At 66.1% G+C, this 56,729-nt stretch carries 55 protein-coding genes and 1 pseudogene (1 of these 56 running past the window's edge); 24 read left to right on the top strand and 32 right to left on the bottom strand.

Annotated elements, in window-relative coordinates:
- Positions 1–1,279: the 3' portion of a M13 family metallopeptidase gene (locus KDB67_RS18115; RefSeq protein ID WP_291018594.1), read on the top strand. It extends 734 nt beyond the left edge of the window; only the last 1,279 of its 2,013 coding nucleotides appear in the window; its start codon lies off the left edge, out of view; it ends in the stop codon at positions 1,277–1,279.
- A 3-nt stretch (positions 1,280–1,282) separates the two neighbouring features.
- On the opposite strand, the gene KDB67_RS18110 is transcribed toward KDB67_RS18115, so the two are convergent.
- The 6 genes from KDB67_RS18110 to KDB67_RS18085 form a co-directional block, all read right to left on the bottom strand.
- Complete coding sequence (locus tag KDB67_RS18110) at positions 1,283–2,395, bottom strand: NDMA-dependent alcohol dehydrogenase (protein ID WP_291018591.1); 1,113 nt, start codon at positions 2,393–2,395, stop codon at positions 1,283–1,285.
- A gap of 76 nt (positions 2,396–2,471) precedes the next feature.
- Positions 2,472–3,134: an ATP-binding cassette domain-containing protein gene (locus KDB67_RS18105; protein ID WP_291018588.1), complete on the bottom strand. Its 663-nt coding sequence runs from the start codon at positions 3,132–3,134 to the stop codon at positions 2,472–2,474.
- Between the two features lie 18 nt (positions 3,135–3,152).
- The gene (locus KDB67_RS18100; RefSeq protein ID WP_291018584.1) at positions 3,153–3,926 is read right to left on the bottom strand and encodes an ATP-binding cassette domain-containing protein; all 774 of its coding nucleotides are present in this window, start codon (positions 3,924–3,926) and stop codon (positions 3,153–3,155) included.
- A complete protein-coding gene (locus KDB67_RS18095; protein ID WP_291018581.1) occupies positions 3,926–4,774 on the bottom strand; it encodes an ABC transporter permease in 849 nt (282 codons plus the stop codon). Before KDB67_RS18095 ends, KDB67_RS18100 begins: the two co-directional genes overlap by 1 nt.
- Entirely contained in the window at positions 4,771–5,871 is a 1,101-nt protein-coding gene (locus KDB67_RS18090) for an ABC transporter permease (protein ID WP_291018578.1), read from the bottom strand. The genes KDB67_RS18095 and KDB67_RS18090 overlap by 4 nt, the downstream gene beginning before the upstream one ends.
- Before the next feature lie 77 nt (positions 5,872–5,948).
- Positions 5,949–7,532 (bottom strand): ABC transporter substrate-binding protein, encoded by a 1,584-nt coding sequence (locus KDB67_RS18085; protein WP_291018575.1) that lies wholly within the window; start codon positions 7,530–7,532, stop codon positions 5,949–5,951.
- A gap of 526 nt (positions 7,533–8,058) precedes the next feature.
- Between KDB67_RS18085 and KDB67_RS18080 the strand changes: the two genes are divergently transcribed.
- Together KDB67_RS18080 and KDB67_RS18075 are read left to right on the top strand one after the other, a co-directional pair.
- Positions 8,059–8,361 (top strand): metalloregulator ArsR/SmtB family transcription factor, encoded by a 303-nt coding sequence (locus tag KDB67_RS18080; protein ID WP_291018618.1) that lies wholly within the window; start codon positions 8,059–8,061, stop codon positions 8,359–8,361.
- A 42-nt stretch (positions 8,362–8,403) separates the two neighbouring features.
- Positions 8,404–9,261, top strand: coding sequence for an alpha/beta fold hydrolase (locus KDB67_RS18075; RefSeq protein WP_291018572.1), 858 nt, complete (start codon positions 8,404–8,406; stop codon positions 9,259–9,261).
- 82 nt (positions 9,262–9,343) lie between these two features.
- Here the strand turns inward: KDB67_RS18075 and KDB67_RS18070 are convergent, their stop codons facing one another.
- Positions 9,344–9,766: a PIN domain-containing protein gene (locus tag KDB67_RS18070; protein WP_291018570.1), complete on the bottom strand. Its 423-nt coding sequence runs from the start codon at positions 9,764–9,766 to the stop codon at positions 9,344–9,346.
- Positions 9,763–10,002 (bottom strand): AbrB/MazE/SpoVT family DNA-binding domain-containing protein, encoded by a 240-nt coding sequence (locus KDB67_RS18065; protein ID WP_291018567.1) that lies wholly within the window; start codon positions 10,000–10,002, stop codon positions 9,763–9,765. The genes KDB67_RS18070 and KDB67_RS18065 overlap by 4 nt, the downstream gene beginning before the upstream one ends.
- Positions 10,003–10,169: 167 nt before the next feature.
- Here KDB67_RS18065 and KDB67_RS18060 point away from each other — a divergent pair, with 167 nt between their 5' ends.
- A complete protein-coding gene (locus tag KDB67_RS18060) occupies positions 10,170–11,132 on the top strand; it encodes a hypothetical protein (protein WP_291018565.1) in 963 nt (320 codons plus the stop codon).
- A 227-nt stretch (positions 11,133–11,359) separates the two neighbouring features.
- Here the strand turns inward: KDB67_RS18060 and KDB67_RS18055 are convergent, their stop codons facing one another.
- The gene (locus KDB67_RS18055; RefSeq protein ID WP_291018563.1) at positions 11,360–13,528 is read right to left on the bottom strand and encodes a 3-hydroxyacyl-CoA dehydrogenase NAD-binding domain-containing protein; all 2,169 of its coding nucleotides are present in this window, start codon (positions 13,526–13,528) and stop codon (positions 11,360–11,362) included.
- 31 nt (positions 13,529–13,559) lie between these two features.
- On the bottom strand, positions 13,560–14,771 hold the full coding sequence (locus KDB67_RS18050) for an acetyl-CoA C-acetyltransferase (protein WP_291018561.1): 1,212 nt from the start codon (positions 14,769–14,771) through the stop codon (positions 13,560–13,562).
- A gap of 127 nt (positions 14,772–14,898) precedes the next feature.
- On the opposite strand from KDB67_RS18050, the gene KDB67_RS18045 reads away from it, so the two are divergent.
- Positions 14,899–16,074, top strand: coding sequence for a TetR/AcrR family transcriptional regulator (locus KDB67_RS18045; RefSeq protein WP_291018559.1), 1,176 nt, complete (start codon positions 14,899–14,901; stop codon positions 16,072–16,074).
- 14 nt (positions 16,075–16,088) lie between these two features.
- Entirely contained in the window at positions 16,089–17,150 is a 1,062-nt protein-coding gene (locus KDB67_RS18040; RefSeq protein WP_291018557.1) for an adenylate/guanylate cyclase domain-containing protein, read from the top strand.
- Positions 17,151–17,190: 40 nt separating this feature from the next.
- Here KDB67_RS18040 and KDB67_RS18035 read toward each other — a convergent pair whose 3' ends face one another.
- A complete protein-coding gene (locus KDB67_RS18035) occupies positions 17,191–17,838 on the bottom strand; it encodes a TetR/AcrR family transcriptional regulator (RefSeq protein ID WP_291018555.1) in 648 nt (215 codons plus the stop codon).
- Positions 17,839–18,172: 334 nt separating this feature from the next.
- Here KDB67_RS18035 and KDB67_RS18030 point away from each other — a divergent pair, with 334 nt between their 5' ends.
- The 12 genes from KDB67_RS18030 to KDB67_RS17975 are packed head-to-tail and all read left to right on the top strand — an operon-like array spanning position 18,173 to position 30,509.
- Positions 18,173–18,886 carry an ABC transporter permease gene (locus KDB67_RS18030; protein WP_291018613.1) on the top strand — a complete coding sequence of 238 codons (714 nt, stop codon included), beginning with the start codon at positions 18,173–18,175 and terminating at the stop codon, positions 18,884–18,886.
- A gap of 3 nt (positions 18,887–18,889) precedes the next feature.
- Positions 18,890–19,741, top strand: coding sequence for an ABC transporter permease (locus KDB67_RS18025; RefSeq protein ID WP_291018553.1), 852 nt, complete (start codon positions 18,890–18,892; stop codon positions 19,739–19,741).
- Between the two features lie 2 nt (positions 19,742–19,743).
- On the top strand, positions 19,744–20,913 hold the full coding sequence (locus KDB67_RS18020; RefSeq protein ID WP_291018550.1) for an MCE family protein: 1,170 nt from the start codon (positions 19,744–19,746) through the stop codon (positions 20,911–20,913).
- Complete coding sequence (locus KDB67_RS18015) at positions 20,910–21,950, top strand: MCE family protein (protein WP_291018548.1); 1,041 nt, start codon at positions 20,910–20,912, stop codon at positions 21,948–21,950. The genes KDB67_RS18020 and KDB67_RS18015 overlap by 4 nt, the downstream gene beginning before the upstream one ends.
- 47 nt (positions 21,951–21,997) lie before the next feature.
- Positions 21,998–22,987 carry an MCE family protein gene (locus KDB67_RS18010; protein ID WP_291018546.1) on the top strand — a complete coding sequence of 330 codons (990 nt, stop codon included), beginning with the start codon at positions 21,998–22,000 and terminating at the stop codon, positions 22,985–22,987.
- Positions 22,984–24,243 carry an MCE family protein gene (locus KDB67_RS18005; RefSeq protein ID WP_291018543.1) on the top strand — a complete coding sequence of 420 codons (1,260 nt, stop codon included), beginning with the start codon at positions 22,984–22,986 and terminating at the stop codon, positions 24,241–24,243. The genes KDB67_RS18010 and KDB67_RS18005 overlap by 4 nt, the downstream gene beginning before the upstream one ends.
- Positions 24,240–25,370 (top strand): MCE family protein, encoded by a 1,131-nt coding sequence (locus tag KDB67_RS18000; RefSeq protein WP_291018539.1) that lies wholly within the window; start codon positions 24,240–24,242, stop codon positions 25,368–25,370. The genes KDB67_RS18005 and KDB67_RS18000 overlap by 4 nt, the downstream gene beginning before the upstream one ends.
- Entirely contained in the window at positions 25,370–26,740 is a 1,371-nt protein-coding gene (locus KDB67_RS17995; RefSeq protein WP_291018537.1) for an MlaD family protein, read from the top strand. The genes KDB67_RS18000 and KDB67_RS17995 overlap by 1 nt, the downstream gene beginning before the upstream one ends.
- On the top strand, positions 26,707–27,210 hold the full coding sequence (locus tag KDB67_RS17990) for a hypothetical protein (protein ID WP_291018535.1): 504 nt from the start codon (positions 26,707–26,709) through the stop codon (positions 27,208–27,210). The genes KDB67_RS17995 and KDB67_RS17990 overlap by 34 nt, the downstream gene beginning before the upstream one ends.
- On the top strand, positions 27,207–27,857 hold the full coding sequence (locus KDB67_RS17985; RefSeq protein WP_291018533.1) for a hypothetical protein: 651 nt from the start codon (positions 27,207–27,209) through the stop codon (positions 27,855–27,857). Before KDB67_RS17990 ends, KDB67_RS17985 begins: the two co-directional genes overlap by 4 nt.
- 42 nt (positions 27,858–27,899) lie before the next feature.
- Entirely contained in the window at positions 27,900–28,811 is a 912-nt protein-coding gene (locus KDB67_RS17980; protein WP_291018532.1) for a hypothetical protein, read from the top strand.
- An 18-nt stretch (positions 28,812–28,829) separates the two neighbouring features.
- Positions 28,830–30,509 carry a GMC family oxidoreductase N-terminal domain-containing protein gene (locus KDB67_RS17975; protein ID WP_291018529.1) on the top strand — a complete coding sequence of 560 codons (1,680 nt, stop codon included), beginning with the start codon at positions 28,830–28,832 and terminating at the stop codon, positions 30,507–30,509.
- A gap of 2 nt (positions 30,510–30,511) precedes the next feature.
- Here the strand turns inward: KDB67_RS17975 and KDB67_RS17970 are convergent, their stop codons facing one another.
- The 3 genes from KDB67_RS17970 to KDB67_RS17960 are packed head-to-tail and all read right to left on the bottom strand — an operon-like array spanning position 30,512 to position 34,150.
- The gene (locus KDB67_RS17970; protein ID WP_291018526.1) at positions 30,512–31,309 is read right to left on the bottom strand and encodes a CbbQ/NirQ/NorQ/GpvN family protein; all 798 of its coding nucleotides are present in this window, start codon (positions 31,307–31,309) and stop codon (positions 30,512–30,514) included.
- Positions 31,306–32,976 (bottom strand): VWA domain-containing protein, encoded by a 1,671-nt coding sequence (locus KDB67_RS17965; protein WP_291018524.1) that lies wholly within the window; start codon positions 32,974–32,976, stop codon positions 31,306–31,308. Before KDB67_RS17965 ends, KDB67_RS17970 begins: the two co-directional genes overlap by 4 nt.
- A gap of 25 nt (positions 32,977–33,001) precedes the next feature.
- On the bottom strand, positions 33,002–34,150 hold the full coding sequence (locus tag KDB67_RS17960) for a spirocyclase AveC family protein (RefSeq protein WP_291018522.1): 1,149 nt from the start codon (positions 34,148–34,150) through the stop codon (positions 33,002–33,004).
- 119 nt (positions 34,151–34,269) lie between these two features.
- Between KDB67_RS17960 and KDB67_RS17955 the strand changes: the two genes are divergently transcribed.
- Positions 34,270–34,746 (top strand): MarR family winged helix-turn-helix transcriptional regulator, encoded by a 477-nt coding sequence (locus tag KDB67_RS17955; protein ID WP_291018519.1) that lies wholly within the window; start codon positions 34,270–34,272, stop codon positions 34,744–34,746.
- A 14-nt stretch (positions 34,747–34,760) separates the two neighbouring features.
- Here KDB67_RS17955 and KDB67_RS17950 read toward each other — a convergent pair whose 3' ends face one another.
- The 4 genes from KDB67_RS17950 to KDB67_RS17935 all read right to left on the bottom strand — a co-directional run bounded on the left by KDB67_RS17950 (position 34,761) and on the right by KDB67_RS17935 (position 38,145).
- Positions 34,761–35,834 carry an ABC transporter ATP-binding protein gene (locus KDB67_RS17950; RefSeq protein WP_291018517.1) on the bottom strand — a complete coding sequence of 358 codons (1,074 nt, stop codon included), beginning with the start codon at positions 35,832–35,834 and terminating at the stop codon, positions 34,761–34,763.
- A gap of 363 nt (positions 35,835–36,197) precedes the next feature.
- Positions 36,198–36,977 (bottom strand): ABC transporter permease, encoded by a 780-nt coding sequence (locus KDB67_RS17945; RefSeq protein ID WP_291018515.1) that lies wholly within the window; start codon positions 36,975–36,977, stop codon positions 36,198–36,200.
- A complete protein-coding gene (gene modA, locus KDB67_RS17940) occupies positions 36,974–37,744 on the bottom strand; it encodes a molybdate ABC transporter substrate-binding protein (RefSeq protein ID WP_291018513.1) in 771 nt (256 codons plus the stop codon). Before modA ends, KDB67_RS17945 begins: the two co-directional genes overlap by 4 nt.
- Positions 37,741–38,145 (bottom strand): TOBE domain-containing protein, encoded by a 405-nt coding sequence (locus tag KDB67_RS17935; RefSeq protein WP_291018511.1) that lies wholly within the window; start codon positions 38,143–38,145, stop codon positions 37,741–37,743. The genes modA and KDB67_RS17935 overlap by 4 nt, the downstream gene beginning before the upstream one ends.
- Before the next feature lie 168 nt (positions 38,146–38,313).
- Between KDB67_RS17935 and KDB67_RS17930 the strand changes: the two genes are divergently transcribed.
- Positions 38,314–39,342, top strand: a complete 1,029-nt coding sequence (locus tag KDB67_RS17930) for an ATP-binding cassette domain-containing protein (RefSeq protein ID WP_291018509.1) — start codon at positions 38,314–38,316, stop codon at positions 39,340–39,342.
- Complete coding sequence (locus KDB67_RS17925; RefSeq protein ID WP_291018507.1) at positions 39,339–40,190, top strand: ABC transporter permease; 852 nt, start codon at positions 39,339–39,341, stop codon at positions 40,188–40,190. The genes KDB67_RS17930 and KDB67_RS17925 overlap by 4 nt, the downstream gene beginning before the upstream one ends.
- Positions 40,191–40,194: 4 nt before the next feature.
- Here KDB67_RS17925 and KDB67_RS17920 read toward each other — a convergent pair whose 3' ends face one another.
- The 3 genes from KDB67_RS17920 to KDB67_RS17910 all read right to left on the bottom strand — a co-directional run bounded on the left by KDB67_RS17920 (position 40,195) and on the right by KDB67_RS17910 (position 43,792).
- Positions 40,195–40,620, bottom strand: coding sequence for a hypothetical protein (locus tag KDB67_RS17920; protein WP_291018505.1), 426 nt, complete (start codon positions 40,618–40,620; stop codon positions 40,195–40,197).
- Between the two features lie 169 nt (positions 40,621–40,789).
- Positions 40,790–42,154, bottom strand: coding sequence for an ROK family transcriptional regulator (locus KDB67_RS17915; RefSeq protein ID WP_291018503.1), 1,365 nt, complete (start codon positions 42,152–42,154; stop codon positions 40,790–40,792).
- Between the two features lie 381 nt (positions 42,155–42,535).
- Entirely contained in the window at positions 42,536–43,792 is a 1,257-nt protein-coding gene (locus KDB67_RS17910) for an FUSC family protein (protein ID WP_291018501.1), read from the bottom strand.
- 187 nt (positions 43,793–43,979) lie between these two features.
- Between KDB67_RS17910 and KDB67_RS17905 the strand changes: the two genes are divergently transcribed.
- Positions 43,980–44,117 carry a hypothetical protein gene (locus KDB67_RS17905; protein WP_291018499.1) on the top strand — a complete coding sequence of 46 codons (138 nt, stop codon included), beginning with the start codon at positions 43,980–43,982 and terminating at the stop codon, positions 44,115–44,117.
- Between the two features lie 169 nt (positions 44,118–44,286).
- On the opposite strand, the gene KDB67_RS17900 is transcribed toward KDB67_RS17905, so the two are convergent.
- The 4 genes from KDB67_RS17900 to KDB67_RS17885 all read right to left on the bottom strand — a co-directional run bounded on the left by KDB67_RS17900 (position 44,287) and on the right by KDB67_RS17885 (position 47,561).
- Positions 44,287–44,691, bottom strand: coding sequence for a type II toxin-antitoxin system VapC family toxin (locus KDB67_RS17900; RefSeq protein WP_291018496.1), 405 nt, complete (start codon positions 44,689–44,691; stop codon positions 44,287–44,289).
- Positions 44,685–44,933: a type II toxin-antitoxin system prevent-host-death family antitoxin gene (locus tag KDB67_RS17895; RefSeq protein WP_291018494.1), complete on the bottom strand. Its 249-nt coding sequence runs from the start codon at positions 44,931–44,933 to the stop codon at positions 44,685–44,687. The genes KDB67_RS17900 and KDB67_RS17895 overlap by 7 nt, the downstream gene beginning before the upstream one ends.
- Positions 44,934–45,048: 115 nt before the next feature.
- Positions 45,049–46,137, bottom strand: a complete 1,089-nt coding sequence (locus KDB67_RS17890; RefSeq protein WP_291018492.1) for a MerR family transcriptional regulator — start codon at positions 46,135–46,137, stop codon at positions 45,049–45,051.
- A gap of 176 nt (positions 46,138–46,313) precedes the next feature.
- Complete coding sequence (locus KDB67_RS17885; protein WP_291018490.1) at positions 46,314–47,561, bottom strand: AAA family ATPase; 1,248 nt, start codon at positions 47,559–47,561, stop codon at positions 46,314–46,316.
- Between the two features lie 246 nt (positions 47,562–47,807).
- Here KDB67_RS17885 and KDB67_RS17880 point away from each other — a divergent pair, with 246 nt between their 5' ends.
- Positions 47,808–48,500 (top strand): histidine phosphatase family protein, encoded by a 693-nt coding sequence (locus KDB67_RS17880; RefSeq protein ID WP_291018488.1) that lies wholly within the window; start codon positions 47,808–47,810, stop codon positions 48,498–48,500.
- 71 nt (positions 48,501–48,571) lie between these two features.
- On the opposite strand, the gene KDB67_RS17875 is transcribed toward KDB67_RS17880, so the two are convergent.
- The 7 genes from KDB67_RS17875 to KDB67_RS17845 form a co-directional block, all read right to left on the bottom strand.
- Positions 48,572–49,291 (bottom strand): alpha/beta hydrolase, encoded by a 720-nt coding sequence (locus KDB67_RS17875; protein ID WP_291018486.1) that lies wholly within the window; start codon positions 49,289–49,291, stop codon positions 48,572–48,574.
- An 81-nt stretch (positions 49,292–49,372) separates the two neighbouring features.
- Positions 49,373–50,380 carry a phosphotransferase family protein gene (locus tag KDB67_RS17870; RefSeq protein ID WP_291018483.1) on the bottom strand — a complete coding sequence of 336 codons (1,008 nt, stop codon included), beginning with the start codon at positions 50,378–50,380 and terminating at the stop codon, positions 49,373–49,375.
- Positions 50,377–51,594, bottom strand: a complete 1,218-nt coding sequence (locus KDB67_RS17865; protein WP_291018480.1) for an acyl-CoA dehydrogenase family protein — start codon at positions 51,592–51,594, stop codon at positions 50,377–50,379. The genes KDB67_RS17870 and KDB67_RS17865 overlap by 4 nt, the downstream gene beginning before the upstream one ends.
- 88 nt (positions 51,595–51,682) lie before the next feature.
- Positions 51,683–52,372, bottom strand: coding sequence for a TetR/AcrR family transcriptional regulator (locus tag KDB67_RS17860; protein WP_291018477.1), 690 nt, complete (start codon positions 52,370–52,372; stop codon positions 51,683–51,685).
- Between the two features lie 74 nt (positions 52,373–52,446).
- On the bottom strand, positions 52,447–53,742 hold the full coding sequence (locus tag KDB67_RS17855; RefSeq protein WP_291018609.1) for an alpha-hydroxy-acid oxidizing protein: 1,296 nt from the start codon (positions 53,740–53,742) through the stop codon (positions 52,447–52,449).
- A gap of 61 nt (positions 53,743–53,803) precedes the next feature.
- Entirely contained in the window at positions 53,804–55,147 is a 1,344-nt protein-coding gene (locus KDB67_RS17850; RefSeq protein WP_291018474.1) for an MFS transporter, read from the bottom strand.
- Positions 55,148–55,581: 434 nt separating this feature from the next.
- Positions 55,582–56,415, bottom strand: a complete 834-nt coding sequence (locus KDB67_RS17845; protein WP_291018471.1) for a Ku protein — start codon at positions 56,413–56,415, stop codon at positions 55,582–55,584.
- Positions 56,416–56,481: 66 nt separating this feature from the next.
- On the opposite strand from KDB67_RS17845, the pseudogene KDB67_RS17840 reads away from it, so the two are divergent.
- Positions 56,482–56,729: pseudogene (locus tag KDB67_RS17840) on the top strand (ATP-dependent DNA ligase); the annotation flags it as partial.

Here is a 56,729-nt window from a genome sequence, read left to right as displayed (position 1 = left end):
AGGCGCAGCAACCGGATACGACGTCGACGCCTGGTTCGGCGGCCTCGGCACCAGCGGCGAAGCCACCTTCTCCGAGGTCGTCGTGGGTCAGCCGTCATTCGTCTCCGGTGCGGCCGAGCTGATCTCCGCCCGCCCGCTCGCCGAGTGGAAGTCGTGGCTCGCATGGCGGTTGCTGCGCACCGCGTCGCGCTTCCTGTCGACCCCGTTCGACGACGCCCACTTCGATTTCTACGGCCGCACCCTCACGGGCGCCGAGACGATCCGCGACCGCTGGAAGCGGGGCGTCGAGTTCGTCGAGGACGCAATGGGTTTCGCCGTCGGCAAGCTGTACGTCGAGCAGCATTTCGGCCCGGAGGCCAAGGCCCGGATGGACGAGCTGATCGCCAATCTGGTGGAGGCCTACCGGCGCAACATCTCCGACCTGGACTGGATGACGCCGGCCACCCGGGAGAAGGCGCTCACCAAACTCGGCAAGTTCACCCCCAAAATCGGCTATCCGGCGCATTGGCGGGACTATTCGGCGCTGGTCGTCGACCGCGGTGATCTGGTGGGCAACTACGCGCGGGCGATGTCGTTCGAGCAGGATCGCGAGTTCGCCAAGATCGGCGCACCCGTCGACCGCGACGAATGGTTCATGACCCCGCAGACCGTCAACGCCTACTACAACCCGGGCATGAACGAGATCGTGTTCCCCGCAGCCATTCTGCAGCCGCCGTTCTTCGATCCCGACGCCGACGACGCCGCCAACTACGGCGGCATCGGCGCGGTCATCGGTCACGAGATCGGCCACGGCTTCGACGATCAGGGCGCCAAGTACGACGGCGACGGCAACCTCGTGGACTGGTGGAGCGAGGCGGACCGCACCGAATTCGGTAAGCGCACAAAGAAACTCATCGACCAGTACAGCGAGTTCACCCCGACCGGCCTCGACCCCGAGCATACGGTCAACGGCGAGTTCACCATCGGCGAGAACATCGGCGACCTGGGCGGCCTGTCCATCGCACTCGTCGCCTACGACGTTGCGACAGAAGGCAACACACCGCCGGTGATCGACGGACTGACCGGCGTGCAACGGGTGTTCTTCAGCTGGGCGCAGATCTGGCGTACCAAAACTCGTGACGCCGAAGCGATCCGGCGCCTGTCCATCGACCCGCACTCCCCGCCGGAGTTCCGCTGCAACGGCGTCGTCCGCAACGTCGACGCCTTCTACGACGCGTTCGGCATCACCGAGGACAATGACCTGTACCTCGACGAAGCCGAACGCGTACGTATCTGGTGAGTCCTAGAACTCGATCATGCCGCGGATGTTCTTGCCGTTGAGCATGTCGTCGTAGGCCTCGTTGACCTGGTCGAGCGTGTAGCGGGTGGTGACCAGGTCGGCGAGATTGAGCTTGCCGGCCCGGTATTCGTTGAGCAGGTTGGGGATCTGGGTCCGCGGTCCGGCACCGCCGAAGATGGCTCCCTGCACCCGCTTCTGCAGCAGCGTCAGTTCGAAGAGGCTGAGTTTGACGTCGATGTCGGACGCCGGTCCCATGCCGGTGACGACGACCTGTCCGCCCTTGGCGGTGAGTGCCAGTGCGGGCGCGATCATCTCACCTTCGATGACACCGACGGTGATGATGGTGGTGTTGGCCATCTTGCCCCAGGTGAATTCACCGACGGGCCCCAGCGCTTCCTCCATGGAGGCGAAGGTGTGGGTGGCGCCCATCTTCTGCGCCATCTCCCGCTTGAACGGAACGGGATCCACGGCGACGACGAACCGGGCACCGGAGGCGACAGCACCCTGGACGGAGTTGATGCCGACACCGCCGACACCGACGACCACGACGGTGTCGCCGGTCCTGGTGCCGCCGATCTGGGCGGCCGATCCCCAACCGGTGGCCACACCGCAACCCAGCAGCGCCGCCTCCTTGAGCGGGATGTCGTCCTCGATCTTGACCAGCGACGCCTGGTTGACGGTGATGTACTCGGCGAACGTGCCGAGCAGGCACATTTGGGTGAGCGGCAGACCGTCGTGCGTCGTGAGGCGGTTGGTGTTGTCGGAGATCGCCAGGCCGCTCATCAACCGGGCGCCCTCGTCGCAGATGTTCTGCAGCCCACGCGAACAGGGTTCACACACGCCGCAGGCGGGGATGAACGCGGTGACGACGTGGTCGCCTTCCTTGAGCCGGGTGACACCGGGCCCCACCTTGGTGACCACACCGGCACCTTCGTGTCCGCCGATGACCGGCAGCGGGACGGGACTGTCACCGGTGCGCAGATGGTGGTCGGAGTGACACAGGCCCGAGCTGACGAGCTTGACCTGCACCTCATCCTCGACGGGGTCCCCGAGTTCGAACTCCTCGAGCTGCCACGGCTTGCCGACCTCCCGCAGGATTGCGCCTGTAACCTTCATTGGTTCTCCCGTCTCGCATGCATGAGCGGACGCTTATGCGTCGTGGCTCCATCCTGCCCCTTCGGACGGGGAGGGGTCAGCCGTTCGGGCAGGTTTTGTCAACCAAGCACAGCGTGTGCGTACAGCGCGCCCGGACGAGGCCGTGGTTGTGGCTCACGAGGACGATGCCCACGCCGTCATCGGCGAGTTCGGCGAGGGTGGCGACCACGCCGCGGGCGGCGACCGGGTCGAGCATGGCGGTGGGTTCGTCGCACAGCAGATAGTCGGGTTGCTGGGCGAGGGCGCGGCCGAGGCAGGCACGCTGGAGCTGGCCGTCGCTGACCTGTCCGGGTGCCCGGTGCAGGAGGTCGGCGTCGAGCCCGACCCGCTGCGCGAGCCCGTCGACGTCGGTGTCACGGCCGGCGACGGCGGCCGGTTCGGCGATGATTCTGCGCAGCGTCCAGCGCGGGTTGCACACCTGCCGCGGATGCTGGGCGAGCATCGCGATGCCGCCGGTCCGCGGCGTCGACGATCCGTCGTAGGTGAGGTGTCCGGTGTGGTCGGTCAGGCCCGCGAGGGCGCGCAGCAGCGTGGTCTTGCCGGTGCCCGACGGGCCTGTGATTCCGGTGAATTGTCCTGCGGGGATGTGCAGGTCGATGTTGTCGATGATGTTCGCGCCGCCGAGCCGGACTCCGAGCCCGATGGCCCGGATGCCGTCGCGCAGGGCGATCCGGTCGGCGGTGGTGCTGGTGATCGTCATGTGTGGTTGCCTTTCCATTCAGACGACCGCTTCAAAAAACGACCGCACATACGGTGAGCCGTTTCCGGAGACGAGGCCGACCGGGTCACGTTGTTCGACAACGGTTCCCGACCGCATCACCGCTATCGACGACGCGACTCCCGATTCCAGCAGCGAATGCATGTCGTGGGTGATGACGAGCACCGCAGCCCCGGCGTCGGCGAGATCGCCGAACAGTTCCCAGATCCCTTCGGCCAGTTCCGGATCGAGCGCGGAGGTGGGTTCGTCGGCGACGATCACAGCGGGATCGGCGACGATGGCGGCTGCGATCGCGGCACGTTGCGCCATACCGCCGGAGATCTCGTGCGGATACCGGTCGAGGGCGCGGCGGGGCAGGTGTACGCGGTCGCACAGTTCACCGGCGGTGTGCGCCGATCCGAGTACGCCGATTACCTCGTCGAGTTGATCGCCGATGGTCCGAACGGGGGTGAATGATGTCGCCGCCGACTGCGGTACGGAGCCCACGACCTTTCCGCGCAGGTCCCGCCAGGCGTCGGGGCCCGCGGCGGCCAGTTCGCGTCCGCCGATGTCGATCCACCCGTCCACCCGCGACCCCGGCGGCAGCAGCCCACCGAGTGCGGCGGCGACCATCGACTTGCCGCAACCGGATTCGCCGATGAGCGCGGTCACCGATCGTGGTGCGACGGTGAGGCTCACGTCATCGAGCACCCGCACTCCGACACGATGCCCACGTCTGCGAGACCAGATGTCGACGGTCAATGAACGCACCGCGACGCCGTTCTCCTCTGTCATCACCACACTTCTCCCGATTCGGGTGCCGAGCGTCGTTTGAGTGCCGAGCCGGCTGCCGAGAACGCCAGCGCGGCCAGGATGAGTGCCACCCCGGGCACGGCAAGCGTCCACCATGCGCCGGTCAGCACGTCTCCCCGGGCCTGACCGAGAAGTGTTCCCAGACTTGCCTCGTCGGGGGATAGCCCGACACCGAGGAACGACAGCGTGGTCTCGTGCCAGACGGCGTGCGGCAGCAGCATCGTCATCGCGACCAGCGCCTGCCCGATGACGGCGGGCAGCAGGTGCCGGGTGCCGATGAACCATCTCGACGCCCCGGCCAGCCGCGCCGATTCGATCCAGCCGGCGTTCTGGTTGTCGAGCAGTTCGGCGCGCACCACGCGGGCTACGGCCGGCCAGTGGGTGAGCGCGATGGAGGCGATGATGGCGACGGGTTCGCCGCGCCACAGGGCGGCGATGACCACCCCGATCACCAGGTGCGGCATGGCATTGATGCCGTCGACGACCCGCATGACGAGGGCGTCGAACCAGCCGCCGACAGACACCGACACGATGCCGACGGCCAGCCCGATGACGGTGGAGATGACCGCGCAGGCCAAGGCGATGATCATCGAGATCCGCAGTCCCTCCGCGGTTCTCACGCCGATATCGTAGCCGGAGTGGTCGGTGCCGAGCAGCGCGGCATCACCGGGCGGCAGCAGCGCGCGGGCGAAGTCGGCCGATTGCTCACCGGCCACGATCGGCCAGAGCACGGCGACGAGCGCGATCGTCGCGAGCAGTATCCACGGCCATCGGTCGACGAGATCCCGGATGCGGGAACGGGTTCCGGAATCCGGAAGGGTCGCGGTCATGCCGTCAGTCCTATCCGGGGGTCGATCCACACCGCCGCGGCATCCGAGAGCGCCGAGCCGATCAGCACCAGCGCGGCGGCGCCGACGGCCAGCGCGGCGAGCAACGGAAAGTCCAGTGCCACTGCCGAGTCGACCAGAGATTCGGCCAATCCCGGCCAGCCGAACACGGTTTCGACGATCGCGGCACCGGCGATCAGCTCAGGCAGCCGCGTGCCCAGCAGCGCCAGCGTCGGCAACACCGACACAGGAGCGACGTGCCCGCGCAGCAGTGTCCAACCGCCGATCCCGCGTGAGAGTGCGGCCCGGACGGCATCGGAGGTCACCGCCTCCACGACGGCGGCCCGCATCGACAACAGCAGCCACGGGATCATCGCGACGGTCAGCGCGACGTACGGCAGCACGCCGTGGCTGACGAGTCCGCCGAAGCTGTAGTCCTCCCCCGGTTTTCGCGCACCGGAGGTGGGGAACGCACCCAGCCCGACGGCGAACACGCTGACCAGTAGCAACGACACCACGAACGGCGGGGTCGCCGCGAGAATCGTTGCCAGCGCCGAACATCCGCGATCGAGCAGACCTCCCTGCCGCATCCCGATCACCGCACCGAGCCCGATCGCGATGATCGCCGCCGAGATCAGCGCCAGTGCTGCCATGGTGAGGGTATACGGAAGCCGTTGCGCGATAACGGTTGTCACCTCCTGCGACCTCGTCGACGACCAGCCGAGATCGCCGGTAAGGATGCCGCCCCACCAGTGCCACCACGCGGAGAACCAGTTCTGGTCCAGCGCATAGGCATCGGTGACCGCATCCCGCTGCGCCTGCGTCGCGAACTCGGGACTGTTCAGGTAAGCGGCGGTGGGGTCGAACGGCGAGACGGCGGTGAGCCCGAAGATCGCCAGCGAGATCACCAGCAGACTCGGAATACCGACCAGGCTGCGCCGCAACAGTAATCGCGCAGCGGCCCTTCCCCTACCTCGTTGAGACGCCGACTCAGCACCCCCCACACCCGCTTCCCCGGGCGCTGGTTGAGGTGCGAGCTTGCCAGCCTCGAAACCCGGTGAGACGACATTGTCATCGAGCGAGGTTTCGAGGCTCGTCATTGACGCTCCTCGCACCACAACCGGCGGAGCGGGCTCGTCCCGGGCAGTCACGGAAGCCATCGTCTCATCGATCGTCATTACGATCTCTCCCACTTGGTGAGATCCCACCACGGCCCCCACGCGACTCCGTGCGAATGCGGTTCCATGATCGGATTCGCCCCCTTCCAGCCGGTGTCGCGCACCGCGTAGGTGTGGTGCAGGAAGGTCAGCAGCACCGCGAGCGGCTGCTGTTTGTAGACGCTCTGGATCTTCCGGTAGCGGGCATCGTTCTCCGGTCCCGGTGCGCTCGAACGTGATTCGTCCAGGAGCGCGTCGAGTCCGGGCGCGGTGAAGTTTCCGGCGTTGGCGTACGTCGACGACTGTGCGGTGCGGGTATGCAGGGTGTCGTAGACCTGCGAGTCGATACTGTAGGGAGTGTCGCCGCCGCCGAGCAGGATAGCCACCGAGTCGACCTTCGGCCGGATCTCATCCCAGGTGGCCCCACGCGGGGTGACCGCGATGCCGAGTGGTTTCATCGCCGTCGCGAACGCCACCGCCAGATCGCGGCGCACGCTGTCCTCGGCCTTGTACAGCAGCTCGAATGCCGCCTTCTTGCCGTCCTTTTCGCGGACGCCACCGGCGCCGGGACGCCAGCCCGCCTCATCGAGGATCCGCTTGGCCTCGTCGGCGCTGTAGGTGAATTGTGCGGCCGGATCGTAGACGCCGGTGTACACGTCCGAGATCGGGTTGCTCGCAGGTGATCCCGCGCCGCCGAGGACGTCGCGGATCAGTGCATCGCGGTCGACGCCCACGTTCATCGCCAACCGGGCCGCCGGATCGGCGGTGAACGCGTTGCCCGCGGGCAGGGTCACCCCGCGCCAGTCGGCCGACTTGGCTGTCACGATCGAGACACCGTCCCGTTTGCCGATGCTCGCGGCGAGTTTCGGCGGCAGGTTGGCCCCGTCCACCTCACCGGCGACGACGCGCTGGGCGCGGGTGTTGTCGTCTGGGGTGTAGGTGTAAACGACCCGTGTGAGCTGCGGCTTCTCGCCCCAGTAGTCGTCGCGGGCCTCCAGCACCGCCTGATCGGGGTCGAGGGACTTCAGCACGTATGGGCCGGTGCCGACGGGCGCCTTGTTGAGTGTCCAGTTGGCCACCGGGTCGGGCTGCACCTTCTCCGACGGCACGATGCCCAGCAGCAGGTACGGCGACGGGTCGGCATCGGTGGCCATCGTGACCGTCACCGCGGCCGGCCCGTCGGCGGCGATCGAGGCGATCGGGTCGAAGTCGGTGGCGATTTCGCTGGCCACCTTCGGGTCACGCACCGCGTCGTAGGTCGCGACCACATCGGCCGCGTCGAACGTGGAGCCGTCGGAGAACGTCACCCCGCTGCGCAGCGCCACCCGCCAGACACGGGGCGCGGTCCGCTGTGGAGCCGACTCGGCGAGCGCGGGCACCAGGTCGGGCACCCGTGAGTCGTCGTCGGCCGACGGCGCGAGAAGTCCCTGGTAGATCGGCGATACGCCGAGGCTGCCGTAGTAGGTGAGCGGGTTGAAGTCGCCGAGTTCCTGCCCGTCGGCAAGCACGATCTGATCCTTCGCTTCACCCGAATCCGACGACGAGCACCCGACGGCAACCAGCGCCGTCGCCGCAACGAGGACCACGATCGATCTCTTTCGCACACGAACCCCTAAACATGTCGCTATGAACACCTGTCCTACCAGACATATGTCTGCCGTCACATAGGCATGCACAGGACACTATCGACAACCGCCCGAACCGGACACTGACCAGCCGGACAGTCTCAACCTGTTCACCCGGTCCCGCAGGACCGCCACCTCACGCCGCCCACCATCTTGACCCCCGAAGCCGAAGCAACAACAGCACAGCCCACCATCTTGATCCCCGAAACCGAAGCAACTACAGCACAGCCCACCATCTTGATCCCTGAGGCCGAAGCGACGAAGTCGCGAGGGTCACGAAGGGTCCGGCGACATTCCACACCTGACCGGACCACTCCGAACCCCACCCACAGGGCATAATTCGTACCCACAACCCCCGCAACACAGGAGTGCGATGTCCGAGCAAGCGCGCGCCCGTATACCCGACTCCCACATCTCCGCGGGGGTGGAGCCCGAGCAAGCGCGCGCCCGTATACCCGACTCCCACATCACCGCGGGGTCCGAGCCCGAGCAAGCGCGCGCCCGTATCCCCGACTCCGACATCGCGGAGTGGTCGTCCAGGTTCTCCCTGCTCAGCGACACCACGCGGCTACGCCTGCTGGTGGAGATGCACGCCACCCCCGACCAGACCGTCACCCAGCTGGCCGCGGCCGCGCAGATCACCGAGAACGCGGCCTCGCAGTCTTTGCGCGCTCTGCGCGACCAGGGCTGGGTGTCCGCGGACAAGGAGGGCCGCACGGTCCGCTACAGCGTCGTCCACGACGCGATCGTGCACCGCATACTGCACGACATCCTGGGCGTCGAGCATCATCACACGCACTCACACTGAGCCCCGTGACAAAGAACTAGAACACGTTCTAGTCTGTTCGGTGTGGATGTGACATACGAGGGAACCAAACGCGAACTGACCACCGACAAGGGTGTGCTCCGCTATCACGAAGCCGGCGACCCCGACGCCCCGACGCTACTGCTCCTGCACGGCTCCGGCCCGGGCGTGACCGGCTGGCGCAACTACCGCGGCAATCTCGGCTTCTTCGCCCAAACCCACCACTGCTACATCCTGGAGTTCCCCGGCTTCGGCGTCTCCGCCCCGTGGGACGGCATCCCCGTGCTCACCGCCGGCAGCTCGGTCACCCGCTTCATGGACGCCCTCGACATCGAGTCCGCCCCGATGATCGGCAACTCGATGGGTGGCGTCGTCGCCGTCAACCTGGCCATCAAGAAGCCCGAACGCGTATCCAAACTGGTGACGATCGGCGGAGTCGGCCCAAACCTGTTTTCCCCCAGTCCCAGTGAGGGCCTGCGCCTGCTCCAGGAATTCGCCGACGCCCCCGACCGCGACAAACTCATCCGCTGGCTCAACGCCATGGTCTACGACCGCAGCCTCGTCACTGACGAGTTGATAGAAGAACGCTGGGAGGTCGCCCTCAACCCCGACGCCCTGCGCACCGCCCGCGCGATGTACGGCTCGGCATCGTTCGAGATGCAGCAACAATTCCTCGCGACCGCCGACATCCCCCCGTATTGGTCGATGCTGCACAAGATCTCGTGCCCCACCCTGCTCACCTGGGGCCGCGACGACAGAGTCAGCCCCCCCGATATGGCCCTACTCCCCCTACGCCAAATCCCCGAAGCCGAACTCCACATCTTCCCCCGTTGCGGCCACTGGGTAATGATCGAAGCCAAGCAGGCCTTCGAAGCGACGGTAGCCGCCTTCCTCACCCGCTGACCGTTCCCGCGTCGCAGACTTCGTCCCGCCTATGAGATATCGCGACATCCAATAAGCGGGACGAAGTCTGCGACGCGGGAAATCAGGCGCGCGGCGACACGAGCACAACCCGGACGCCGAGCGCTTCGTACGTCGACCTGGCTCTCGCGTCCCGAGTCGCGAGAGCGACACCGTTCTCCCGCGCGGCAAGTGCGACGAGTCCGTCGTAGGTCGCTCCCCCGGCCACACCGGAGCGGGCAAAGAGCCGATGAACGCCGGCGACACCTTCCTTCGATGCCACGACGGTGTCGGCAAAGTTACTGTCCATCAAGGTGACCGCGTCTGCGGGCGCCACCCGCGCATCTCCTGGCAGTCGGGTGAGCACCGCGAACGTCTCCGCGAGCGAATGCCCGGTCAGTCGCAGCGTGCGCCCGTCGGCCCAGGCCACGACGGCGTCATGCTCGGGATGCGAAGCCACGAGCAACGGCACCGCGACGCTGGTATCGACCGCGATCCCATCCGTCATCGACGACCGGAGTCGATCAGCCCGAACATCATCTCGTCGGTGACGACGGTCTCACCGCGCGCCACCAGGCGGCCGCTCGGCTCGGTCTCGAGCCGAGCCGTACGTCCACCCGGCACTATCTGCACCCCGCCGCCATAGGCCGAGATGTCGACCGTCGTTCCCGGCGTGAGCCCAAGCGCATCACGCAGCGCCTTGGGCAGCACAACCCGCCCAACAGAATCTATGGTCGCCTCCACAGGGATCACACTACCAGCGAGTTCCCAGTCCAACCGTTCCCGCGATCTGAACTTCGTCGCGCTTATCGGATATCGCAACATCCGATTCGCGGGACGAAGTTTGCGACGCGGGAAAACTGGATGGGGCGTGGATGGAACCAAACGGGGGGCTGCTGCGTCTGATTGCCATGCGTATGTATCCCACTGACTCGTTTGGGCTTGTCCGGCGCGAAGCGGCGCACCTCGTCGGGATCTGTGATCGTGAGATCGCCTCGGCGATCCGAGACGATCATCTGTTGCGGCTGTACCCCGGAGTGTATGTGCCTCCCAGCGACGACTTCACCGGACGCGAGGGTGCGCAACGACTACACCGGCTGACCGCGATCGCGATCGCGACGTCCACCCGCACCGACGGCCCGATTCTGCCTATCAGTCACGACTCCGCTGCGGCGATGCACGCGGTGCCGCTGCTGAAGCCGAGTATCCGGCAGGTTCATGTGGTCACCGGGCAGTCGTCGGGCGGCGGAATCCGTAGGCATCGGCACCTGCACGCGGCACCGATCGACGACGACGAGATCACCACCGTCGACGGTATCGCCGTGACCTCCCTTGAGCGGACCTCCGTCGACGTCGCGTGTGCCGGAACATTCGCCCAGGCCCTCACCGCCTTCGACCAGACGATCCGGTGTGGTGGTGACGCCGCGTTGATGGCCGAGATCCTCGCGCGACGTCGACGTGTCGGCGGTCGTCGTGCGGCTCGCGCACTGTCGATGGCCGACGGGGCATCCGAGAGCGTCGGCGAGTCGTGGAGCCGGGCACAGATGATCGAGGCCGGGTTGCCGGTACCGCGACTGCAGCACCGATTCATTTGCCGCTCAGGAACATACGCCACCGACTTCGACTGGGACGAGAAGCTGGTCGGCGAGTTCGACGGAAAAGTCAAGTACGGGAGGCTCCTTCGCACCGGCGAGAACGCCACCGATGCCGTCATCCGCGAGAAGGTCCGCGAGGACGAGATTCGCGCCCACGGCCCGATGGTCATCCGCTGGACCTGGTCGACACTGGAATCCGGTTCCGTCCCCACCCTCCTCCACCCCTGGCTCACGAAGTTCGGCCTGATTACTCCCGCGTCGCAATTTTCGTCCCGCTAATTGGTTTTCGCGATATCCGATAAGCGGGACGAAGTTTGCGACGCGGGAACACCATTGCAACGGGTGGCAACTCTGTTGCACCCGCGGTATGGGGCTAGCGGCGGCTTCGACATGACCGGTCAGGCGGGCCTCATCGACGGCGGCATCCTCTTCCGCTGATCTACGCGCGACGCCCCCGACCGGATGGTGTCCGGTCGGGGGCGTCGTCACGTCAGATCAGTGGCGGTTCAGTACTTTTCGCCCTTCGCGGCCTTCTCGACCAGCGAGGCCGGGGGCTCGAAGTGGCTGCCGTACTTGGCTGCCAGGTCGCGGGCGCGGTCGACGAAGCCCTGCAGGCCGCCTTCGTAGCCGTTGATGTACTGGATCACGCCACCGGTCCAGGCCGGGAAGCCGATGCCGAAGATGGAACCGATGTTGGCGTCGGCCACCGAGTTGAGCACACCCTCGTCGAAGCACTTGACGGTTTCGAGGGCCTCGGCGAAGAGCATGCGCTCCTTGAGATCTTCGAGCGGGATCTGCGTGCTGCCCGACTTGAACTGCTCGCGCAGACCCGGCCACAGCAGACCGCGCTTGCCGTCGGCGTAGTCGTAGAAGCCGGCGCCGTCCTTGCGGGACGCGCGACCGTTCTCGACCATCCAGTCGACCACGGCGTACGAGCCGTGCGACGGGACCGGCAGACCCGCAGCCTCGGCGGCGGCGTTGGTCTCGGTGCGGATCTTGTGCATCAGCGTCAGCGTCAGCTCGTCCGAAAGCTGAAGCGGCGGAGCGGGATAGCCCGCCTGCGAACCGGCCTGCTCGATGAACGCCGGCTCGATGCCCTCACCGACAGCCGCGAGAGCCTCGTTGATGAAAGTGCCGATGACGCGGCTGGTGAAGAAGCCACGGCTGTCGTTGACGACGATCGGGGTCTTGCGGATCTGCAGCGTGTAGTCGATGACCTTGGCCAGCACCGCATCCGAGGTCTTCTCACCCTTGATGATCTCCACCAGCGGCATCTTGTCGACGGGCGAGAAGAAGTGGATTCCGATGAAGTCTTCCTGACGCTTCACACCGTTCGCGAGCAGCGTGATGGGCAGCGTGGAGGTGTTGGAGCCCAGGATGGCGTCGGGTTCGACGATGTCCTCGATCTCCTGGAAGACCTTGTTCTTGACCTCGACCGACTCGAACGCGGCCTCGATCACCAGGTCGACGCCCTTGAAGTCCTCGGCCTTGTCGGTCGGGGTGATCCGGGCGAGCAGTTCGTCGCCCTTCTCCTGGCTGAGTTTGCCCTTGGCGACGCCCTTTTCGACGAGCTTGACCGAGTAGCCCTTGCCACGTTCGGCGTTCTCGAGCGAGACATCCTTGAGGACGACCTCGATACCGGCCTGCGCCGAGACGTACGCGATGGCCGCACCCATCATGCCCGCGCCGATGACGCCGACCTTCTTCGCGGTGTACTTGTCGTAGCCGTCGGGCCGCGAGCCGCCGCTGTTGATGTGCTGCAGATCGAAGAAGAACGCCTTGATCATGTTCTGCGCGACCTGACCGGTCACCAGCGAGATGAAGTAGCGGGTCTCGATCTCGTCGGCGGTGGCGACGTCGACGTAGGCGCCTTCAATGGCCGCGGCCATGATCGCCCGGGGGGCGGGCATGTTGGCACCCTTGAGCTGCTTGCGCAGGATCGCCGGGATGGCCGGCAGGTTGGCCGCGAACGCCGGGTTGGTCGGCCCGCCGCCGGGGATCTTGTATCCCTTGACGTTCCAAGGCTGCTGCGCTTCGGGGTTGGCCGCGATCCACGCCTTGGCGGCGGGGATCAGCTCGTCGATCGAGGACACGACCTCGTCGATCAGGCCGATCTCCTTGGCCTTGGCGGGCTTGAACCTGGTGCCCTGCAACAGAACACTCATCAAAGCGTTCTGGATGCCGAGCAGCCGGACGGTGCGCACGACGCCGCCGCCGCCGGGCAGCAGGCCGAGGGTGACCTCGGGCAGACCGATGACATTGCCGCGCACGTCGGCCGCGATGCGGTAGTGCGTGTGCAGCGCGATCTCCAGGCCACCGCCGAGGGCGGCGCCGTTGATGGCGGACACGACCGGCTTGCCGAGGACCTCGACGCGCCGCAGCACCGCCTTCATCTCGTTGGTGGTCGCGGTCATCCGGGCCGCGATCTCCTGCTTGGTCTCGGTCTGCTCGGCGGTCATGTCCTTGAGATCGCCGCCGGCGAAGAACGTCTTCTTGGCCGAGGTGAGCACCACACCAGTGATCTCGTCCTTCTCGGCTTCGAGACGATCGACGGTCGCCTTCATCGAATCGGCGTACAGCGCATTCATGGTGTTGGCGCCCTGGTTGGGGTCGTCCATGGTGAGCACGACGATGCCGTCATCGCCCTTTTCCCACCGGATCATGTTGTCACTCATTGTCTTTCAAGTTTCCTTTACAAACCGCGGGTCAGAGACGCTCGATGATGGTGGCAACGCCCATACCGCCGCCGATACACAGGGTGACCAGGCCGTAGCGGCCGCCGGTGCGCTCGAGCTCGTCGAGGCAGGTACCGAAGATCATCGCGCCGGTCGCGCCGAGCGGGTGACCCATCGCGATGGCGCCGCCGTTGACGTTGACCTTCTCGTGGGGGATGTTGAGGTCCTTCTCCCACTTCATGACCACCGACGCGAACGCCTCGTTGAGCTCGTACACGTCGATGTCGTCGACGGTCAGGTTGGCCTTCTTCAGCGCCAGCTCAGTGGCCGGGGTGGGGCCGGTGAGCATGATGGTGGGCTCGGAACCGACCTCGGCGAAGGTGACGACGCGGCCGCGCGGGGTCAGGCCGTTGCGCTTGCCCGCCTCTTCGCTGCCGAGCAGCACCAGGCCGGCGCCGTCGACGATGCCGGAGCTGTTGCCGCCGGTGTGCACGAAGTTGATCTTCTCGACGTTCGGGTACTTCTGCAGTGCCACGGAGTCGAAGCCGGCCATCGCGGCCAGTCCGGCGAATGCCGGGCGCAGCTTGCCGAGGCTCTCGACGGTGCTGCCGGGGCGGCGGTGCTCGTCATTGTCGAGCAGCACGACACCGTTGAAGTCGCGGACCGGAACCACGGACTTGGTGAAGTAGCCACTGTTCCAGGCCTTTTCGGCGCGAGCCTGGGATTCGGCGGCAAACGCGTCGACGTCCTCGCGGGAGAAGCCCTCCATGGTGGCGATCAGGTCGGCACCGATGCCCTGCGGCACGATGTACTGGTCGTACGCGGTGGTGGGGTCGGTGAACAGCGCGCCGCCGTCGCTGCCCATCGGCACGCGCGACATCGACTCGACACCGCCGGCCAGGACCAGGTCGTCGAAGCCGGAGGCGACCTTGGCGGCGGCGAGGTTGGTGGCCTCCAGGCCGGAGGCGCAGAAGCGGTTGATCTGGGTGCCGGGCACGGTCTCGGGCAGCCCCGACAGCAGCGCCGCGGTGCGGGCGATGACCGCGCCCTGCTCACCGACGGGCGACACGACACCGAGGATGACGTCGTTGACGTCGGCCGGGTCGAGACCACCGTGGCGGGCCAGGACCTCGTTGATCAGGCCGGACGCGAGATCGACGGGCTTGACGCCGTGCAGCGAACCTCCGCGCTGTTTGCCACGGGGCGTACGGATCGCCTCGTAGATGAATGCTTGCTCGGCCACGTTCTGGTTCCTTTCACACGAACAGTGGGTGATAACGAACCCAGACTAACGCCGAATAACTTATTTGGCTATACCCGGTGGTCAACGTCTTCTGATGCCAGGAGTTCTAGGCTATGGTCGGTTCACCATGACCGAGCAGACCACCCCGCGGCGTATCCGGCCGGCAGACCGCAAGAGCCAACTCGCCGCGCTCGCGAGCGCTCTGTTCGCCGCGCACGGATACGCCCACGTCTCCGTCGCCGACATCGCCCGGGCCGCGGGGGTGACGGCGCCGTCGGTGTATCGGCACTTCGCTGACAAGCAGGCCCTGCTGGTGGCAGCGGTGCTCACCGGCGGCGACAGGCTGCAGGCATGCACCGACCGCGTCCTGAGCCGGCCGGAGTGTGCGCTCGACGACCTGGCCGACGAACTCGCCGAACTCGGTGTCGACTACCCGCAGGCGGTGTCGATGTGGCGGGCCAACAGCGCGTTTCTGACCGAGGATCAGAACACCGAGATCCTGCTGCGCACCCGCGAGATCGTCGAACGCTGGGGCGCGGTCATCCGCGCCAACCGGCCGCAGCTGGGTGATCGGGCCGCGGTGCGGGTGGCGTGGGCGGTGCTCAGCGTCGCGGGCAGCCTGACGGTCCACCACACCCGGCTCAGCAACACCCGCGCGAAAGCAGCACTGCACGAACTGATCTCACGAACACTCGTCCTCGACACCGACACCGCGCCACCGTTCACCGCACCCACCCTCCCGCCGTCGGGTGAACGCACCCGGCGCGACGAGATCCTGGACGCCGCGAGCGAACTGTTCGCCGACCGCGGCTACACGGCCGTCGGCATCGACGATATCGGTGCGGCCGTGGGCATCTCGGGCCCCAGCGTGTACAACCATTTCCCCTCCAAGCTCTCGATTCTGGTGTCGATCACCCGGCGCAGCGCCACCACCCTGGAGGCGGGGGTGATCGCCGCGTACGCCCGCACGAGCCGGCCGGGGCCGCTGCTGCGGGGGCTGGTGGATTCGTACGTCGCGGCCATCACCACCTCACCCGACCTGGTCGTCGGTTTCCGCAGCGCACGCATCCTGCCCGCCCAGACCGACACCTCCGAACACCTCGACAGCCAGCGCCGCTACGTGCGGCGATGGATCGATCTGCTCCGCGATGTGCATCCCGGACTGCCTTCCGAGGAGGCCGCGGTGGCCGTACACTCGGCTCTGTCCATCGTGAACGACGCCGTCGGCATGCGCCGCGGAACCGCTCGCGACGAGTTCACCGCTGAGATGGCGTATCTCATGAAGGGGGTTCTGGGTGTCTGAGCAGGGGGTTCGGAGTGCCTGACCATGCCGACTCCCGACTGGCCGCCCGGCGTGTGGCAGATCGCCTCCGGCGCAAGGAGACCGAGCCCGTCGACGATGTCGTCACCGAGCGCATTCTGGTCCCGCCGCCGATGTACAACCCCGACCCCGAGTACACCCGGGAGGAACTGGTCGCCGCGCTGCGGGTGCCGCCCGAGGAGGCGGACCGGATCTGGAACGCCTTCGGGTTCGCCCAGTACGAGACCCCGGACAAGATCTTCTCGCAGGCCGATCTGGATGCGCTCAAGCTGTTCGTCGGCCCCGAATCGTGCCTGTCTCTGCGGTCACAGATCGCCGCCGCGAGGGCGATCGGCCAGATGACCACGCGGCTGGCGGACTGGCAGGCCGAGCAGATCGCCGAGCTCGCCGCCAATCCCGAGTTCACGATGCCGCTCACCGATGCCATCGACGCGCTCGCCCACGTGCAGAACCTCATCTGGCGGCGGCATCTGGATCTGAACCTGCGCCAGGACATCGAGCAGCCCAACGACGAGCAGGTCGACACGGTGGTCGGTTTCGTCGACATCGTCGGATACACCAGCCTGTCGCGGCGGATCGCACTGTACGAGCTCGAGGATCTCCTCGAAGGTTTCGAGGAGAACGCGCACGAGGTGGTGGCCGGGCACGGCGGCAAGGTCATCAAGACCCTCGGCGACGCGGTGATGTTCACGGTGCCCTCCCCCACCGAGGCCGCGCTCATCGGCACCACGCTGCAGGCCCTCGCCGACGACGACATCCTGCCCGCGATCCGGGTGGGCCTGGCCCGCGGCCATATCCTGACCCGCCTCGGCGACGTATTCGGCGAACCGGTCAATATCGCTGCCCGCCTGTGTGGTTCGGCGTATCCGGGCACTGTTCTGGTCGATGAGATCCTCGCCGAGGACCTCAAGAACGACGGCGGCGACGCGTTCCGCATCCGGTCCATCCCGCCGCTCAGCGTCCGTGGCTATCGGCGCCTCAAGGCCTTCAACGTGGAGCCTGCGAAACCCCGCAAGAGCCGCAAACACAAGAACTCCGACGAGGCTGACGACGAATAGTCTTCGGGTACAACATTTTTGCACTCGTCCTGACGCCGGGTCAGGACACCCGGACGCTCCGGCGTCGCCGTCGCGGACCCGATGCGGCCGCGATAACGCGCTCCACACCGGGCCGCATCCACCGATTCAGGTAGTCACGCAGTTCCAGTTCGCCCCTACGTTCTCCGCGTGATCGGGCGATCGCGTCCATGACGTGCAAGGCCCACTCCGCCAGTTCGGAGACGTCGTCGTCACCCAGACCGATTGCGCGCCAATCGACTCCGCAGTTCTCGAGCAGGTTCACCGCGAACGCCACCGAGGTCTCGTCGGTGATCGATCCGGTGAACACACCGGTGATGGTGCCCTCGCCGAGCAGGAAGCCGACCACCCTGTCGTCCCGGATGATCTCGGCGCCGATCACGGCCAGTTCGACGACGACGCCGGCCGGGTCGTCGATCTGGCGGACGTTCAGCAGCATGTCGTACATCCGGCGCCCCGCGTCGATGGCGACCGCGGTCAACAGCGCCTCGGTGCTCGGAAAGTAGCGGTACACGGTCTGCCGGGTGACCGACAGCCGTCGCGCGACCTCACTCAGCGACAGTTGCGGGTGCTCACTGTCGGCTATTGCGGTGCGGCATGCCTCGATGATCCGGGCTCGCGCCTCGTCGTCGTCGGCCGGAAGCTCACCGCCCCATCCAGTCCTGCGCACCGCCGCCCTCTTCCTGTCTAGCCCGGGAAATACCCGGGCCGCCCGTTTCACACCATCTGCACCTTCTCATGATCCGCCCTCCGGGGAGAGTTCGCACGGACCAGAAGTCGCATATTGAACATACAGCACTACTCATGGTTGTATGTTCTACAGATCACACACCATGTGGCATAACTGTATGTTCAGAATTCACGGAGCAGCAAGGAGGTAGGCGATGGCCGGCGCACTCGACGCACCACCGGGCGCTGCCCTCCGTTCGCAACTGCGACGCTCGGCGACCACCGGCCGGCGTCGTATCGCCGCAGGTCTCGATGGTGCGGGCCACTTCTACGCGATGTCCCTGGACACGTTCCGCTACACCTTCTCCCGGCCCGTGCAGGTGCGCGAGTTCATCGACCAGGTGTGGTTCATCGCCCGCGTGTCCACCTTCCCGACGGTGCTGGTGGCGATTCCGTTCACCGTGCTGGTGACCTTCATCCTCAACATCCTGCTGCGCGAGATCGGCGCCGCGGATCTGAGCGGGGCGAGCGCGGCATTCGGCACGATCACGCAGATCGGGCCGATGGTCACGGTGCTGATCGTGGCCGGTGCCGGCGCTACCGCGATCTGCGCCGATCTGGGTTCGCGCACCATCCACGACGAGATCGCCGCCCTGGAGGTGATGGGTGTCGACCCGGTGAAACGTCTTGTGGTGCCACGGGTCTGGGCATCGGCGTTCGTGGCGATCTTGCTCAACGGCCTGGTGTGCACCATCGGCATCGTCGGCGGTTTCGTCTTCTCGGTCCTGTTCCAGGGCGTCAACCCGGGCGCGTTCACCGGCAACCTCACGCTCCTGACGGGGCTGTCGGAGTTGGTGATCGCGGTGGTCAAGGCAGGCCTGTTCGGTCTGCTCGCCGGTTTGGTCGGCTGCTATCGCGGGATCACCGCACGCGGCGGACCGCAGGGCGTGGGCGAGGCCGTCAACGAGACCGTCGTGTACGCGTTCATCGGGCTGTTCGTGGTGAATGTTCTCGTGACCGCGGTCGGCGTGAAGGTGACGGGGGGCTGAGGCATGGCAGTGATCGGATACGACCGTCTCGTCCGCGGGCGGCAGCGCCTGCGGGCCCTGTCCACCGCCGCCGACGAACTCGGCGGCCAGATGAAGTTCTTCGTCGACACCGTCGGTCACACCCCCACCGCCCTGCGCCACTACCGCAAGGACGTTCTGCGGCTGATCGCCGAGATCGGCATGGGCACAGGCGCTCTCGCGGTGATCGGCGGAACCGTGGTGATCGTGGCGTCGCTGACGCTGTTCACCGGCGGCACCATCGCCATTCAGGGCTACAGTTCACTCGGCGACATCGGCATCGAATCGCTCACCGGCTTCCTGGCCGCCTTCATCAATGTGCGCGTGGCCGCGCCGGTGGTCGCCGGGATCGGGTTGTCGGCCACCATCGGTGCGGGGTCCACGGCTCAGCTCGGTGCGATGCGGATCGCCGAGGAGATCGACGCACTCGACTCGATGGGCATCCGGCCGCTGCCCTACCTCGTCAGCACCCGGCTCATCGCCGGCACCCTCGTGATCATCCCGATGTATTCGGCGGCGGTCATCGCCTCCTTCTACTCCTGCCGTTTCGTCACGGTCACGGTGTTCGGCCAGTCCGGCGGGCTCTACGACCACTACTTCCGCACGTTCCTGCAGCCCGGTGATCTGCTCTGGTCGTTCCTTCAGGCGATCCTGATGGGTGCGGCGGTGATGCTCGTGCATACCTACTACGGCTTCACCGCATCCGGCGGGCCCGCGGGGGTGGGTCGTGCGGTGGGCCGTGCGGTGCGTACCTCACTGATCGTGGTCGTCTGTGTCACGCTGCTGATCTCGCTGGCCGTGTACGGTCCCACCGGCAACTTCCATCTCTCCGGGTAGCCATGACGACAACGACGCATCCCAAAGCCTATGCGGCAGCACTGATCCTGATCCTGGTTTCGGTGGTCACCGTGGCACTGCTGTCCTTTCGCGGCGATTTCACCTCCACCGACCGCGTGTCGGTGATGAGCACGCGCAGCGGTCTGCTTCTCGGCGCAGGTGCCAAGGTGAAGTTCCGCGGCCTGGAGATCGGCCGGGTCACCGAGGTCACCCCACAGGACGATCAGGTCCGGCTGACCCTGGCGGTCGATCCGGCACGACTGCGTTCGATCCCCGGAAATGCCCGCGTATCAGTGGTCTCCACAACAGTTTTCGGTGCCAAATACGTCGCCTTCGTCGATCCCCCGACCACCGACGGCACCCACCTGCGGCCCGGCGCCACCATCAACGCCGACGACGTCACCGTCGAGATCAACACCGTCTTCCAGAATCTCACCGGTGTCCTGAAGCAGATCGAACCGGAGAAGCTCAACGAAACCCTGTCGGTACTGTCCACCGCGATCGGCGGCGACCGCGGTAAGCAACTCGGCGACTCCCTCGACATCTACGCCGACCTGGTCGGCCGGCTGCACCGCGATCTGCCCGCCGTCCGCGACGACATCGACGGAATATCCGGGGCGGCAAAGGCTTACGCGCCCGCCACCCCCGCGATCATGGCGACCCTGAGAAACCTCTCGACCACCGCGAAAACTCTGACCGACGAGCAACGCAACTTCGATCTGATGCTCACCAATGTCACCGGCCTGGCGACCACCGGCACCACCGTGGTGAACACGAACGCCCAGGCCGCCTCCCGGGCCCTGGATCTGTTGCGGCCCACCACCGCCCTGTTCCAGACCTACAGCCCCGCATTGAACTGCCTCATCGACGGTATGGACATCCTGTTGCAGAAGGGCCTGCCCTCCCTGGGCGGCGCATCGCCCGGCATCCGGCTCAGTGTGTCTTTCCTGCAAGGGGTTCCGCTGTACGGATACCCGGGGAACCTGCCCAAGGTGAACGCTAAGGGCGGACCGAACTGCATGGGGCTGCCACGGATTCCCGTGGGCACCAAGGCGAAGTACCTCGTCACCGACACCGGCGTTAATCCGTTCCGGGGCGAACCGGCAACATCCCAGTGGCACACCGAGGATCTGATGACCATGCTGCTCGGCCGACCGAAAGGCGTCCGATGAGCCGCGTAGCCGGGCGGCGCAGCCCCGCCGTACCGATCAAAGTGGGCATCTACACGGTGACGATGCTGTTGATCCTGACCGCGCTCATCGTGGTCTTCGGCGACTTCCGCAGCGCCACCACCACCCGCTACACAGCCCTCTTCACCGACTCGTCGGGACTGACCGCGGGACAGAACGTGCGCGCGGCCGGTGTGCGGGTCGGCAAGGTACAGTCGGTGACGCTGCGTCCGGACGCCACGGTGTCGGTCTCCTTCACCGTCGACGACACCCGTCCCCTCGACACCCGCACCGAGGTGGCGATCAAGTACGAAAACCTCACCGGTGACCGCTATCTGGCGCTGTCACCGGGCACGTCCGGACAGACCCGCCCGCTGACGGCGGGTGCGGTCATCCCGGCCGATCGCACCACACCCGCTCTCGACATCAACTCCCTGGTGGGCGGTTTCAAACCACTGTTCGCCTCCGTCGACGCCGACGACATCAACGAGCTGACCTCCTCCCTCGTCGCCGTCCTGCAGGGCCAGGGCTCGACGACGGCGAGCCTGCTCCAGCACCTCGGCTCGCTGACTTCTTCTCTGGCCGAGCAGGATTCGGTGATCGGTGATGTCGTCGACAACTTCAACACCGTGCTGGGCACCGTCGAGACCAACCGCGGCAAGGTGTCGGCGGCGGTCGTCGACCTCGAACAACTCATCCACGAGTTCGCCGCCCGCCCCGACCCGCTCGGCGCCGTCATCGACCGGCTCCGCCAGGCGACCGAGTCGACGACCGACCTGCTCGCCACGGTCCGCCCCGACCTGGCCGCCACGGTGAAGCAGATCGACCGGCTGGCGGGCAATCTGGATGCCGACAAGGACGAACTGGCCAAGGTGATCTCGTCGCTGCCCGCCGCGTACAAGCGGCTGGCGCGCATGGGTGCCTACGGTTCGGTGTTCCAGCTGTACGCGTGCGGTGCGACGCTGCGGCTGAGCGACCCGAACGGTGACAACACCGACATCCCGCTCCTGAATCAGACCGTCGGCAGGTGCGCCCCATGAATGGATACAGCGTGAAAGGATTCAGGGATCTCCCTACCTTCCGCGAGATGCCCCGGCGGCGCATCGCGGCGATCGGAATCGGACTGACCATGGCACTGGTGCTGGCCGGGCTGTTCTACGACAAGATCCCCACCTTCGGCGGTACCGACTCACACCAGGCCTACTTCGCCGAGATCGGCGGTCTGCGGCCGGGCGACAAGGTGCAGATCTCCGGTGTCGACGTCGGTAAGGTCAGCTCAATCAAGCTGGCCGGCAACAAGGTTCGTGTGTCATTCACCGTCGACTCGCCGGTGCCCCTCGGTTCGGGTACCCGTGCCGCGATCGTCACCACCTCGGTGCTCGGCAAACGCGGCCTGCGCCTACAACCCCGCGGTGCCGGCCGGCTGGGTTCGGACCCGATACCGCTCGAACGCACAACCGCTCCCTACTCGCTGACCGACGCACTCGATGACGCCGGCTCCACACTGGGCAAGGCTGACGCCGCCGACATCGACGGGGCACTACGCAGCCTCAACGACGTACTCGATGAGGCCGCACCGGAATTGGGCCCGGCACTGCGCGGCGTCGGGGATCTGTCGAAGACGATCGGCGATCGCGACAAGCAACTGCGCACGCTCCTGACGCGCAGCCGCGGCGTCACCTCGATCCTGTCCGACCGGAGCAAACAGCTCAATCAGCTCCTGCTCGACGGCGCGTACCTGATGCGCGAGCTGGCCGGCCGGCGTGACGAACTGACCCGGCTGATCATCGGCGTTCGTTCACTGGCGCAACAGATCTCGGCGACTATCCGTGGGAACAAGGCCCAGATCACCCCGGCACTGACGAAACTCCAATCGGTTCTCACAGTGCTGGAAGATCAGAAAACCGCTATCTCCCAAGCCATTCCGGGACTGCGGAACTTCTCGATGTCGCTCGGCGAATCGGTGGCCACCGGACCGTTCTTCACCGCGTTCACCGCCAACCTGGTGCCGGTGATCTACTTCCAGCCGCTCGTCGACGCCCTGGTGGCCGACGCCGATCGCAAGGGTGGGCGATGACCGTGTTCTCACGTAAACGCATGACCCTCGCAGCTGCCGTCTGCGCCGTCGTTCTCGTCGCGGTCGCAGCGGTCTGGTGGATCACGGGTACACGCGGCCCCGGTGACTACCGGATCACCGCACACGTCGAATCCTCCACCGGCATCTACGCCGGTGACGAGGTGACCGTCCTCGGTGTCCCGGTCGGCACCATCGAACGCATCGAGCCGCGTGCTCTCGACGTCGCGGTGATCCTGCGCGTCGACGGCGACGTCGACCTGCCCCAGGACGTCGGTGCGGCAGTCGTCGCCCAGAGCCTCGTCGCCGGACGCACCCTCGCGCTGACCCCCGCCTACACATCCGGCCCGAAGCTGGCGCGCAACGCGTCGATCCCCTTGTCCCGCACTACCGTTCCGATGGAGTGGGACGACATCAAGAACGCCCTGTCCGACGTCACCAAGGCAATCGGTCCACAAGGTGACGGAGATCCAGGTTCGGCCGCGACGATCGTCTCGACCGGCGCCGACACCCTCGCACCGCACGCGCAGACCATCAACGACACGATCGGCCTGCTGTCGGAGGCCATGTCGACCATCTCCGACGGCCGCGCCGACCTGTTCGCGGTGGTGCGCAACCTGCAGGTGTTCGTCACCGCGATGCGCGGCAGCAACGAGCAGGTCGCCGATCTGCACCGCGATCTCGCGACCGTCACCTCGGTCCTCGGTGACAACCGCCGCACCATGGGCGAGGCGATCGCCGCCGTCGACGATGTGCTCGGCGAGGTCACCGAGTTCGTCAACACCAACGGCGACAAGCTCACCGGTAACGTCGAGTCGCTGACCGCGCTGTCGCAGGTGCTCGCCGATCAGCGCGTCAACATCGAGGGCATCCTGCATCAGGCGCCCACCCAGGTGGTGAACTTCTACAACATCTATAAGCCCGCGCTCGGGGTGATGACCGGCGTGTTCGCCGCACCCAACTTCGAGAACCCGATCCACGCCGTGTGCGGCGGTCTGGCGTCGGTGGGGCAACCGAACAGCCGCCGCGCCGCCGACCTGTGTGTGCAGTATTTCGGTACGTACCTGCGGACCCTGACCACCACCTACCCCAACATCATGACCAGCCCGTCGCGGTCGAGCTTCTCCGATCCCGGCCAGCTCATCGAGAGCGTTCCCGGAGTGACCTCGTCGGTGCCGGGTATCAGCGGCCCGCCGCCGGCCCGCAACAAGGTGCCCAAGACGCTGGCGTCGCTGCTGCTCGGGGAGGGATCCCGATGAAGCGCCGGATGAACTATCTGATCTCGCTGGTCATCGCCGTGATCACGGTGTCCTCATGCGGCTGGCAGGGTATCGAGTCGGTGCGGATGCCCGGCGGCGCCGGCCGTGGCGACGGCGCGTTCAGTGTCGTCATCGAGATGCCCGACGCCACCACCATCTCCGTCAATTCGCCCGTACTGGTCAACGACATCGAGGTAGGCCGGATCACCGCGATCTCGTTGCAGGACTGGCACGCCCGCGTCCGCATCAGTCTCGACGGCGACGTCGACCTGCCGAAGAACGCAACCGCCACCATCGGCCAGACCAGTCTGCTGGGTTCCCAGCATATTTCGCTGTCACCACCGGACAAGGCCGCCGATACCGGCCGGCTCGCCGACGGAGACGTGATCCCGCTGGAACGTGCGTCGGAGTATCCGACCACCGAACAGACCCTGTCGGCGCTCTCGCTCATCGTCAACGGCGGCGGCCTGGCGCAGGTGGGCGATATCGTTCACGGCGCCAACGACATTCTGGGCGGACGCACCGACAAGCTACGCACCCTCCTCAAGCAGCTCACCTCCCTGACGGCCACCATCGACCGACGCCGCACCGCCATCACCACCGCATTGTCGGGCCTCGACCGGATCGCGGGCACGATGGCCGCCGAGAACCAGACCCTCGACACGGCGATCAACCGGATCACCCCGGCCGTCAAAGAACTCTCGGAGCGCCGCGGAACTCTCGACGACGCGCTCACCGCCCTCGACGAATTCGGCACGGCCGCTAACAATCTCATCACCCGCAGCGCCGACGACCTCGAAGCCAACGTCGCCTCGCTGCATCCGACGCTCAAGGCGCTCGCCGACACCGGCAAGTCGCTGACCAACTCCCTGGATTTCATGTTCACCCTGCCGTTCCCGATCAGCAGACTCGACCGGGTGGTGCGCGGTGACTTCGCCAACCTGTATGCGCTGCTGGACTTCTCGGTCCCCCGGGTGCGCTCGGACCTGCTGCGCGGAACGCCGCTGGGCCGCACGATGGCCGGGCCCACCGGCGCACTCGGACGTAACGCGGGCACCGCCGCCGACCGGTCCGATCCGCGGACCCGCCCGATCCAGTCCACGAAGAAGGCGCGGGGAGGCCGCTGATGCGCACCAAGATTCGCGTACAACTGGCGCTGCTGACCATTCTCGCGGTGGTGTCGGTATCGGTGATGGCGTTCGGCTATCTGCGGGTGCAGGATTCGTTCGGCTTCAACAAGATGACCGTCTCGGCCGAACTTCCCGAGGCCGCGGGCCTGTACAACCGGGCCAATGTCACTCTGCGCGGGCATACCATCGGGCACGTCGACCGCCTCGACCTGAGCACCACCGGTGTCGTGGCCGTGATGCGGATCGACAAGCGCCGCATCCCCCGCACCGGTCTGCGCGTCGACGTGCATTCGATGTCGGCGGTCGGTGAGCAGTACATCGATCTGGTGCCGACGACGGCGTCGGGTCCGACCCTATCCGACGGCGATGTGCTGCCCCAGTCGGCGGCGACGATCCCCGCGCAGGTCGGTCCGCTGCTCGACCAGGCCAACGCGCTCCTCGCCGAAATCCCGCAGGGCCGCCTGCGGACGATGATCGACGCGATGTTCACCGCGTTCGACGGGACCGGGCTGGATCTGGTGAGCGTGGTCGATTCGACCCGGGCAATCGCCGATGAGGTGGCCAAGAATCCGGACGGAATAGAGGCACTCGTCGAGCAACTGGGCCCGTTCCTGAAACCGCACGCCGAGTCCGCCGACGAGATCACCGCCTGGGCATCGCAATTATCTTCGGCCACAGCCGAACTCCGCGACAAGGACGACGCGGTACGCCGCATCATCGCCAACAGCCCCCGAACCGCGCAAACCGCACAGCAACTCCTGGAGAAGATCTCCCCCACCGTCCCGATCCTGCTCACCAACCTGGTGAGCCTGGGCCAGGTGGCGCTGACCTACAACGCGGGGATGGAGCAGATCCTGGTACTGATGCCGGGCATCATCGCGGCGATGCAGACCATGGTCAATCAGGGCGCCAAGGACCAGTCGGCGACGGCCTCGTTCCACACCATGTCGCTGCCAATCTGCACCACCGGCTACATCTCGGCCGCCGATCGCCGCACCGCCGCCGACACCGATGTGATCCCCACCCCTGACGGCCAATTCTGTTCAGTGCCACATAGTTCCCCGGTCGCCGTGCGTGGTGCCCGCAATCTGCCCTGCATGGAGGTGCCGGGTAAACGTGCCCCCACACCCGAGGTGTGCCAGGGCGGTGCGTACGTGCCCAAGGGGCCGCTGCCGTCGAGCATCGACGGCTCCGGGCAGCCCGACAAACAGGGCCTGGCCGGTGCGCTGCTCCCGGCGAGCTACGACCCGAAATCCGGTGCGTACGTGGCCCCCGACGGCAGCATCCACAAACAACTGACCATCACCCCCGCGACCTACAAGGGAGGAGCGTCATGGGAAACACTGATGCTCGAGCCGGTACGCTGACCCGGGCGATCACCGCGATTATCGTGCTCGCCGCGGTGGCATCGGCCGCCTTCGGCGGTTACCAGCTATGGCAGAACCACCGGCTCGATGCCCGCGACGCACTACGCGCGGAATACATCGACACCGCGAAAGACGGTGTGCTGCGGCTGACCACGATCAGCTCGTCGTCGGCCGATGCCGACGTCAAGAAGCTGCTCGCCATCACCAGCGGCGACTTCCGCACCCAATTCGGTTCTCGGACACAGTCATACAGCAAAGTGGTCAAAGAGGCCGAGGTGACCTCCAAGGGCACCATCGTCTCGGTGGGTGTCGAACGATTCGACGACCAGAGCGCAACACTGTTGGTGGCCGCACATTCGGAGATCACCAACAAGGGCACCTCCGATCCCGAATCCCGCGACTACCGGTTCCGAGTCGTGGTGACCAACGGTGACCCGCAAACGATCTCGAAGGTGGACTTCGTACTGTGACCACCATCAAACTCGGTCGCCTGGGCCAGATCACCCTCAGCGGCCCCGATAAGCCGAACACCACGGAATCGGAATCGGAAACAGACGCACCGGTGTCGGTAACGAAGGTTCCGGCTGCGCCCCTCGCCGAGGTATCCGATTCCGACGACAAGCCCGCACCACGCCGATGGCCACGGCTGGCCGCAGTGGCTGTCGCCGGGATCGTCGCGGCCGCAATGGCCGTCACAGGCATCATCCTCGCAATCGACAACCGGCACCGCGAGGACGTGCACGACGCGAGCGGCCCGCTCAAGAGCACCGTCGCCGCGACCGTGGTGTCGATGCTCTCGTACGACCACAAGTCGGTCGCCGACGACCTCGCCAAGGCAGACCCCGGGCTGACACCCGAATTCCGCAAGGAATACACCTCTCTCACCAAGGAGACCATCGTCTCGGCGGCCAAGGAGAAGCGGGTAATTACCAAGGTGACGGTCGTCGGCAATTCGATCATCAAGCAGAGCGCGAACAAGGCGGAACTGCTGCTGTTCCTCAACCAGGTGACCACCACCGCGGAGAACTCCGATCCCACGACCACCGGCAGCCGGGTCGAGGTGGTCGCCGTGCGGTCGGACGGCAGGTGGCTGGTCGATTCGCTGCGCCCGGTCTGATCAACCGCCACAGGTCCGTTCACCGAGGCAAGGGAATACGTCATGGTCGACACGACAAGCACGTTCAAGCAGGACACCGCTCCGGCAGAGCCACCGGCCACGTTGCATATCCTGTCGGCGAATCCGGGTAAGCGGCGCACCGAGATCATCTACCTGATCTGGTTCCTGTGTACCGTCCCGATCCAGGGCGCGGTCGTGTTCAACCTCAGTTACGACCACGCCAACGATGTGCTGCTGATCGGCCAGTCGCTGGTGATGGGCGTCGGCACGCTGGTGCTGCCGGTGATCTTCCGGCATCCGTCCGACCGCGGGCTACCGATCACCGAACTGTACGGATTCCGGTTCGGCATCTTCCTGACGATCTTCGCGATGCTCGGCGGCTTTATCGGCACCGACCCGTGGTACGAGGTGCTGCACGGCCATTTCGCGTTCAACACCGAGGTCAACCCCAACGGGGTGCCACTGTTCATGCTGTTTATGACGATCAGCGTGTTCGCGTTCTATTCGGTGATCCTGGGCTCCCTGTACCGTGTCATCACCGGGCTGCTGTCCCGCACAAATACCACCCTGTCAGCCGACAGCATCTGGCGCCACGCCGTGCTGTGCATCATCCTCGCGCCACTGATGCCGCTGGTGGAAACGTTCGCCTACGCCGGTCTGCTGCCGCAGAACTACTGCTTCGACAACGGCGCCGGCATGTGGGGGCTGAACGTCCTCATCTACGGAAGTTGGCATCTCGCGTCGTTGTTGTTCTATACCCGCTGGGACACCGCACCCGGCGAGCGGACGCCGCTGCAGACGATCGTCGTATCCGCCTTCGCCACCATCGGCGTGCTGATGGTCCTGATGGTGAGTACCAAAGTCTTTGTCGCACCGCATTTCGTCGAGGTCAGTCACGGCGTCCGCATGCTCAACGACTGGAGCCCCGACAACTGCCTCGGACCCAAGCCCTGAATCAGCAGTATCCACAATATGATCCCCGAGAACGGGATCCGATCGGAGATCGATATGCCCCCCTGGGAACACGAGCCCATCACCGCCGAATCCGACTATGTCGTCGTCGGATCCGGTAGCGCCGGAGCGATCGTCGCGCGCCGGCTGGCCGACTCGGGTGCGAGCGTCACCCTCATCGAGTCCGGCCGGCAGCTTCGGGGGCCGCTGGTCAATGTGCCGGGAATGTGTGGGGCCATCCACGCGGCGACAGCGTTGCAGCGGATGGTCACCTGGCCGGCCCGTACCGTTCCGCAGCGACATATGAACGGCCGCAGGCTTCCTCAGTCGCACGGTCGGGCGCTCGGCGGGGGCAGCGTCGTCAACGGTATGGCATTCGTGCGTGGCAACCGGCGCAACTACGACGACTGGGCCGAATCTGGCGCCACCGGTTGGGGTTTCGACGACGTGCTGCCCGCATTCCGCCGGCTGGAAAGCTTCGAGGACGGAGCCAGCGAATTGCGCGGCGGTGACGGCCCTATCGCCGTCGAACGCGCCACCGGCCTGGCACCGGTGACCCACGAGTTCATGTCGGCGCTGTCGGCGACCACCGGCGTCCCGTTCAACGACGACTACAACGGCGCCGAGCAGCGGGGCGTGGCCGCACTGCAGCAGAGCATCGGCGCCGGACGGCGTTACGGCACCGATCGCGGCTACCTGTGGGATGCACCGGCGAATCTGCGGGTGATCAGCGGTGTCACCGCGTCGCGGGTGGTCGTCGAGAACGGCCGGGCCACCGGTGTGGAATTGGTGCGGGGCCGGGGTGGCAAACCGGCCGGGATCGCCCGGGCCGGCCGTGAGGTGATCGTCAGCGCGGGTTCGCTCGGTTCTCCGCGCGTGCTGATGTTGTCCGGTATCGGACACGCGAATCATCTGCACGAGCACGGCATCGACGTCGTCGCCGATCTTCCGGTGGGTGACAACCTGCACGATCACCTGTTCGTGCCGATCTCGTTCCACGCACCGTCCGGCCGCCGTGCCTCGCCGGTGCATTTCGGTGCGGCACTGGCCCGGGAGATGGTGCGTCCGCAGTCGACGTATCTGGCGCACACCCTGTTCGAGGCGGTGGCGTTCGTCGACAGCGGTGTGCGCGGCGGCCCGATTCCCGACCTGCAGATGTTCATCCTGCCGCTGGGCTATCCCGAGAATCAGGACGAACCCGGACTGCACCTGGCCGAGGACACCAGCCCGTCGCTGTCGCTGCTGCCCACCATGATCTACCCGGAAAGCCGTGGCACGGTGCGACTCTCGTCGGCCGACCCGCTAGCGGCGCCGCTGATCAATCCGAACTATCTCGCCGAATCACCCGACCTGGCAACGCTGGTCGCCGGATTGGAATTGGTCCGGGACATCATCGGCCACAAGGACATCCGTGGTTCTGTAGGCACGGAAGTGTTCCCGGGAGTCGGTTGTACCGGTCCGGAGTTGGCGGAGTTCGCGCGCCGCAACGCCTCCGGCGTCTACCACCCGGTGGGCACCTGCCGGGCGGGCACCGACGAGCGGGCCGTGGTCGATCCGCAACTCCGAGTCCGCGGCATCGACGGCTTGCGTGTGGCCGACGCCTCGATCATGCCGAGCATCGTCGGCGGCAACACCAATGCCGCAGCCATGATGATCGGCGAGCGGGCCGCCGAACTGATCCTCGCCGGCGTACCCGCCTGAGCTCAGTCCGGCAGGTACACGTCGAGGAGCTTGCGCAGGCTTGCACCGACGGCCCGATCGTCGCTCAGCGGGGCGACGATCGCGGCCTCGGCGGCCTCGATGAGCGGCAGCCCCGCCTGCGCAAGACGGGCCGCGGCGATGAGCACCCGCGTCGAGGAGACCTCCCGGATCCCGGGGACGTCGAGTCGCCGGATGGCCTGTGCCAGGCGCACGAGGTCACCCGCCCGGCGCTCATCCGAACCACTCTCGGCCATGACGATCCCGACCTCGATATCCTCTGCCGGGTAGTCGAATTCGATGGCCACCATGCGCTGTCGGGTCGAGTCCTTCAGGTCTTTGAGAACACTCTGATACCCCGGGTTGTACGACACCACCAGACAGAACCCCTTTGTGGCCGTGAGTGTTTCACCCAGCTTCTCGATAGGCAACTGCCGCCGGTGATCGGCCAGCGGATGCAGCACGACGGTGGTGTCCTGCCGCGCCTCCACCACCTCGTCGAGATAGCAGATCGCGCCCTCGCGGACGGCGCGGGTCAGCGGGCCGTCCACCCATTCGGTGTCACCGCCGCGCAGCAGGTACCGGCCCACGAGATCAGCCGTCGTCAGGTCGTCGTGGCAGGAGACCGTGATGAGCGGGCGACCCAGGTCGTGGGCCATGGCCTCGACGAAGCGGGTCTTGCCGCAGCCCGTCGGCCCCTTGAGCATCACCGGCAACTGCTGGGCGAACGCCGCACGAAACACGCGCTCCTCGTTGCCGACGGCCCGGTAGAACGGCCGGGTACCCGTATCGGAAATGCTCATCGGATCTGTTGTCCTCTCTGGTATTCGGCGGATTTCAGGGCCGCCCGGAAGAGTCGGGTGATCACGGGCGCCAGCCGGTCGGGAGTCGGTACGGCGGCATGTGCGGCGGTACCGAACACCTCCCGCAGGTCGGCCGCGTCGGTGGTGGCGCCGACGGTCAGGCACAGACATCCGGTGCCCTGCGCCCGCACTTCGCCGAGTGCACGCCGCACGTCGTGCGCGCCGTGACCGAGGTCGTACCCGTGATCGAAGGCGAGCCCGTCGGAGACGACGATCAGCAGCCGCCGGGTGGTGCCGCCGTGTCCGCCGATGATGGTGGCGCCGTGCCGGATCGCCGCCCCGAGCCGCGAGTATCCGCTCGGTGTCAGGGCGTCGAGCCTGCCGAGCATCGGCAGGTCGCTGTGCTCGTCGAAGGTTTTGCACGCGGTCATCCGGACGTCGTGCCGGCCGTGGGAGGAGTAGGTGTACACGGCAACCCTGTCACCGAGCCGGTGCATCGTCGACGCCAGCGCGGCGACGGTGGTGCGCTGGTGGTCGTGCACCGGGATGCGGCCGGTGCCGGGTTCGGCGGCCGAGCCCGAGATGTCGAGGAGGATCAGCGCGGACAGATCACGACGATCGTGCACGGTGGCCAGGTAGAGCGCGTCGCCGGGGTTACCCGAAGTCCTTGTCTCCACCCGACTTTCGATGGCGGCATCGATATCGATGTCGTCACCGTACCGTTGCCGGTGCCGGGTGTCGGCGCCCGAGCCGAGCTTCGCGAGTGGTCGTCGGACACCCAGATCGGGTGGCGGCACGCTGCCGCCGGTCGCGTCGGGGTCGATTTCGCGGACCGAGCACCAATCGGCGCGGTATCTCCCGAGCCGCGAATCCCATTCCGGGTAACGGTATTTCCCGTCGTGCGGTTCGGCGCCGTCGTCGGCGACTCCCGGCATACCTGTGAAGGTTCGCGAACTCTTCGACGGCGTGCCACGACCCGGGGTGGTGTGCGCTCCGGCAGGCCCTTCACTTCTCGATTTACCTCTGCCCCGCAACAGCTTTCGCAGCAGACGCGCACCCAGCGCGGTCGCCGGTCCGTCGAACAGGAGGTCCGGTGTGTCCGGCATATCGTCGGGGTCCGGCAACCCGCGCGAGTCGCCGTCCGAATCATCGCCGCTGCCGGAGGTTTCGCCAACATCGGCACCGTGTTCGTGCGAATATGCCCGCCTGAGCGCGGCGAGCACTTCGCGGGGATGCAACTCGCCCAGGATGAAGCCGCTTTCCGGGACGGGGTTGCGGGTCCTCGCGTACGCGAGCGACTGTTCCGGCGACTGGGTCAACGTATCGATCTCGCCGGAAATCATGTGGCCCAACGATCTCGGCAGCAGGTGCCGCATCGAGGCAACCGCCCGCGGACCTTCGATCCCGAGATACCGCGACCGTACCCGACGACTGCGCAACACACCGCGCATCGACGCCTCGGACAGACTTCCCGCGCCGATCATCGATGCCTGCACCACCACCGCCTCGACAACGCGCGACGGCCCGACGTCGGGGCCGACGGTGATGGTGTGGCCGTCCGACCACACCCCGCCACCGGCCGGACCGGCGACCACCTCGACCGCCCGGCCCGCAAGGGCGGACGCGAGCAGGCCATACCGGTTCGGGCCTGCATCAGGTTCTGTCACTGGCTGGATATGTTGTGCGGAAACACTATTCGCCGGTCTTGCAGCGATCTGATTTTACGGTGACCGACGTCGGACGTCCGTCGGGTTGCCCGATCTGCCAGTCGCTCGCCTTGCCCGGGGTGAACGGTCCCTGCGCACCCTGGGATTCGTAGTAGCCCTTGGGATCCCAGGTTTTGGCCGACGGATACGGCCACGGGCAGGCGACGGTGGAGGCCGCGCCGGTGGTGCGGGCGAGCCAGAATGCCGAGCTGAAGGTCATCATCGCGATCGTCAACGCCAATACCATGACCCCGAACGTGGCCAGCGCCGGTCGGGTCCGATGCAGCCGGAAGCGTTGAGCGATCTTCTCCGCCTGCGTCTTTCCTGTGTCGTCGCGGTACAGCAGCACCGACGCGGGGATCATCACCATGGTGATCAGTACGCTGGCCATCAGCAGCGGGAACTGACTGTTCTTGCCGACGTCGATGGAACCGAACTCGACCACGTGACTGTAGGTGAGGAACTGGGTTCGCGTCAGCAGAATCTCCTGCGCCGCATCCCATATCGCGCCGATGACAAAGGTCATCATCGCTATGGTGATCAATGGATGGCGCCACACGAAAGCGGCAGGGCCGCTACGCTTCTGGATTGCCCGCAGCAGCGGCATCGCCAGGAAGTACGGCAGGAGGATGTACGGGGCGTAGATCACCGACGTCAGCGGTTCGATGATCGGAGAGATGTTGAGCCACGGGATATCCCGCGGGAAATGCCAGAGGTCGGGGTTGTAGACCAGCCCGATGGCCCAGTTGTTGATCGGATCCCACCAGAACAACGTGGTGGCGGCCAGGAGCATCAGGACGGTGGGATGTCCAGGCCTGCGCCGCCACACCATCGCCGATGCGACGACCGTGATGGCCAGCAGGACCGCACCGAGAACCTGCCCCCAGAACAGAATGTCGAGGCCCGGCCACAGCGGTTCCACTGGCGGCGGCTTGCCCACACCCGCCGGATTGGTGTTGTCGGAGCCGACCGGACCGTTGCGCTCCGCGGTGACCAGCACGATCACGGTGACGACGGCGAGCAGCACCCAGCCCATCACCGCCTTCCACGGCCACGACTTGCCCGCCTTCTGCTGTTCCACAACCGGATCCGGCTGTTCGGATAGCCGGGTGTCGGTTGATTCGGATGTCGTCATGGCACTCCAGGTGGTCGATGCGGCCCCAAAGGTCGTCGGCGAACCTCGCCTCGGCCGAAGTGTAACCCAATTAGTTCAGAAACTGAACAATATGGGGTTCGGGAGTAGGATGGCGACCCGTGACCAAGACACCCGGCTCCGACGACGTGGACATGATCGAGTTCCTCGGTGCCGCCATGGACGTGCGGCGGATCATCGCACATCTGCTGGAACCGGTCGCGCGGAACCACGGACTGTCCGAACGCACCCTCAGCATCGTCGTTCTCGCCCACGCCGGTCTCAACCGGCCGAGCCTATTGGTCGACTACCTCGGTGTCCTGCCCAGCACCATCAGCTCCGACGTCGACAAACTCGCCGGCCTCGGCCTACTACGGCGCACACCGTCGGCAACCGATCGCCGCGCCACCACCCTGGAGGTGACGCCCGCCGGCGTCGCCCTGCAGCAGCGGGTTCTCGGGGACCTGCGAGCCCACTTCGACTCCAAGGTGGCCGCCGTGTCCACCGACGAGCTGCGCGCGTGCATCACCACTCTCCACAAGATCAGCGGCGGACCGCACCCCGACCTACCCGACGAACTGTGCAATCCGTCGGCGTAGCTCCGCGTACGCTCTCAGTTCAGCGCGTAAACCCGCACGTCGGAGGCCTTGACCACAAGTTCCACATCATGCCCGGACACCAGACCGAGATCGGCGACGGCAGCCCAGGTGACTTCTGCCGCAACCGCCTGCCCGGCCACATCCGAGCGCACCAGCGCGTGCTCCCCGCGCGGGGCGACGTCGACGACCGTGCCGCGCAACACCGTTCGAGGTGATCCAGCTGCCGCATGTAGGTACACGGCCACCGCCCGTGGCGAGAACGCGGCCGCGGCCCGCTCGCCCACCGCAACCTGAGCGGACGCGGTCCCGGACACCCGCTGCCCCGTCCCGTCGACGACACCGACCGGGTCCGCGGCGTTGTCGACAGTTCCGGTGAACAGGTTCAGCCCCGACAGCGTGGCGGTGAATTGACTTGCCGGACTGGTCAATACCTCTGTGGTGGGCCCGGATTCGACGACGCCGCCATCGGCGAGCACCAGCACGTAGTCGGCGAGGCTCACCGCGTCGATGAGGTCGTGGGTGACCATGACGGTGATGCGGGAGCGATCTGCCAGTATCGACCGCAGCAGTGCCCGGAGCCTTCCGGCGACATCCACATCAAGTGCTCGAAAAGGTTCGTCCAACAATAGAATCCGCGGCTCAGCGGCGAGCGCACGGGCTATCGCGACCCGCTGTGCCTGGCCCCCCGACAATTGCGCCGGCTTACGGTCCGCGAGCTCGGTGACCTCGGTCGCCGTCATCCACCGGTCCACCCGCTTGGCCACCTCGGCCCGCGAAAGATGCTGCGCCGACGGCGCAAACGCGATATTCGACCGCACACTCAGATGCGGGAACAGCCCCGCGTCCTGCGACAACATCCCCACCCCCCGCCGATGCGCCGCCATCATCGTACCGATATCCCGAAATATACTATCGCCCAGCGTGATCCGGGTACTGTCGTCGCCGGCGACCAACCCGGCAAGCACTCTCAGCAGAGTCGTCTTCCCCGCCCCGTTGGGCCCCACTACCGCCGTCGTACTCCCCGCCGCGAACCGGTGCTCAATCCGCAACGCCGGCAAAGTATTTCGTATATCCACCTCAAGATCCATAGGTAGTCACCAATCGTGCCGAGGTGGTTCCGTCAGGCACAAAAGGTCGCCGGACCCTTCGTGACCTTCGCTCCTTCGTCGCTTCAGCCTCAGGGATCAAGATGAGTCCCCTGCAAGGCAAAGCCCAAAGCCATCCGCGCGGCCATGTATCTGTTTCGAACAGCTGCACCCCTCTTGATCCCTGAGGCTGAAGCGACGAAGGAGCGAAGGTCACGAAGGGTCCGGCGAGATGAGGCTCCCAAACCGAACACCCCGCCCCATCCCCAACCGGAACACCCCTCTTGATCCCTGAGGCTGAAGCGACGAAGGAGCGAAGGTCACGAAGGGTCCGGCGAGATGAGGCTCCCAAACCGTTCACCACGGTCACGAACCCACCGCCTTACGACGGCTGTGCACCCCGACCACGACGACCAGCGAAATCAGTACCAGCACAATGGACATGGGGATGGCCCGTTGGGGGTCGTCGATGGCGTCGACGTAGATGGCCAGGGGCGCGGTCCGGGTGACGCCGGGAGCGTTGCCGGCGAAGGTGATGGTGGCGCCGAACTCGCCGAGCGCCCGCGCGAACGACAGCACCAGCCCCGCCAGCACCGACGGCGCGATCAACGGGATGGTCACCTTCCACAGCACCCGCGTGGGCGAAGCCCCGAGCGTCGCAGCCACCTCCTCATACCGGGTGCCCGCGGACCGCAACGCGCCCTCGACGCTGATCACCAGAAACGGCAGCGCCACAAAGGTTTGCGCGAGAATCACGGCGGTAGTGGTGAAGGCGATATCGATTCCGGCCTCACGCATCGGCTGTCCGAGAATCCCGAGCTTTCCGAACGTGTACAGCAACGCGAGACCACCGACTACCGGCGGCAGCACCAAAGGCAGCAGCACCAGCGACCGAAGTACCCGCACGAGCAGGCCGTCGTGCCGCGAAAAGACCACGGCCATCGGCACTCCCAGTAGTACGCACAACCCAGTGGTGGCCGCCGACGTCTGCAGCGACAACCGCAACGCCTCCCGCGACGACTGCGAGGTCACCTGCGCGACGAACGTGTCCCACGGCGTCTTGAGCACCAACGCGAGCGGTGGGAGCACGATGACCGTGACCCCCACCGCCGCAATGAGATACACCCACCAGGGCGCCCGTCTCATGGCTTGCCGAAACCGGCCTCTCCCAGGATCTTCTGCCCGGTCTCACCGAGCACCAGTTCGGCGAACTCCTTGCCGACGGCGTCGTTGGCCGCGCCCGAAACGGTGGCGATCGGATACTTGTTGACGACCTCGGCGAATGCCGGATCGTCGACGGTGGCCACCTTGTCGCCGGCCGACTTGGCGTCGGTGACGTACACGACGCCCGCATCTGCCTGTCCGGTGGTGACCTTGGTGAGCACCGCCGTCACCGACTGCTCCTCCGAGGCCGCCTTGACAGTGACGCCGGTGTTCTTCTCGACGGTCGCGGTGGCGTTACCGCATGGCTGCGCCTCCTGGCAGACGACGGTGGTCACCCCCGCCTTGTTCAGATCAGCAAAGGACGCAATACCTTTCGGATTTCCGGGGGCGGTGACGATGACGAGCGTGTTGGTGGCGAAGATCTTCGGGTCGGTGGCCTTGTCGCCGAGCTTTTCCATGTTCTTCTCGTCTGCGGAGGCGAACACATCGGCGGGCGCGCCCTGTTTGATCTGGTTGACCAGCGTCGACGATCCGTCGAACGACAGCGACACCTTGACGCCGTCGTTCTCCTTCTCGAACTCACCCGCGATCGCGGTGAAGGTGTTCTTCAACGACGCGGCAGCGTACACGTTGAGCGTCACCGGACCGGACGCGGCCGAGCTCGACGCCGCGTCGTCACCGTCGTCGGACGAGCAGCCCGCCACCACGAGCAGGGCCGCGACCCCCAATACTGCCCCGAGTTTCTTCATCGTTGTTCTCCTTTGACTTCGACGATCACCGTCGTCGCTTTGACCACTGCCGTGGCGACGCTGCCCGGCTCCAGTGCCAATTCTCTGGCCGCTTCCGAACTCATCAGTGAGGTGACCTCGAACGGCCCGCACTGCATGGTCACCTTGGCCATCACCGTGTCGGTCTGGACGTCGGTGACCAGGCCGGTGAACCGGTTGCGGGCCGAGCGCAGCACGCCGCTGCCGTCGTCGGCGGGTTGCTGTGCGCGGCGGCGGGCGATCTCGGCGAGCGCGGCACCGTCGACGGTGGTGACGCCCTCACCGCTGGTGGCGGGCAGTTCACCGGCGGCGATCCAGCGGCGCACGGTGTCGTCGCTGACGCCGAGCAGCGTCGCAGCCTCGCTGATCCTGATCGCAGACATGGTGGCAACCATATCCGCATTCGCGGATTTTTTCGCTGACATACTCCTCACATACCGACCAGGCCCTGGGGTCCGGTATCCGGATCACGACAGTCGGCTCATCGCAAGGGACTTTCACCCGGTAAATAGGTCGCAGGTTGTCCGCTTTGCTCCCTATCCTGGGTGACCATGACCACTCCACACCGAACGCCCCTCGCCATCGAAGCGGATAACCTGGTGAAACGCTTCGGCGACTTCACCGCGGTGAACGGCGTCAGCTTCACGGTGCCGGAGGGTTCAGTCCTCGGGCTGCTCGGCCCCAACGGTGCCGGCAAGACCACCACCGTGCGCATGCTCGCCACGCTGTCACCGCCCACCAGCGGCACGGCCCGCATCGCCGGCTACGACGTCACCCGCGAACCCGACCTGGTCAGGCAGAACATGGGCCTGACCGGCCAGGCGGCCACCGTCGACGAGTATCTGACCGGCCGCGAGAACATCCGGCTGATCGGTGGTCTGTACGGCATCGGCCGTCGCGACATCGCCCGCCGCGGCGACGAGTTGCTCGAACAGTTCTCCCTCACCGACGCCGGCGACAAACAGGTCCGCTCATACTCAGGCGGTATGCGCCGACGCCTCGATCTGGCCGTCAGCCTCATCGCCGCCCCACCGGTGCTGTTCCTCGACGAGCCCACCACCGGCCTCGACCCGCGCAGCCGAAATGAATTGTGGGAAGTGTTGCGTGCGTTGGTCAATGACGGCACCACGCTGTTGCTGACCACACAGTACCTGGAGGAGGCCGATCAACTCGCCGACGACATCGTGGTCATCGACAAGGGCGAGATCATCGCGCACGGAACTCCGCTGCAGCTCAAGGAGCAGGCCGGCGCGGCCAGCCTCGAACTCACGGTGTCCGACGCCGCCGACATCGACGCCGCGGCGGCATTGCTGCGCAAGGGCGGCGGGGAGGTGTTCATCGACCGCAACGCCCGGCGACTCACCACCCCGGCCGGCGGCCTCGGCGACCTCACGCGGGCCGCCGGGTGGCTCGACGACAGCAAGATCTCCGTCGACGACCTGGGTCTGGCCCGGCCCAGCCTGGACGACGTGTTCCTCGCACTGACCGGACATCGCGCCGAGGATGACGAAAAAGACACCGACACAACCGAATCCGGCCTGGCCACCAGTGGCACCGGGACTGAGGAGAAGTCACGATGACCAGCGAATCCACCACCTCGACGGCGGCGGCCCGCACCGTGAACCGCCCGCAGATCAATCCGACCAACCTGTGGCAGCAGGCCGGACTCATGGTGTGGCGCAACCTGATCTACACCAAACGCATGCCGGAGATGCTGTCGGACGTGACGGTGCAGCCGATCATGTTCGTGCTCCTGTTCGCGTTCGTGTTCGGTGCCGCGATCGACGCCCCGGGCGCGTCGTACAAGGAGTTCCTGCTCCCCGGCATCATGGGTCAGACGATGATGTTCACCGCGTTCATCGTCGCTTCCGGCCTCACCAACGACTTGGAGAAGGGCATCATCGACCGGTTCCGGTCGCTGCCCATCCAGCGGTCGTCGGTGCTGGTGGGGCGGGCGCTGGCGAGCCTGCTGCATTCGTCTATCGGCATCGTCGTGATGGCGCTGACCGGTCTGATCATCGGCTGGCGAATCCGCACCAACGTCGTCGACGCCGTCGTCGGTTTCGCGTTGGTGCTGCTGTTCGGTTTCGGGATGATCTGGTTCGGCGTCCTCGTCGGCTCGTGGCTGCGCAGTGTCGAGGCGGTCAACGGATTCCTGTTCTCGACGCTGTTCCCGCTGAGCTTCCTGTCCAACGCGTTCGTGCCCACTGGGCCGATGCCCACGGTCCTGCGGGTCATCGCCGAATGGAACCCGATGTCCTCGCTCGTGCAGGCGCTGCGCGTGTCCTGGGGCAACGGCCCGGACATGCCCGACGCCGCACTGCCCCTGCAACACCCGGTGCTCTCAACGGTGATCTGGTCCCTCGCCCTGACCGCGGTCTTCGCCCCGTTCGCACTGCGCGCCTACACCCGCCGCACGGCCGACTGAGGATTCAGCTCGCCACGATCATGGTGTAGTAATTGAAGCCGTGCCCGCCCGGACCGGTGCAGTAGAACGCGCCGTGAAAGCCTGTGTAGCACTCGGATCCGCCGCGCGAGACCTTGGATCCGGCGGTTGCTCCGGAGCCGGTAGGCACACCCACCTCGTCAATCGGCGGATTGCCACCGGGCAGCGTGTACGGCGTGCCGATTCCGAGTCCCGGATGTGCGGGCAGGAACGGCACGTCGATCACCATCTGCCGCACACCGTACGGAAGGTAGACGTTGGCTTTGCCCAGTCCGAGGTACTGCTGGACCGGAACCGAACGGCCCAGGTCACAGCCGACTTTGCCCGAATCGGTGATCGCGCAGTTGAAGCCGGCCGCCGAGAAGTAGGTGGCGCCCGAGGGTGCCGCAGCAGCCGAAGGTGCAGCGGCCATGGCGGTCCCTCCCACCAGGGCCGCCACCCCCAACCCTGCCGCGATCGACGTACGCAAACACCGTGACCTCGACGACGTTCGTGACTTCCACATGGGCCCGCTCCCAACCTTGTCGATATCAGGAAGGTCGGCCCGGTGCGCGCCGCTGTTACAGGCCGCACCCGTGTGTTCACGCGGTGAGCGCAATCGCCTCCAGCGGATCGGTGTAGATGGCGTCGAGGGAGACCGCGCCGGCTGCCTGCTGCTGGACCGTGGTGCCCGAGCGGGATACCCGCACGTCGCGACGCTCGGCGACGGAAGTTTCGCGGACCGCCTTGGCCAGGGTCGGCAGCGTCGCCGGGTAGTCGGTGAACGCCTGCCCGCCGAGGATGATGTGGTCGGGATTGAAGATGTCTGCGATCAGCGCGACGGTCCGGCCCAGCACTTCGGCGCGTTCTTCGAGCAGCGCGCGGGCGGTGGGATCACCGTTTCGGGCCAACTCATGCACCTGGTCGACGTCCTGCACGTTCAGGCCGTTGGCGTTCGCGGCGTCGACGATGCCGGTGTCGCTGGCCGTGTCTTCGAGTCGTCCGGTGCACTGCGGGTCGAGCAACCGGGTGCCGCCGACGGGGAAGTGTCCGATGACCGGCGGGCCGGCAGCGGGGGTGTGCACGGTGCCGTCGACGCTGAACGCGATGCCCACCATTTCGCGGGCGTAGAAGTACAGGAAGCTGGACCGCTTGTCGTCGGGGTTGACGACGAGTTCGGCGGCGGCCATCGCCTCCACATGCGATGCCACCGACACGGGCAGCCCGAGCGATTCGGCGATCACCCGGCCGACGGGGGCCTCCTGCCAGCCCAGACGCGGATGGTCGACGACGCCGCCGTTCGACACCCGGCCACCGATCGCGACGCCGGCCCACAGCACGCGACGTCCGGCCCAGCGTCCGACGAACCGTCGTGCGCTGGCCCCGATCGCGGCCAGGGTCTGCTCCGGGTTCTCGGCGGTGGGAGTGGCGATCTGGATGGCGCCGACGACGCGATGGAGCAGGTCGTAGGTGGTGATCGCGGTGACCTTGTAGCCGATGTGGATGCCGACCGTCAGGAAGTCGGTGACATTCAGTTCGAACGGGAGACGCGGCCGGCCGATGGCACCGGCAGGAGCGAGGTCGGCACGTTCCCGGATCAGCCCAGCCTTGAGCAGGGCGCCGACCTGCCGGTTGACCGTCGAGATCGACAGCCCGGTCTGCGCGGCGGCGTCGTCACGGAACACCGGACCGGACAGGCGTGCGGCCCGCAGCACGAGTGCGGCCGGTTTGCTGGGGAGCTGGAGTTGGGGCGTCGCGATGTGAATCTGGCTTGCCCCCCTTCCCGGAATCGCCCCGTCGGCGAGCGCGCGTCGCAGGGGTGCTGTCGATTCTCCCGCATGTCGGGGCGCGGCGGTACGGGGACGCGCCGGACCCGATCCGTACGCGAGGGGACGGGTCTGCCGTGGGGTGCGGGGCAGCGTCGCAAAGGTTTCGACGGAGGCAGAGCGATCAAGAGTTGCGGTCATGGCTGTGGTGTCCTTGCTGGAGGGGCCACACCTGCGCGGTCAACGACGATGTCACACCGAAGGTGTGGGCACGGTTGAGCGGGCGTCGGCGGGGCGAATGTACTGAGGGGAGGTGGGGACGATCAGTGCATTCGACAGCAACACAGCGGACGGACCAGCGGCAGCCGACAGCCCATGGCGACAGTCACGGCGGTGACATCGCTGGTGGGGTGGCTCGGGCTCGTCATGGCCAAAAAACTAGCATGCACGTGGCGTGATGTATCCCCCCGATCTCAGCGCGAACACGGCACGAGGTTTGGTTCAGGCGGGTGGAAAATAGCCTTTCACCGGCCCGTTTACCCTCGGCCGGCGGGACTGTCCCCCTTTGTGTTCACCCTGAACTTAACTGCCGGATCCGGCCCGCGGATGCCGCACACCTGTGCTTTCGAGGATTCCGTCGATGTCGGGACGGGTGACGGTGAGCAGGGCGATCACGATCCCGATGACCACCCCGAGCATCGTGTCGAGCACGCGATCGACCGCGATCGACGGGTCGAGGCCCACGCTCAATGCCGTCATCAGCAACGCCATCGGCGTCACGACCGTCGACGTGATGGCGTAGTTCCAGGGCGCGCAGATCTCGGCGATGATCTGCAGCACGATGATGGCGGCGATAGCTCCCCAATGCCCGAGCGGCAGCGCCAGCAGCACGGCCGCGATCACCCCGCCCACGACGTTGCCCACCAGCCGCGCGATCCCACGCTGCACCGTCCGGTGATACCTGACCCCCTGCATCGCGGCGACCGCACCCATCGACGCCCACAGCGGATGCGACAACCCCACCCCCACCGCCACCGCCCCACTGATCCCGGCCGCGACAACACTGCGCGCAGCGGTATGCACATGATCGCTGTGCGGACGCCGACTCAAACAAGCCCACACAGACTCATAAACGGGACCGTCCCCCTCCGCACCAACCTCTTCACCCCCCGAGACAGCACCCTCCGCACCAACCTCCTTGATCCCTGAGGGCGACGCAACGAAGGAGCGAGCGTCACGAAGGGTCCGGCGAGACGAACACCATGACCGGACCACCCCAAACCCCCGCCGCACCCCGTCCACGACCCAAGGCGACAACGAAGCCACAACCCCGCACACCACCCCGATCCCCGTCGCCACCGCAACCCGCCCCACGTCCCCGAAGTCACCCGCGAACCCCGCCGACCCAGTCGCCCCGAACACGAACACCACAGCCCCCGGCCCGGTGATGTGCAACGCCCCGATGAGCAACGCGGCGATCCCGCCAAGGACCGACAACACCGCGATCTCGGTCCAGGTGTTCGCCGACAACGCACCGAGCACCGCCCCACACACGAGCGACACGATGAGCCCAACCCCCAGGACAAGGAGCCTCCCGAACCGCACCCGATACGGATCGGCCCGACAGAACGCAGACACCAACGCACCGAGCGCAGCGAACCCCGCGAGCGAGAATTCCCCGAGCAACCCACCCACGACGAGCACCGACCCCGACGCCGCACCCACCCGCAGCGGCACCCCGAGCGACGCCTTGCTCAAGTCGATCCGCAACGTATCGGCCAGCGCCGTGGGATGCGCGAGTGCGCGGACCGCGAAACGCCGGGGCCGGTGGATATCCATAGTCCGATATTCCCAAACTCAGCGTCGACGGCGCTGCTCAGCGACCGATCCGGAGCCGAAATCATCCGGTCCGGAGAATCCGAAAACCCCCCGACCAGCACAAACACTCCCTCATCCGGAAATTTGCTTGAGTGAACTCCTGGTTCAAAGGTGCAATGGTGACATCACCGAACACGAGGGGCACGAGATGACACAGCAGGCCACACCACACCGCACGTCCGGCAAATCAACCCTCGCCGGCGACCTCATCGTCTTCGGCACGGTGATCGCCCTCGTCGCCATCACCCTCATCTTCGTCATCGCCATCGGCGGCGTCCCGGCGTAGCCATCTACTCGGAATCCAGGTGCCACATAAGTGACACCTGGATTCCGCATTGTTGTAGGCCGACGGCGATCCGCCCACTGTCGGTGCGTCGTGACACGATTGGACCCTGTATCGAAGTAGGACAAGACAGGGCAACAATGGTGGACGTCACGAGGTCACTGCGGAGTGCTCAGCCCGCGCAAGGGTCGAACACCGCGAGCGCCAACTGCTCGGCGACGTGCTGGACGTTGTGGTCGTGACTGACGACAACGAGGTCGTCGATACCGGACCGGACGGCGGATGCGAGGTGGATCGCGTCGAGAGTCTTGATGTGTGGACCGATGGACTCCGCCGCGATCAATACAGCGTGGTCAAGGCGCATGATGCCGACGTAGTCCTGGATCAGATCGCGCTCGTGCACGTCGCGACCTTCCCTGCGCAGCACCCTGGTCAGTTCGGTCTGCAACAGCCGGGACGAGATCACGCTGTCGGACTCGCTCGCCACAGCGTCGTCGAACCATTGCTGCGCTGACGGTGAGTCGCCGAACAGGATCTTCACCGCTACCGAGGTGTCCAGGTAGAAGGTGGTCACCACTCGCCCTTCATCTCGTCGACGAGTTGGTCGACACTGTCCGCGGTCGTGAGCGGCCGGCGCGGAATGTCACGAGTGTGGGCGCCGTGGGACCTCTTGGGCGGGGCGACCAGTGGGGCCGCGCTCGGCACGATGACTCCGATCTCATTACCTCGTTCGGTGAGCGAATACGGCTCCCCGTTCTTCACGTCCTGAATCATCTGGGACGGGTTCTGGCGAAGCTGCCGCACACCGATCGTCTTCATATGCCCAGCGTACGCCGATGATCTACATTGGTCTACATATGCGATCAGCCGTCCCACCGCCCAGTCCGAGTATGCGTTCAGTCCCGGAAACCGAGATCAGCAGCAAAGTCACACGTCACCGCATCGGATCGACAGCGGTGAGATCGACCGGCATGACCAGGGTGATCAGGTCGCCCTCGTCGGCGGAGCGGACCGTGACAGGTAGGTCGGGGGCACGCAGGTCGAGTAGGAGGTCGTCGCCAAGGGCGGTGGCCACGGCGGGATACAGGGTGGTGAGGGCGAAGCCGATCGTCATCGGTGTACCGTGCACGGTCGCGGGCAGCACGACGGGAGGCGTGGTGCCGCGGGCCGGGGCCACCGACAGGTTCGCGTCCGCGATGGCCATCGTGATGTGGTCGGCGTCAAGGATTTCCAGGGTTCGACGCAGAGCGGTGCCCGATACGATCACGAATGTCGTCGGGTCCGGCAGCCCGGATAGCATCAGTTGATAGTCGGGGTACGGTTCCATCGTTGTCCGGCAATGTAATTGGTTGTCGCCGCAGGTGAAGGTGATGCGGGCCGTCATGTGCTCGATCGTCAGTGTCGGGCAACGCCTGATCGTCGCCAGGTGCGAGCGCAGGTCGTCGACCGAAACCGTTGCAGCCCAACTGGTGTCCCCTGCGTCCGAAACGGCCAGAGTGCGAATCGCCAATCGGACACGGTCGGTGGCCACGAGCGTCAGAGTCCCTGTTGTGCAGTCCGATTCGATGCGGACGGTGTTGAGGATCGTGTGCTGCCGATCGTCGACGGTTGCGGTGAGAACCTGGTCGACGGCCGCGGCGAGCACCGGACCACGTACGGAGACCGGCGCACCGCCACGCGAATCGACGAGATCGGCGATGATGCGGGCACCGCGGTCCCGGGCCAGCGTCGCGTCCTCGGACAGTTGTCTGACGTGGTCGTCGACCAGTTGAGCGGCCTCCGCGGGCGCGGCATCGAGAATGTCCGCGGCGGTACTGAGTGGGGTGGCGATCTCGCGGAGCCGGCGCAGCAACCGCGCTCGTGCAACCTGATCGGGGACGTACCGCCGGTATCCCGATATCCCGTCGATATCGGCCGGGAGCAGCAGCCCGGAATCGGCGTAAAAGCGGAGTGCGCTGGCAGTCAGGCCCGTTACGCGGGCGAACTCGCCGATCGTCATGAGCTGCGGGTCAGATGTCGTCATGGTCACATCGTCCAGTCTCAACCAACGTGAAGGTCAAGTCCCGCGGCACCGCGAGACTCATTTAGCGCGCCACACGCGGGCCGATGCGTGCTTTCAGGCCCCCACGAACCGGAACGGTCACGCCTCACCGCGTGTCACTCCCGAGGTGATCGACGCGGTGGGCCTCCCCCGTCAGATCAGGAATTGTTACCCAACCGCTTTGCAGCCTGGTCCCAATCAGAACCGATGCGCTGATCTGTAAACAGTTCTTCTTGATAGTCCTGAGGAATGAGGCCTCCGGCTATTGCTGCGAGAATAGCGAACGGTTGCATCATCGGATCCTTGAAACGGTAAGTGTACCGCTTCGTCTCGCCGTGCCGAAGAAGGACACAGCCCCGGTCATCACTGATGAAGCTGGAGAGATGACGTGAAAACGCCGGAATATCGTACTTCTTGCCCATAATTCTACTCATCGGCTCCACCACGGACTTCGCAGTGAAATAGCCGAGGCCATCCTTCTTGGCGAGTGCACATGCAGCAAGGACGTGCGGGTAGAGATTCTCCGGCCGAGAACTACGTATCGCCTTATGATAGTCCATCCTGTTGGACACAGCGCTATTGACGACGGCGTCAGTGGACGAGACCACATCTGCGAGCAAGATCTTGTCCCTATCGTCCGCCAACACCAACTCGCCCACCTTCAAAGAGAGTAAGTGTGCATACGATGGTAGCCCTTCTGACAATTTGACAATCCGCTCTACCGCGGCCGACTCAATCTCTATTGATACCGCTTCAAAGCCCTTGTTGACGAGCTCGCGTAACTCGTCAGCTGTCATACGGGGCATTGGCACTTCCTCAATTGCCCGCCAAATAGACTCATGCTCACCAACCAGGCTCTCAATCGAGTCAGCCACGCCAACAATCACAAGCTTTGTCTCGACAGCATGATCAGACAGGGATTTGATAGTGTCCGCTATCAACGATAGCGCATCGTCGTCTTCAACTCGGTCATACTCATCAAGAACGATCACCATCGGGGGTTTTACTCTTGCAAGAATTCGCCGAAGCTGATCCGGATTCAACTTGTCAAATCGTTCGGGAACCTCAGACGACGGGAGACCCAGCTCATCGAAAGCCCGCCTCCAGATCGTATCGAATGTGTCGTCGACCGTGCAGTTGACGCGGACGGCGTAGTCCCTGAAATCCGTCTCGGTCGGCACCAGCAACTCCGACAAGATGTTCGCAAGTGAGGTCTTACCCACACCGCGTTCACCATACAGAATCGCGTGACGGCCGGGCTGGGTAACGGCAGCCGTGATCTGCATGATCTGATCGATGCGGCCAGAGAAGGCCGCCCGCCGATTGACCGGGGTGCTGGGCGTGAACTCTCGGTTGAGTGCCGCGCGGCGCGCGATCTTGGCGTCGATCTCTTCGGGTGTCGGCATCGCACCAGCGTACCGATCGCTCGAATCAACTGCAAGTATATGGCCATCAACTGTTAACAGTTGCCCGTTCGCATACTGTCATCTCCATTTTAGAGCTGCTACGCTTCGGCTGTTCGGGGTGGCATTACTACAAGTAACAACCACTTAACTGTTAAATTCGATGCTGTCGCTGACACAACGCGGTAGGCGTCTGGTCGGTCGCACTCCCCTGCCACCGTCCGGCCGGGCAGGCAATAGGGTGCTGGTATGGGTGCTATCTATATCGTCCGGCACGGCCAGGCCGATCCGAGTGCTTACGGGGTCGCCGAAGCGGCCGACAGTTCGGTGCCGATCGGCAGTCTCACTGACACCGGAGTGATGCAGGCCAAGCTGTCCGGGGCGTTGCTGTCGTCGCTGGTGGCGAAGGTCGATGCCGCGTTCACCGGGACGTTGCCGCGTCAGCAGCAGACCCTCGCGGCGGTGCTCGAGCAGTTTCCGGGGGCACCCGCGCCGGTCGTCGAGGCGGGGTGGGACGAGTACGAGATACCCGATCTGACCGGCGCGGCTACCGTCGACGACTTCCGTGATGGTGCCGCCTACCAGAGGCTGCTCGACGCGCGGCTCGGCGAGTGGATCGACGGCACGCTGGCCCTTCCGGAGGGCAGCAGCCACGAGACGTATGCGGCGTACCGGGAACGGATCCGCAATGCCGCACGCGCCGCTGCCGCCGAAGCAGGGTCGGGCAAGACGGTGCTGGTTGCGTCGTCTGCGGGCACCATCACCGCGCTGATCGCCGAACTGTGGCAGGTGCCCGACGCCCACTGGCCGGTGCTGGCGCGGACGATGGTGAACGCGTCGGTGACCAAATTGATCTCCGGCCGCAGCGGCCTGTCGGTGATCTCGTTCAACGAGCACGCCCACCTCGCCGACCTCGACGGAGGCGTCACCACCTTCCGGTGACGTCGTTCATCTCACCCCGGAGGAGCGCATCACCGCATACGAGCAGTAGCGCCGGGCCGGGTTTGGAACGACTACCGGCGCAGGTGCCGGGCGAAGAAGCGGGCGGTGTCCTCACCGGCGTGTGCCGGGACTCCGCGATGACCACCCATGCTGGCCTGCAACGTCTTCTCCGCCGAACCGAAGGCGTCGAACAGGTCGAGTGCCATCTGCCGGTCGTTGCCTTCGTCGTCCCATTGCAGCAGCACGTGCAGCGGAATGGTGACCTGCCGGGCCTCGTCGAACGTCGATGCGGGGACGTAGCTGCCGGCGAACAGTCCGGCCGCGACGATGCGCGGTTCGGTCAGCGCCAGCCGCACGCCGATGGCGAGGATGCCGCCGGAATAGCCGACGGGGCCGTCGATGTCGGGTAGTGCGTCGAGAAGCCGACTCCATTCGGGGACCGACTGTTCGATGAGCGGTGTGATGAGCCGGTCGACGATGTCGTCGCCGACAGGCTTCCCCGCCGTCACGGCGTGACGCAGGTCGCGACGGGCGGCGTCGACACCGGGCAGCCCAGGGCGTGATCCACTGCCGGGCAATTCGATGGTGGCCGAGGCGAATCCGAGAGCAGCGGATGAACGGGCGCGGCCGAGCAGCCGCGGATACATACCGTCGAGCCCGCCCGGATGACCGAGCAGAATCAGTGGGGCGGTTACGGTGCCGGGCGTCCACAGGATGCCGGGGATCTCACCGAGAGTGAAGTGACGCTCGGCGAGACCATCGTCGAGAACCTGGTGCGAAGTGAAGTGCATTGGTCGAGCCTTTCGAGAGAACCACCCGTAGACCTTGCCGGCAGTTCCGGTTTCCGGAACCGCCGGCAAAGTTTGGCACCCTCAGCCCAACTGCCGTAGACCTGCCGCGATGAACTCGGCCGTCGCCTCGGCGGCGCGTTCGGCACCGTCGGAGGCCGCGCCGGCCAGGGCGCGGTGGGTGATGCCTTCGGCGATGACGCCGAGTTTCAGGTTGGCCAAGGCCAGGTAGAAGTCCCAGTCGCCCAGGTCGATTCCGGCCAGTTCGGCGTAGCGGGCGGCGATGGCGTCGGCCGACGGATAGCGGGTGCTGGTCCAGGCGGCGTCGAAACCGAGGACGGTGTCGAAGACGGGCTGGCGGTAGACGCACATCAGCGCGATGTCGGTGAGCGGGTCACCGAGGGTGGACATCTCCCAATCCACCACCGCCCGAACGACTCCCGGATCATCTTTAGCAAGAATGGTGTTGTCGACGCGGAAGTCGCCGTGCACGATGGTGTTTCGCGACTGCGCGGGCACTCGATCGGACAGCGCCGCCACCAGGGTGTCGACGTCGGCGAGTTCACGCGACTTCACATGACCCCACTGCCGCGCCCACAGTTTCACCTGGCGGGCAGCGAATCCTTCTGGCCTGCCGAAGGATTCGAGACCGACGGCGTGGTAGTCGACGGCGTGCAGCGACGCGAGCGTCGAGATCAGTGCCTCACTGTTGCGGGCGACGTCGTCATCGGACAGTGCGTCGAGGTCCTCGGCCGAACGCACCACCAGACCGTCGACGTATTCGACGACGGTGAACGGCGCGCCGAGCACCGCGCCGTCGGGGTCGACGGCGACAGTCGCCGCGACCGGAACTCCGGTGCCCTGCAGCGCGTAGGTGACGGCCCATTCACGGTTCATATCGTGCGCGGACGGAGTCAGCCCGCCGGTCGGCGGACGCCGCACCACCCACGTCGACTTCCCGTCGGACACAAAGAAAGTCAGGTTCGACTTGCCGCCACTGATGAGGTCGACGGTCAGTTCGCCGGCAACCTCGACACCCTGGTCGAGAAGAAACGCGTGCAGTTTGGCGGAATCGAGTGCCGGGTGACTCATGCCTGTGATCCCTTCTCCTGGTGAGCTTTACGCCAGCGACCCACGGCGCGTCGGGCGATCGCCCAGCGATGCACCTCCGAGGGTCCGTCGTAGATGCGGAACGGCCGCAGCTCGGCCTGCAGCCGGGCCAGCGGCAGATCCTCGGATACCCCGAGCCCGCCGCACATCTGGATGCTGCGGTCGACGATGCGCAAGTAGGCTTCGGCGGCAAAGGTTTTGGCGATGGACGTCTCGTCGGAGGCATGCTTACCGGCATCCAGCTCGTGACATGCCTTGATCAGCAGCGCACGGGAAGCTGCCAAGTCGATCTCGTTGTCGGCGATCATCTGCTGGATCATGCCCAAGTCGGCGAGCTTGCCGCCGAAACCCTCACGCTGCGCGACGTAGTCGACGGCCACATCCTGGCAGCGCACCGCCGAACCCATCCACCGCATCACATGTGTCATCCGGGCCGGACCGAGGCGCACCTGCGCGTACCGGTAGCCTTCATCGACCTCGCCGAGGATGTCCTCGTCGGGAACGAACACGTCGCTGAATCCGACCTCGCAGTGCCCGCCGATCATCGCCTTGTCGGTGGTGTGGATGTGCCGTTTGACGGTGATGCCGGGGGTATCTCCGGGTGCGAGGAACATGGTGGCGCCACCGCGGTCGCCGGGCGATCCGGCGGTGCGGGCCATGATGATGAAGAAGCCCGCCCCGTCGGCCCCGGTGATGAAGCGCTTCTCGCCGTTGATCTTCCAGCCGCCGTCGACCTTGACCGCCTGGGTGCGCAGGGCACTGGGATCCGAGCCGGCACCCGGCGACGGTTCGGTCATCGCAAAGGCCGACCGGACGATGCCGCGAGCGAGCGGCTCGAGGTAGGTGGTGCGCTGGCGGTCGTCGGCGACGTGCGCGAGCATATGAACGTTGCCCTCGTCGGGTGCACCGATGTGCAATGCGACGGGGCCGAACGTCGAGTAGCCGGCGGCCTCGAAGACGGGCGCCCGGTCGGACATGTTGAGACCGAGGCCGCCGAATTCGACGGGGGCGTGCGGCGCGAACACCCCCGCCTCACGGGCGGCATCGTTAAGGCGACGGCGCACGTCGTCGCCACCCGCGGCGGTGATGTCGCCGTGGAACTCGTTCTCGACAGGCAGGACGTGGTCGCGCACAAACGTCGTCGTCCTGGCGACGAGGTCGGTGACGGACGGGTCGTAGGTCAGGTCAATGGGCAACGGGCTCTCCTGGTACGGCTCCTACCGAGCGATCGCTCGGCGACGGTTTACACCATGCCAGGCCGCCGCCACCGCGTCAACGAAACAGCTATTCCCCCGTGTACTCGACCAGGCAGCGCGCCATGTGCAAGTTGCGCCGGATCAACTCGTCGGCCGCCACCGGACCGTCGACGTTGAACCAGGTGGACACCCCGACGCACATCGTCGACACCGCACGGGCGGCGTCCTTGGGGTACTTGGTGGCAAAGTCGCCCGACTCGACGCCCGCGAACACGATGTCGTCGACCATCCGCTGCTGCCGGTCCCGATGGCCCACGTACGTCGGCTTGTAGGCGGCGTCGAGGCTGCGGATCTCGGTGGACCCGACGAACGCCTGCGCCTGCCGGTACATATGGAACCGCAGCAACGATTCGACAACGGCGTCGAAGCGGGCGACCGGATCACCGCCAGCCTCCGCGACAGCCTGTTCCGAGCGGGTGAGCAGGTCGATCATCGTGCGTTCGAGCAGCCCCTGCAGCAGTGACTGCTTGGACGGATAGTGGTGATAGAGGCCGGGCACCGACAGGTTGGCCCGTGAGGCGATCTCCCGGACCGATGTGCCGTGGTAGCCGTGCTCGGCGAACGTCTCCAGCGCGGCGGCCAGCGGAACCGGTAGTTCGGGCGCACCGAAGTCGCGCCAGCCACCGGATTCGGCGTTTCCCTCGGATTCCGTCGTGGCTGCGTCCTGATCGTCGGTGGCCAGATCTTCCGTACCCGGTCCGTCAAGCGCGCTGCTCATGGGTACAAACATAGTCGCAAACCGACTGCCGACCGAACACTAGCTCCGTTCCGGGCCGTTTCGGCAGTAAAGCTCTAGACCTCGGCCAGGGCACTCCGATCGACCTCGGCCACCGACGTATGACCCGAGAGTCCGAGCGTCAGGTCGAGTTCGGCGATGATGTTGGCCACCACGTCGCGTGCTCCGTCGGCCCCGTCGATGGCCAGGCCGTACATGTGCGGCCGGCCGATGCACGCAGCGTCGGCACCCAGCGCCAGTGCTTTGAAAACATCTGCGCCCGTATGGATTCCGGAGTCCACCAGCACTTTGATCCGGCCGTCGACGACGGGGGCGATAGCGGCGAGCGCATCGACGGAACCTATCGACCCGTCGACCTGTCGGCCACCGTGGTTGGACACGATGATGCCGTCGACACCGGTGTCGACGGCGCGGCGGGCGTCGTCGGGATGCAGGATGCCCTTGAGGACGATCGGCAGATCGGTGCGCTCGCGCAGTCCGGCGATGTCGTCCCAGCTCAGCGACGGTCGCGAGTAGATCGACAGGAATGTCTGCACCGACTCGCGTGGCTCGGGGGACGGCAGGTTCTTGAGGAACGAGCCGGGAACGTTGCGGGCGATCGAGAACAGCGTGCGGATCGCACCCAGGGTCACCTCCGGCTTCTCGGCGGCCGTCGCCGAACGGATCCGCTCGGCGACGATGTCACGGAAGCGGGCGTCGGAGGTGTATTGGTCGATGCCCTCGGCGCGGGCGAACGGCAGCGAACCCAGGTTGAGGTCCTGCGGACGCCAGCCGAGCATCGTGGTGTCGAGGGTCACGGCGATCGCCGACGCACCCATCTTCTTGGCGCGCATCAAGAAACTGTCGACGAGGTCGTCGTCGACGGACCAGTACAGCTGGAACCAGCGGGGTGCGCCCGGCCTGATCCGATCCATTTCCGCCGCAACGTCTTCCATCGGCGCACTGCCCTGATTGGAGAAGATGTAGGGCACCCCGAGCTGCGCGGCGGCCTGCCCGATGAGCACGTCGGCGCGCCTGCGCACCAGACCCCCGGCGCCGACCGGGGAGAACAGCACCGGCGCGGGCAGGGTGTCGCCGAACAACTCGATCTCGGTGGAGCGGACGGACACATCGCGCAGCACGCGCGGCACGATCGCCCGTCGATCGAGCGCGGCCCGGTTGGCGCGCATCGTCGCCCCCTCGCCCGCGCCACCGGCGATGTACGCCCACGCCCGCTCACTCATCGCCTTGCGGGCGCGACGCTCCAATTCGGCATGGTCGGTGGGCACCTTGGGTTTTCGGCCGTGAATCCCGGCGACGTAGATGTCGTTCTGCCGAATCCGCCCCGCACCGGGCGGTACCTGCTCTGCCATCGGGGCCTGCTCTGCCATGCGGCCATCGTATCGCTGAACGATCAGTCCACTTGTGCCGCAATCACTGATACAGCTCGCTGTCGCAGCGCGGGGTGGCCGACACCGCGGTATCGGGAGCGACCACAGGGACCGGCTCATCGCGCAACGGATGCTCGATCTCGTCGCGCCACAACCGGGCCGCCAGATAGAACACCAGCGCGCACGGCACCGGCAGCAGGCCGGCCAGCACGAACGTCGCCGTGTACCCGATCGCGTGACTGACCGGTGCGACGATCGCCATCGACAGCGGCAGCAGCGCCACCGATACGAAGAAGTCCAGACTCGACACCCGGCCCAGCAGATGCGGCGGCACCCGCCGCTGCAGGAGGGTGCCCCAGATGACCATCGGGCCGTCGAAAAGCACACCGAGCACGAATGCGGTGACCACGAACATCCACGTACTGTGCGCGAACCCCATCGCGACGAGCGGGACACTGGACACTCCCCAGATCCCGAGCATCAGCGTCAGGTAGCGGCGCGGCATCGGGATCGACGCGAACGCCAACGACGACAACGCGGCCCCGGCCCCGAACGCCATCAGCACCAGCGAATGGTCACCGGCATCGCCGCCGGCACGATCGCGCAGGGCGAACGGCACCAGCACCTCGATCGGACCAATCGTGGCCAGCACCAGGATGGTCGCGAAGAACAGCGTCGCCCACAGCCACGGTGTGCGCCACATGTAGGCGACACCTTCGGCGATGTCGGTGACCACACCCCGGATCGCACCGACTTCGCCGGTGTCGGTGGGTTCGTGGCGGCGGGCGACCGGACCCATCACGACGTAACACCACGCCGACAACACCGAAGCGATGCCCGCGAGGACGATCGCCTGCCCCGGCGCGGCCAGCCCGATGACGGCGCCGGCGATCAGCGGGCCCGCGGCCTGGTTGAACACCGGCCGCATGAAACCTTCAACCCCGTTGGCGGCCTGCAGGTGGGCGGCCTCGACGACGTTCGGCAGCATCGCCGAGTACGCGGGGTAGTACATGCCTGTGGTGACGCCGCTGAGCAGGGCCGCCGCCAGCAGATGCCCGAAGGTCAGCACGCCGGCCATCGACGCCACCCCCACCGACGCGAATGCGACAAGTTTGGTGACCTCCAGGCCGATCGTGATCAGCCGCTGCGACACCCGGTCGGCCAGCACGCCACCGGCCAGCGACGACACCAGCATGCCGACGGCGGTGGTGCCCGACACCAGCGACACCTTGCCCGGCCCTCCACCGAGGTCGATGACCTGCCACACCACGGCGATCAGCCACATGCCGTCGCCGAACAGTGCCAGCGCCAGGCCCGCGGCCAGCCACCGGTACTGCCGCGTCCCGAACGGACGCAGCACCCTGGGTAGGTCGACCTGCGATGTCATCCACCGAGCTTGCCCGATCCTCGCCTGCCGACGCCAATGGTTTTGTGGCGATGTCGTTGGGAGCCACTGGTCACCGGACCCTTCGCGACCCTCGCGACTTCGTCGCTTCGGCCTCAGGGATCAAGATGCTCGGTCACCACCGCACTGCCTCCGTCACGATAATCACGCGCCATGTCTGCGGTTGCGTTTCGCGGCAACCTTCTTGATTCGACCGCGCCCGCAACCGACTCGGCTCACCTCAGACATGTCTGCGGTTGCGTTTCGCGGCAACCTCTTGATTCGACCGCGCCCGCGACCGACTCGCCTCACCTCAGACATATCTGCGGTTGCGTTTCGCGGCAACCTTCTTGATCCCTGAGGGCGATGCGACGGAGGAGCGAGCGTCTCGAAGGGTCCGGTGAGCCGCCGTACATGACGCAACAACGAACCGGCGATCAACCGGCTAGGGGCCTCGGTTGTTTCACCGGCGCGTCCTCCGCCAACTCCCGTTGCGGGGCGCGGTCTTTCACCGAGGCCCGCAGGGCCGCAAGCAGGTCCGCAACCTCCGAATCGTCGTCGGATTCGGGTTCCTCGGTTTCCGGGAATGCCTGTCCACCTTCGGATTTGGATTCGATGAGCTTACCCAGTTCGATCTGGTATTTGTCCTCGAACCGGCTCGGATCGAAGTCGGTGGCCATCGTTTCGATGAGCGAGGCAGCCATCTCCAGTTCCTGCGGCCGCAATTCGACGTCGGTGTCGAGGAACTTGAAGTCGGGACGACGCACCTCGTCGGGCCACAGCAGGGTTTGCAGCGTCATCACGCCGTCGATGATGCGTACCACCGCCAACCGCGTCCGGTTGCGCAACGTGAATTCGGCGACGGCGAGCCGGTCGGTCGCCTCGAGCGCTTTCGCGAGCAACGTGTACGCCTTCGGCGATTTCGACGCCGGTTCCAGGTAATACGGCTTGTCGAAATAGATCGGGTCGACCTGCTCGCGGGGCACGAATTCAAGGATGGAGATCTCAGGTGACCGATTGACCGGGAGCGTCGCCAGATCGTCCTTGGTGACGATCACCGTCTCCCCCGAATCGGTCTCGTAGGCGTTGGCGATTTTCGCGTAGTCGACCTCGGTGTCGGTGCCCTCGCGGACGCGGCGGTACCGGATACGGGTGCCGTCGGCGGAGTCGACCTGATGCGAGGTGCGGTCGTGGCTTTCCGTGGCCGAGTACACCTTGACCGGAACATTCACCAGACCAAAGCTGAGATCGCCCTTCCAGATCGAGCGCATGTCGGCCATTGTGCCATCACCGTCAAGATCGCGTCGTGTGTCGAGAGGCGCCGGGCGGGGCGCACAATGGTGGTCATGGCGGGCGACATTCTCGACATCGACGGCCGCACCGTCGCCGTCACCAACCTGGGCAAAGTGCTGTACCCGGCTGATGGCATCCGGAAATACGACGTCATCGACTACTACAACCGCATCGCCGACGTCCTGCTGCCGCATGTGCGGGGCCGCATCATCACCCGCAAACGCTGGCCCGGCGGCGTGCAGTCGGCCGCGTTCTTCGAGAAGCATCTACCCGAGGGCGCGCCCGCGTGGCT

The organism is Gordonia sp. (in: high G+C Gram-positive bacteria), from assembly GCF_020438995.1.
Classification (GTDB): domain Bacteria; phylum Actinomycetota; class Actinomycetes; order Mycobacteriales; family Mycobacteriaceae; genus Gordonia.
Note: the sequence above shows the minus strand (reverse complement) of the source record. Positions and strands in the feature narration are given on the sequence as shown.

What these genes read in the sequence shown, in the direction of transcription:
- KDB67_RS17850 (WP_291018474.1), bottom strand. Translation starts at nt 55,147, where the DNA reads ATGACATCGCAGGTCGACCTACCCAGGGTGCTGCGTCCGTTCGGGACG.
- modA (WP_291018513.1), bottom strand. Translation starts at nt 37,744, where the DNA reads ATGAAGAAACTCGGGGCAGTATTGGGGGTCGCGGCCCTGCTCGTGGTG.
- KDB67_RS18060 (WP_291018565.1), top strand. Translation starts at nt 10,170, where the DNA reads ATGCGTATGTATCCCACTGACTCGTTTGGGCTTGTCCGGCGCGAAGCG.
- KDB67_RS17910 (WP_291018501.1), bottom strand. Translation starts at nt 43,792, where the DNA reads ATGGATATCCACCGGCCCCGGCGTTTCGCGGTCCGCGCACTCGCGCAT.
- KDB67_RS18070 (WP_291018570.1), bottom strand. Translation starts at nt 9,766, where the DNA reads ATGACGGATGGGATCGCGGTCGATACCAGCGTCGCGGTGCCGTTGCTC.
- KDB67_RS17875 (WP_291018486.1), bottom strand. Translation starts at nt 49,291, where the DNA reads ATGCACTTCACTTCGCACCAGGTTCTCGACGATGGTCTCGCCGAGCGT.
- KDB67_RS17905 (WP_291018499.1), top strand. Translation starts at nt 43,980, where the DNA reads ATGACACAGCAGGCCACACCACACCGCACGTCCGGCAAATCAACCCTC.
- KDB67_RS18010 (WP_291018546.1), top strand. Translation starts at nt 21,998, where the DNA reads ATGCCCCGGCGGCGCATCGCGGCGATCGGAATCGGACTGACCATGGCA.
- KDB67_RS18015 (WP_291018548.1), top strand. Translation starts at nt 20,910, where the DNA reads ATGAGCCGCGTAGCCGGGCGGCGCAGCCCCGCCGTACCGATCAAAGTG.
- KDB67_RS17880 (WP_291018488.1), top strand. Translation starts at nt 47,808, where the DNA reads ATGGGTGCTATCTATATCGTCCGGCACGGCCAGGCCGATCCGAGTGCT.
- KDB67_RS18045 (WP_291018559.1), top strand. Translation starts at nt 14,899, where the DNA reads ATGACCGAGCAGACCACCCCGCGGCGTATCCGGCCGGCAGACCGCAAG.
- KDB67_RS17870 (WP_291018483.1), bottom strand. Translation starts at nt 50,380, where the DNA reads ATGAGTCACCCGGCACTCGATTCCGCCAAACTGCACGCGTTTCTTCTC.
- KDB67_RS17960 (WP_291018522.1), bottom strand. Translation starts at nt 34,150, where the DNA reads ATGACGACATCCGAATCAACCGACACCCGGCTATCCGAACAGCCGGAT.
- KDB67_RS18100 (WP_291018584.1), bottom strand. Translation starts at nt 3,926, where the DNA reads ATGACAGAGGAGAACGGCGTCGCGGTGCGTTCATTGACCGTCGACATC.
- KDB67_RS17995 (WP_291018537.1), top strand. Translation starts at nt 25,370, where the DNA reads ATGCGCACCAAGATTCGCGTACAACTGGCGCTGCTGACCATTCTCGCG.
- KDB67_RS17915 (WP_291018503.1), bottom strand. Translation starts at nt 42,154, where the DNA reads ATGACCGCAACTCTTGATCGCTCTGCCTCCGTCGAAACCTTTGCGACG.
- KDB67_RS18090 (WP_291018578.1), bottom strand. Translation starts at nt 5,871, where the DNA reads ATGACGAGCCTCGAAACCTCGCTCGATGACAATGTCGTCTCACCGGGT.
- KDB67_RS18105 (WP_291018588.1), bottom strand. Translation starts at nt 3,134, where the DNA reads ATGACGATCACCAGCACCACCGCCGACCGGATCGCCCTGCGCGACGGC.
- KDB67_RS18020 (WP_291018550.1), top strand. Translation starts at nt 19,744, where the DNA reads ATGACGACAACGACGCATCCCAAAGCCTATGCGGCAGCACTGATCCTG.
- KDB67_RS17945 (WP_291018515.1), bottom strand. Translation starts at nt 36,977, where the DNA reads ATGAGACGGGCGCCCTGGTGGGTGTATCTCATTGCGGCGGTGGGGGTC.
- KDB67_RS17930 (WP_291018509.1), top strand. Translation starts at nt 38,314, where the DNA reads ATGACCACTCCACACCGAACGCCCCTCGCCATCGAAGCGGATAACCTG.
- KDB67_RS17845 (WP_291018471.1), bottom strand. Translation starts at nt 56,415, where the DNA reads ATGCGCTCGATCTGGAAGGGCGATCTCAGCTTTGGTCTGGTGAATGTT.
- KDB67_RS17885 (WP_291018490.1), bottom strand. Translation starts at nt 47,561, where the DNA reads ATGCCGACACCCGAAGAGATCGACGCCAAGATCGCGCGCCGCGCGGCA.
- KDB67_RS18055 (WP_291018563.1), bottom strand. Translation starts at nt 13,528, where the DNA reads ATGAGTGACAACATGATCCGGTGGGAAAAGGGCGATGACGGCATCGTC.
- KDB67_RS18110 (WP_291018591.1), bottom strand. Translation starts at nt 2,395, where the DNA reads ATGAAGGTTACAGGCGCAATCCTGCGGGAGGTCGGCAAGCCGTGGCAG.
- KDB67_RS17920 (WP_291018505.1), bottom strand. Translation starts at nt 40,620, where the DNA reads ATGGCCGCTGCACCTTCGGCTGCTGCGGCACCCTCGGGCGCCACCTAC.
- KDB67_RS18095 (WP_291018581.1), bottom strand. Translation starts at nt 4,774, where the DNA reads ATGACCGCGACCCTTCCGGATTCCGGAACCCGTTCCCGCATCCGGGAT.
- KDB67_RS17895 (WP_291018494.1), bottom strand. Translation starts at nt 44,933, where the DNA reads ATGAAGACGATCGGTGTGCGGCAGCTTCGCCAGAACCCGTCCCAGATG.
- KDB67_RS17990 (WP_291018535.1), top strand. Translation starts at nt 26,707, where the DNA reads ATGGGAAACACTGATGCTCGAGCCGGTACGCTGACCCGGGCGATCACC.
- KDB67_RS17935 (WP_291018511.1), bottom strand. Translation starts at nt 38,145, where the DNA reads ATGTCTGCGATCAGGATCAGCGAGGCTGCGACGCTGCTCGGCGTCAGC.
- KDB67_RS17925 (WP_291018507.1), top strand. Translation starts at nt 39,339, where the DNA reads ATGACCAGCGAATCCACCACCTCGACGGCGGCGGCCCGCACCGTGAAC.
- KDB67_RS17970 (WP_291018526.1), bottom strand. Translation starts at nt 31,309, where the DNA reads ATGAGCATTTCCGATACGGGTACCCGGCCGTTCTACCGGGCCGTCGGC.
- KDB67_RS18000 (WP_291018539.1), top strand. Translation starts at nt 24,240, where the DNA reads ATGAAGCGCCGGATGAACTATCTGATCTCGCTGGTCATCGCCGTGATC.
- KDB67_RS17975 (WP_291018529.1), top strand. Translation starts at nt 28,830, where the DNA reads ATGATCCCCGAGAACGGGATCCGATCGGAGATCGATATGCCCCCCTGG.
- KDB67_RS17950 (WP_291018517.1), bottom strand. Translation starts at nt 35,834, where the DNA reads ATGGATCTTGAGGTGGATATACGAAATACTTTGCCGGCGTTGCGGATT.
- KDB67_RS18025 (WP_291018553.1), top strand. Translation starts at nt 18,890, where the DNA reads ATGGCAGTGATCGGATACGACCGTCTCGTCCGCGGGCGGCAGCGCCTG.
- KDB67_RS18005 (WP_291018543.1), top strand. Translation starts at nt 22,984, where the DNA reads ATGACCGTGTTCTCACGTAAACGCATGACCCTCGCAGCTGCCGTCTGC.
- KDB67_RS17855 (WP_291018609.1), bottom strand. Translation starts at nt 53,742, where the DNA reads ATGGCAGAGCAGGTACCGCCCGGTGCGGGGCGGATTCGGCAGAACGAC.
- KDB67_RS17860 (WP_291018477.1), bottom strand. Translation starts at nt 52,372, where the DNA reads ATGAGCAGCGCGCTTGACGGACCGGGTACGGAAGATCTGGCCACCGAC.
- KDB67_RS18030 (WP_291018613.1), top strand. Translation starts at nt 18,173, where the DNA reads ATGTCCCTGGACACGTTCCGCTACACCTTCTCCCGGCCCGTGCAGGTG.
- KDB67_RS17980 (WP_291018532.1), top strand. Translation starts at nt 27,900, where the DNA reads ATGGTCGACACGACAAGCACGTTCAAGCAGGACACCGCTCCGGCAGAG.
- KDB67_RS17890 (WP_291018492.1), bottom strand. Translation starts at nt 46,137, where the DNA reads ATGACGACATCTGACCCGCAGCTCATGACGATCGGCGAGTTCGCCCGC.